We start from the raw sequence: 56792 nt of genomic DNA on the forward strand, positions 1-56792 counted from the left end.
GCCACGTATTCGGTACGTGACTGATGCCCAGTGGTGGCGATCAGGTTGCTACGGCCGCAGGGCTACCCGGAGGCAGCCCGACAGCGATGGCTACTGCTGGAACGCGGCCAGCGGCTCGGTGCCGGACCAGTCGTGGCCCCAGTAGCTGTCCGCGGTGATCTCCTCCGCGGTGTAGTGGCTCTCGTCGACGAGCATGCCCTCGGTGCCGAACTCGAGGTCCCAGCCACCCGGTGCCCGCACGTAGAACGAGACCATCTTGTCGTTCGTGTGCCGACCCAGCGTGGACGAGATCGAGAACCCGAGCCTGCCGACCCGGTCCAGCGCCTGACCGACCGCGTCGAGCGTGTCGACCTCCATCATCAGGTGCACCATGCCGGGGGCCTCGGTCGGCGGCGCCGGGCAGATCGCCAGGCTGTGGTGCCGCTGGTTGACGCCGAGGAAGCGCACCCGCCGGGCCGGCAGGGGCGCGTCGGGACCGCCGAGGCGGACCGCGCCGCGCGGCAGGAACCCGAGCACCTCGGTGTAGAAGGCGTAGGTCTCAGTGGCCGCCGGCGTCGGCAGCACCACGTGCCCGAGCCCGCACGCCCCGGTGACGAAGTTCCCGCCGTGCGGGGTCACCACCGGGCTGTGGTCGAGAACCGGACCGAAGAACACCTCGACCTGGGTGCCGGACGGGTCACGGAAGGCGATGACCCGCTCGGCGTCCCGGTAGAGCGACTCCTCCTCCGTCAGCTCGGTGACCTCGACGCCCGACTTCTCGACCTGCTCGCGCACAGCCTCGAGCGCGAACTGGTCGCGGACCTCCCAGCCGACGGCCAGCACACGGTCCACGTCGCCGGGCAGCACCTGCAGCCGCGAGCGACGCTCGTCGACCCGCAGGTACAGCCCGTCCGGCTCAGGACCCGACCCGACGGCCATGCCGAGGCCGTCGACGACCAGCTCGCGCCAGCGCGGGATGTCCGTCGTCTGGACGCGGAGGTATCCGAGCGACCGGATTTCAGTCATGTTCTCTACCAATCCTTCTACGTGTCGAGTGGGCCTAGATCATCGACCGGTGGATGCCCTGCGGCTCGCCACCGAGCTGGGTGAGCGCCGACGAGTGGAAGATCGAACCGGGCACATGGATGGCGTGCGCGATACCGACGTGCGCGTCCCGGAAGAAACGCTGCATCGGGAACTTGTAGTGCGCAGCGTTGCCACCGGACCGGGCGAAGATCTCGTCGACGGCACGCACGGCTCGCCACGCCGCGGCGGTCTGGGTACGACGACCGATGGCCCGGGCCTCGAAGTCGATCTCCTTGCCCTTCTCGGTCATGTCCCAGAACCGGTCGACGGTCTCGAGCAGCGCCGCCCGCGAGGCCGCGATCTCGGCGGCAGCCTCACCGATGGCGTAGAGGACGTACGGGTCGTCCTTGATCTTGGTGCCGGTGATCGCGACACGGGTCTTCTGCGCCTCGATGTGGCAGGACAGCGCGCCCTCGGCGATGCCGATCACCGCCGAGGTGATGCCGAGCGGGAACATGCAGGAGAACGGCATCTTGTAGAGCGTCTCGGTGCGGCCGGACTCGCGCTGGGCGGTGCCGTCCATCACGTCGCTGGCCAGGATCGTCCGGTGCGTCGGGATGAACGCGTCCTTGACGATGACGTCCTTGGAGCCGGTGCCGCGGAGACCGATGACGTCCCAGGAGTCCTCGACGATCTCGTAGTCCTCGCGGGGCAGGTACACGTGCATCGAGACCGGCGGCATCAGCGGCTTGCCGTTCTCGTCACCGCGCATCGCGCCCAGGACGACCCACTGGCAGTGGTCGGTGCCGGAGGAGAACTGCCAGCGGCCGTTGAGGACGAAGCCCCCGTCGACCGGCTTCGCGACGCCCAGCGGCGCGTACGGCGAGGCGACCCAGGTGTCGTTGTCCTGGCCCCAGATGTCTTCCTGCAGCTGCTCGCTGGAGAAGGCCATCTCCCACGGGTGCACGCCGACGATGCCGTTGATCCACCCGGTGGCGCCGTCCATTGCGGCGACGCTCATCACGGTCTCCGCGAACTCGCGCGGGTGCACCTCGAGGCCGCCGTACTTCTTCGGCTGCAGCATCCTGATGGCGCCGGACTCACGCAGCCGCTTGGCGGACGTGTCCGACAGGCGCATGAGCTTGTCGCCCTCGGCGCCCTCCGCGCGGATCTCGTCTGCGTACTGCGCAATGCGTTCCTGAACCTGACCCATGACTTCCTCGGCTCTCTTGTGAATTATCTGGCGGCGAGCCGCCTCCTGCTGACGAACGTCCCAGCCTCAGCTGGACGTCGCAGGTGCGCTCTCGCTCAGTGGGAGAGTATTCGCGGCGGCGTACCTCGCGGCGAGATATCCGAAGACCATCGACGGACCGATGGTGGCGCCGGCGCCGGCGTACTCGTTGCCCATCACGGAAGCGGTGGTGTTGCCCGTGGCGAACAGCCCGGCAATGGCGGTGCCGTCGGCACGCAGCACTCGGCTGTTCTCGTCGCAGACGAGCCCGCCCTTGGTGCCCAGGTCACCGGCCTCGCAGCGAATCGCGTAGAACGGGCCCTTGACGATCTCGTCCATGTTCGGGTTCTTCATGGTCGGGTCGCCGTAGTACCGGTCGTAGGCGCTCTCGCCCCGGCCGAAGTCCTCGTCCGTGCCGCTGCGGGCGAATCCGTTGAACCGCTCGATCGTGGCCGCCAACTTGTCCGCGGGGATCCCGACCTTCGCGGCCAGCTCGGCCAGCGTGTCGGCCTTGTGCACCACGCCGGAGTCGTAGAAGCCCTGCGGGAACGGCATGTTCGGCAGCACCTGCGCGAAGGGGTAACGGTTCTTCGCCTTGGTGTCCATGATGAACCAGGCCGGGACGTGACCGCCCTCGAGCTGGTCGTGCACGAAGTTCACGTACGGCGACGACTCGTTGGTGAAGCGCTCGCCCTGGCTGTTGACGATCACCGACGGCGGGATGCAGCGCTCGGAGACCAGCGGGATCACCGCGCCCATCGGATGGAACACGGACGGCATCCACCAGGCGTCGTCCATCAGGTCGACTGCGGCGCCGAGCTGCTGGCCGGCCACGATGCCGTCGCCGACGTTCTCCTTGGCGCCGGCGCTGATGTTCGCGCGGCCGAACTCGGGCAGGTACTGATCACGCATCTGCTGGTTGTGGTCGAAGCCGCCGGTGGCCAGCAGCACGCCGCGGCGCGCGCCGATCCGGACCGTCTTGCCGTCGCGCTCGGCGACCGCACCGATCACGACGCCGTTCGCGTCGGTCACCAGTTCCGTCATCGAGGTCTTCAGCCACAGYGGGATGCCGGCGTCCTTGAGCACCATCCGCATCCGGGCCACCAGCGCGCGACCGCCGGTGGACATGTGCCGGCGCCGCACCACGTTGGACGCCACCCGCCAGGCCGCGACCAGCGAGGCCTTGCGGCCCTTCCAGGTGCGCTTGACCATCGCGAGGTCGTGGTAGTCCTTCGAGGTGACCCACAGGCCCAGCGGGCCCTTCATGCTGTTCGGACGCTGGAACTTCTCGTCCTCCTTCAGCTTGCGGGTGTCGAACGGCATGCACTCGATGGTGCGGCCGAGCGCGCTGCCGCCGTCGTCCTCCGGGTGGTAGTCGGAGTAGCCCTTCACCCAGTACAGCCTCATGTGCGGGCTGGTGTCGAGCAGCTCCATCAGCTTCGGGCCGCCGGCGATGTACGCGTCGATCCGCGCGTCGGTGACGCCGGCGCCCGCGGTGAGATTCTTGAGGTACCGGCGGATCGCAGCCGGATCGTCCTGCGCGCCCTTGCGGATCAGCGTCGGAGCGTTCGGGATCCAGATGCCGCCACCGGAGATCGCGGTCGAACCGCCGAAGGTCTTTCCCTTGTCGATCACCAGCGTGTCGAGGCCGCTGTCCGCCGCCGCGATGGCCGCGGACATGCCGCCACCGCCACTGCCGACGACGAGGAAGTCGACGACCTGGTCGAAGTTGTCCCAGTTGGTCATTCGGTCTGTCCGTCCTTGCGTGTGAGGAATGCCAGCACCGCCGAGACCCAGGCTTCACGTGCCTCGATCATCGTCCAGTGGCCGCAGTTGGGGAACACATGCAGTTCCGCGTTCGGGATGTCGCGCATCGGCAGCATCGCCATGTCGACGGGGCTCACCCGGTCGTCGCGACCCCAGGTCAGCATGGTGGGGGCCTTGATCTTGTGGAACTGGGCCCAGTACGGCGTCATCCCGGACGCCTTCGCGGCGGCCGTGTTGGCGGCGAACGCCTTGCTGCTGTACATCCGCGCGGCGATCTCCAGCGTCAGCGGCTCGGTGGCCAGCGCCCAACGCTCCTCGATCAGCTGCTCGGTGACCACGGCCGGGTCGTAGACCATCGACTGCAGCCAGCGGACCAGGCCCTCGCGGGTCGGGTTGTCGGTGAACTCCATCAGCAGCTTGATGCCCTCGCCGGGGCCCGGCGCGAAGACGTTCTTGCCGATGCCGCCGATGGTGACGAGCTTGTTGACTCGCTCGGGCTGGTGGATGGCGACGTTGGTCGCGACGATCCCGCCCATCGAGTTGCCGATCATGTCCACCGGTCCCTCGACGCCGATGGCGTCGAGGAAGGTGCCCACCGAGGCCAGTGCCATGACCATCGGGTTGCCGTCGCCGGGGTCGCTGACGCCGAAGCCGGGGAACTCGAGCACCAGGCAGCGGAAGTGCTCCGCGAAATCGCCGAGCACACCACGGTAGTTGCGCCACCCCGTGACACCCGGCCCGGAGCCGTGCAGCAGGAGCAGAGGCGGACCGTCGCCGGCCTCGTGGTATTTCAGCAGGCCACGGTCGGTCTGGACCTCCCGCAAGGTGCCCTCGTAGGTGAGTTCGCTCGTCATGAAACTCACGCTGCCAGCACCTGCCCACTCAGGGACCCAAGATCCCGATCAGCGAGATTACGAAGGGTCTTCCGACCCTCCTCGACGGGGCTCGGGACGAGTTCCACTCATCGGGAACCCGGCCGACGGCCGGACCGGCCGTTCCTACGCTCGGGCCATGGTCGCAGACACCCAGGTAGACACCCCGAAGTCCCTCACCCCCGAGCCGGCCGACATGCGGCGGGTCCTCGGCCAGTTCGCGAGCGGGGTCACCGTGGTCACCGGCCTCGACGACGACGGTCCCGTCGGATTCGCCTGCCAGTCCTTCGCGTCGGTGTCGCTGGACCCGCCGATGGTCCTGTTCTGCGCCGATCACCGCGGCGTCGCCTGGCCCCGGATCCGCCGGTCCGGACGGTTCACGGTGAATGTCCTCGCGGAGACCCAGGAGGAGATGTGCGGGCGGTTCGGTTCGAGCCGCGGCCGCAAGTTCGACGACCTCGACTGGGACCTGTCCCGCTGGGAGACCCCCGCGCTGCCGCGGGTCCTGGCGCGGGTGCACGCCGAGGTCGACGCGGTGCACCTGGCCGGCGACCACGACGTGGTGATCGGCCGGGTGCTGGAACTCGAGGAGGTCCACGGCGCCGCGCCGATGGTGTTCTTCCGCGGCCAGTTCGGACTCGGCGGCGCCTGACGGGCCGGGCTCGTCGGCCCGGTTGGGCTGGCCCTGGCCCGTCAGGCCCGAGTGACCGGACTAGATCCAGCCGCCGCTCTGCACCGACAGCAGCCGGCTCCTCGCCTCGGGCGACCAGGTGTCCGCGGGCACCACCGGGGCCGGCGGCACGGCCCGGCGCGGGGTGCCCAGCTCCGGGTAGAGGGTCCGGGCGATCTCGCGGGTGGCGTCGACGACCAGGGGGGCGACCCGTTCGAGCTGCACCGTGCGGGAATCCCCGCACAGCGAGACCGCGGCGACGGGGCCCTCGGGCCCCCGCACCGCGCTGCCCACGCACGCCACTCCCCGGGCCGACTCCTCACGCTCGAACGCCAGGCCCCGACGCTGCCGAATCCGGTTGAGTTCGAGGTGCAGGATGCCGAGGTCGTCGATGGTCCGCTCGGTGGAGCGGCCCAGGTTGCCCTCGAACAGCGCGTCGACCCGCTCCGGGTCCAACCAGGCGAGCATCGCCTTGCCGCAGGCGGAGGACTGCGCGGGGATGCGACCGCCCACCCGCGACGGGATGGAGCTGGCCAGTCGCCCGCCGACCTTGTCGAGGTAGATGATCTCGTGCCCGTCGAGGACGGACAGGTGCACCACCATGCCGGTCTGCAGGTGCAGTTCGTGCAGCAGCGGCGCCGCGGCCTCGCGGACCTCGGCGTGTCCGCCCTCGCCGCCGATGCCGAGGGCACGCCGGCCGAGCCGGTAGCCGAACGACGCATGCTCGACCCAGTTCAGTTTGACCAGCGAGTCGAGAATGCGGTGCACGGTCGACCGCGGCAGACGCGAACGGCACGCCACCTCTTCCAGCGTGAGCCGGGCGGCCCGGCCGTCGAACGCATCGAGGATGAGGGTCATCCGCTCAACCATGGAGGGGGGAACGTCGCGCTTGTCGCTTGCGGCGGGGGCGTCTGTGAGCACCGTCATGGCGTCTCCTCCGATACCGATCGAGATTCCCGATCTGCAAAACTGAAATGATTTCTAAAACAGTAGCAACTTCCCCCGTCGAACGGGAGCCCCCGTCGCGAAACGGCACGTCCCGTTCAGCGGGAGGCAGTCGACGAGGCCGTGGCCACTGCGATATGAAATCAGACAACTACGGCGCCGGCCCACGCCCCACCACCCACCCACACGGAGCGAGAGAAACATGCGAATCGGGATCGTCARCCCCGTGCTCATCCAGCATCCGGCCACCCGTGCGGACTGGGAGGTCGGCGCGGGGATCGACGAGGTCGCCCGGATCGCCGAGGCCGCAGACCGACTCGGTTTCCACCACGTGACCTGCAGCGAGCATGTCGCGGTCCCGGTCGAGATCGCCACCGAGCGCGGCGGGACCTACTGGGACCCACTGTCGACGCTCGGTTTCCTCGCCGCCCGCACCAGTCGGATCCGGCTGGTCACCCAGGTGCTGGTGCTCGGCTACCACCACCCGCTCGAGATCGCCAAGCGCTACGGCACCCTCGACCGACTCAGCGGCGGCCGGGTGACCCTGGGACTCGGCGTCGGCAGCCTGCGCGAGGAGTTCGACCTGATCGGCGCGCAGTTCGAGGGCCGGGGCGCGCTTGCCGACGATGCACTGCGCGCACTGCGGGCGGCGCTGGGCAAGCCCAACCCGGAGTACCACGGCGAGTTCTACGACTTCGAGAACTTCGTGGTCGAGCCGCACGCGGTGCAACAGCACGTGCCCCTGTGGATCGGCGGACGCACGCCCCGCTCGCTGCGCCGGGCCATCGAACTCGGCGACGGCTGGGTCCCCTTCGGCCTGCGGATCGACGACCTGGCCGGGATGCTCGCGAAGGCCCCGGTGCCCGAAGACATGGAGATCGTGCTCAACGCCGGCCGGACCCTGGACCCGACCGGGGCGGCGGACGCCGCCGCCACCACGCTGTCCCGGCTCCGCGATGCCGGCGCCACGATCGCCAGCGTGAACATCGCCGCGACCAGCCCCGACCACTTCACCGACCAGCTCGCGGCGCTCGTGGCGCTGGCGGTTCCGCTCGGCATCGACTTCGACTGAACCCCGACCCGACATCAAGGAGTCCCGTCCCATGACCGACACCGCAGACCTGCTCGTCCGGCTCGAACAGCGCGTCCAGTTGCTCGAGGACAAGCTCGAGCTGATGAACATCATCAGCGCCTACGGCCCCGCCGTGGACAGCGGCGAGAGCGCCGCGGTCGCCGGGCTCTGGACCGAGGACGGCGTCTACGACGTCGACACCGGCTGCCTGTCCGGACGCGCCGAGATCGAGGCGATGGTGCACTCCGCCCCGCACCAGTCCTACATCGCCGGCGGCTGCGGCCACCTCGTCGGACCGCCGCACCTCGAGATCGACGGCGACACCGCTGTCGCCACCTGCCACTCGCAGCTGGTCAAGCACGATCCCGAGACCCGCAGTTACCACGTCGCCCGGATCACCGCGAACCGCTGGGAATTCGCCCGCATCGACGGCCGGTGGATGGTCACCCTGCGTACCAACCGGATCATCGACGGCCGCGACTCGGCCCGCGAGATCCTCTCGGCGGGCGTCACCGCCAAGGCCTGAATCCGGCACCGAGACGGTCTGCCAGGCCCCCTGGCCCGAGCGCATCACCCGCTGGACAGAGGCGAGCCCCCGACGGAGAAATCCGTCGGGGGCTCGCCTCGTTCAACTCTTGGGTGGGCGATGTCGCTAGCCGCGGGCCGCCGACTCCTTCTCCAATGTGCTCTGGGCCCAGCGGTAGTCGGCCTTGCCGGACGGCGAACGCAGAATCGCCGGCACCTCGACGATCTCGCGCGGCACCTTGTACCGGGCGATCCGCTCCCGGCAGTGCTCGGTGAGCTCCTCGGCCGTGGCCGCCGCACCCTCGCGCAGCTGCACGACGGCCGCGACCCGCTGACCGAACCGCGGGTCCGGCAGGCCGGCCACCAGCGTGTCGAAGACCGCCGGGTGGCTCTTGAGCGCCTCCTCGACCTCCTCGACGTAGATCTTCTCGCCGCCGGAGTTGATGCAGGCCGACCCGCGACCGAGGATGACGATCGAGCCGTCCGCCTCGATCCGCGCCATGTCGCCCAGCACCGACATCCGCACCCCGTCGACGACGGGGAACGTGGAGGCGGTCTTGGCGGGGTCGTTGTAGTAGCCGAGCGGCACGTGCCCGGAGTGGGCGACCCAGCCGATGTCGTCCGAGCCGGGGGCGATCGGGCGCAGGTCGGTGTCGACGACACAGACGCCGGGCCGCGGCGCCATCCGCAGCGAGCCGTCCTCGAGCGCCTGCATGCTGCCGTCCATGCCGGACTCCGAGGAGCCGAATCCGTTGTTGAGGTAGATGTTCGGGAACAGTCCGGTGATCTGGTCGCGCACGGCCTGCGACCACAGCGCCCCGCCGGAGCCGACGACGAACAGCGAGGACAGGTCGAACTCGCCGCCGTGCTCGGCCACCGCGTCGGCAAACGGCCGGCCGATGGCGTCGCCGACGATCATGTAGATGTTGACCTTCTCCCGCTCGATCAGCGCCAGCGACTCCAGCGCGTCGAACTGCCGCATCAGCACCGTCTTGGTACCCATGAACAGGCCGGTGAACAGCGTGTACACCGCCGCGCCGTGGATCAGCGGCGCGGTGAGCAGGAAGCTCGGCGGGGTGGGGTTCTGGGCGTGTGCGGCGGCCAGTGACGGACCGTCGTCGTAGCCGTCGCCGTACTGGTTGCCGCTCACCAGGGCGGACCGGAAGAAGTCCTCCTGCCGCCACAGCACGCCCTTGGGCATGCCGGTGGTGCCGCCGGTGTAGATGACGAACAGGTCGTCGTTGCTGCGACTCGGGAAATCCCTTGCTCCGGAAGCGGAGTCGACGTCGCGCCGGTAGTTGGAGACGGACGGGACCACGGCGGCCAGCCCGGCGGCGGATGCCGCGGAGGGCTCCCCGAGCACCAGCACGTGCCGCAGGGTCGGGCAGTCCGGGGCCACGGCCGCGGTCCGGTCCACGAAGTCGGCGTCGACGACGACGGCCGTCAGGTCCGCGTTGGCGTAGAGGTAGCGCAGCTCGGCGTCGATGTACCGGTAGTTGACGTTGACCGGGACGGCCCGAATCTTCAACAGCCCCAGCAAGGTTTCGACGAACTCGACGCTGTTACGCATGTGCATGCCGACGTGGTCGCCGGGCCGCACCCCCGCGGCGATCAGGTGGTGTCCGACACGGTTGGCGCGCTCGTCGAGCTCGGCGAGGGTGCGGCGCTGATCGTCACAGACCAGCACCTCCCGGTCCGGCATGGCGTCGACGACAGCCTCGAAGATGTCGGCGAGATTGAGGGCGGAGGACGTACTCGACATGGTCGACCTTTCATTGGGCGCGGCCGTTCGGGAGGCTCGGGCTCCCGTGAGGTGGCGGCGGACAGCTGCTGCGTCAGCCGTCACGTTAGCCAAGCCTCCGGGCCGAAATCGTGAGTTGTCCAAAATATCTCGCCTACGCCGCCGCACGCGCTCCGACGGCGCTGGTCGAACACGGTGGGCCCGCGCAAGGGGTCCGCTGGCCCACCGGGGCTAGTGACCGATCGCGACCGACTGCGCGGGCTCGTCGACGAGTGCCGACGAACCGGGCGCGGACTGGCTCCGATTGGTGTGCAGTGACAGCCCGACCACCGCGGCGAGCGCCCCGGCCACGGCGAGGGCACCGAAGGCGTAGACGTAGCCGGTCTCCTGGTACATCGGCATCTTGCTGGCGGCCACCAGCACGCCGGGGACGGTGAGGATCGCGACGGCCAACTGGCTGCCGATCGCGCTGCCCATCGACCCGAACAGGTTGAGCATGCCGCCGGCGATGCCCTGCGACGTCGCGGGCACCGTGCCCATGATCAGGTTCGGCAGCGCGGAGGACGCGGCGCCGAGGCCCAGGCCCATCACGATCTGGCCGGCGATCAGTTGGCCGGTGGTGTCGTGCACGAACGCGAGCATGGCCGAGCCGACGGCCAGGGCACCGGCGCCGGCGACCAGCACCAGCGCGGGACCGGTCCGCCGGGACAGGTAGCCGCCGACCGGCCCCGCGATCATCGAGGCGATGCCGGTGGGGATGGTGAACAGTGCGACACCGAGCGCGGTCCGGCCGAATCCGTAGCCGAGGTCGAGCGAACGGTCGGTCATGACGAACATCGGGATCAGCATCGAGTGGCTGATCAGGACGAACTGCACGAGCGCACTGGCGGTCAAGGTCTTGGCGACCGGGCGGTGCAGCAGCAGCTCGAGGTCGACCAGCGGCTCGGCCGGCCGGCGCTCGTAGAGCAGCCAGGCGGCGAGGATCGCCGCGCCGCCGAGCACCGTGCCCAGCGTCCGGACGTCGGCGAAGCCCCACGTCGAGGCCTTGCCGATGCCGAAGAGCAGCACGAACGCGCCGACGGCGAGGATCAGCGCGCCGACCACGTCGAGGCGGGACTTGGTGCGCAGCGTGGACTCGGGGACCAACAGCGCGACCAGGACACCGGCGACCGTCACGTGCGCCAGCTGCGCCCAGAAGACGCTGGCGTATCCGAAGTGGTCGATCAGGTAGCCGCCGATGACGGGTCCGAGGATCGTGCTCGCCCCCATGCCGGTGGCGATGAAGCCCACCGCGACGGGGACCAGCTCACGCGGGAGCACGTCGCGGATCAGCCCGTACGCCAGCACCAGGATGCCCATGCCCGCGCCCTGCAGGCCGCGCCCGACGAGGAAGAGCTCGAAGTTCGGCGCCACCGCCGCGATCAGGCAGCCCACCGCGAACACCCCGGAGGCCGACAGCATCACGAGCTTCTTGCCGTAGATGTCGCCGAGCTTGCCCATGATCGGCGTGGTCGCCGCGAGCACCAGGGTGACCAGCGTGATCACCCAGCCGACCGCGGTGGTCTGGAAGTGCCCGGCGATCTCGGGCAGCGCCGGGGTGACGAAGTTGTACGCCAGCGGGATGACCTCGACCAGCAGGATCACCGTTGCGAGGAGGAGGAACGACCGCCCCTTCGTCAGGGGCGCGCGCTCTGCCTCGCCGTTGGCGAGAGGCATCTTGTTCATTGGGACTCCGGACCGCTCGTACTACCACTGCCGGGCATTTCACCCAGCTCTTTCGGAGAAAAGATCCCACGGATCCGTCACGTGTCCTGGGTCACTCCCAGTGACCGGGACCACTGGACACCCTACCCATGACCCAATCTAGAACCTCGAAATCAAATTAGAACGAATTGCGTCTTTCATGGCGCCCTCTCACGGATGCCTCCATCCGCCCACCGCAGGGCGGGATGATCTCTTGCGGACAAACTAGAATTAATACTAATTTTACGAGCAGAAGCACGAACGCACCAACTACGAAGGAGGCCCCCATGGGCGAAACAGTGAGCCTGGAAGGCCGGACGGCCGTCATCACCGGGGCGGGCGCCGGACTCGGCAAGGCCGAGGCACTGGCCCTCGCCGCGGCGGGCGCACGCGTCGTCGTCAACGACATGGGCCAGGCCGCGCACGAGGTGGTCGACGAGATCAAGGCCGCCGGCGGCGAGGCCGTCGCCGTGCTCGGCGACGTCTCCGACTGGTCCCTCGGCGAGCGCCTGGTGGCCGAGGCCGTGTCGAACTTCGGCACCTTCGACATCCTGGTCAACAACGCCGGCGTGATCCGCGACAAGATGATCTTCAACCTCAGCGAGTCCGACTGGGACGACGTCATCCGCGTGCACCTCAAGGGTCACGCCGCCACCAGTCGCGCGGCCGCCGTGTACTGGCGCGAGGCCAGCAAGGCTGCCGGCGGACCGATCTTCGGGCGCGTCGTCAACACCTCCTCCGAGGCGTTCCTGTTCGGCTCGGCCGGACAGCCGAACTACTCGGCCGCCAAGGCCGGCATCACCGCGCTGACCCTCTCCACCGCGCAGGGCCTGTCCCGCTACGGCGTCACCGCCAACGCCATCTGCCCGCGCGCCCGGACCGCGATGACCGCCGAGGCGTTCGGCGAGGCCGGCGACCTCGCCGGCGCGCTCGACCCGCTCGCCCCCGAGCGTGTCGGCACCCTGGTCAGCTACCTGGCCTCCCCCGCCTCGCACGAGATCAACGGCCAGGTCTTCGTCGTGTACGGCAAGATGGTCGCGTTGATGGCGGCACCGCAGGTCGAGAACCGTTTCGACGCAGCGGGTTCCGCGTTCACCGTCGACGAGCTCGACCAGCAGCTCTCGTCCTACTTCGTCGGCCGCGGCCCGTACGAGACGTATGCGGCCTACGGCGTGGCGGAGCTCGAGAAGCCGGCGCTCGCGATCAACTGACACCCCACCGACACCACAGGGAAGGCCACGCATGAGGCTGGACGGAAAAGTAGCGATCGTCACCGGCGGCGCGGGCGGTATCGGACGCGGCATCGTCCGCGCGTTCACCAAGGAGGGCGCCCAGGTCCTGGTCGTCGACATCAACGACGACGCGGGCAAGGCGCTGGAGGACGAACTCGGCAGTGCCGTGAAGTTCCTGAACGCGGACATCTCCAAGGAGGAGAGCGCGGCGGCCATCGTCGCCGCCGCGGTCGAGGCGTTCGGCAAGCTTGACGTGCTGGTCAACAACGCGCACGCGTCCCGGCAGGCGCCGCTGCTCGAGACCACGCAGGAGATGCTCGACCTGTCGTTCGGGACCGGGTTCTACCCGACGTTCTGGCTGATGAAGGCCGCGCACGCGCAGCTCGCGGCGAACGAGGGGTCGGTGATCAACTTCGCCTCCGGCGCGGGCATCGACGGCAGCGTGACGCAGGGCTCGTACGGCGCCGCGAAGGAAGCGATCCGGGCGATCAGCCGGGTCGCGGCCAACGAGTGGGCGTCGGACAACGTCAACGTCAACATCATCTCGCCGCTCGCGCTGACCGAGGGCGTCCAGGCCTACATCGAGGCCAACCCCGGCATCGAGGACGTGCTGCTCGCCAAGACGCCGCTGCACCGGTTCGGCGATCCCGAGTCGGACATCGGACGGGTCGCGGTGTTCCTCGCCAGCGCCGACGCGAGCTACATGACCGGCCAGACACTGATGGTCGACGGCGGCAGCATCAAGCTCCGCTGACCGAGCCGCACACAACGGCGCCCCTTGACTACTGCGATCCAGTAGCCAAGGGGCGCTTGATGTTCAGCGGGTCAGCAGGTGGTCGGCGTCTTCTCGCCGGCCAGCAGCGTCTTGGTGAACTCGGTCGCGTCCGCCAGCGAGGCGGCGACGCTGGCGCGGTGGTCTGCCCCCTCGTAGCTGCGGTAGTCGAGCTCGGTTCCCTTCTCGCACAACTGCTTCACCAGGACCTGCGAGGCGGCCGGCGTGACCAGGGCGTCCGCGGTGCCCTGCGCGAACAGCACCGGAACCTTGGGGTTGGCGTTCGACGGTTCCTGCTTGGCCAGGTAGTCCGTCCACGGACCGAGGTCCGCACCCGGGCGGATCACCGAGTTCACCTGAATGCCTCCGATGGCCGCGCGGATGTCGGCGATGCACCCGGTCCGCGCCGCCTTCATCAGCGGCTCCGCTGCCGGCGTGACGATCTCCTCCGGCACCACCGCCGGATCCGCGGCCGCCGCACCGAGCAGGGTGATCGGCAGGAAGGACAGGACCGGCGCCACTGCCTGGCTGCCGCTCGCGATGTACTGCGGGGTCTGGCTCAGGCCGCTGCCGGGCGCGACCGCGATCGCACCGAGCAGGGTGAGCTCGGGTGCCCGGTCGACGGCCTGGTCGGACGCGCTGATCGCGGCCGCACCGCCCTGGCTGTGGCCGCCGACGAACCACTTGCTGCCCACCGCGGGGTCGAGGTGCCGTGCGGCCCTGACAATGTCGGTGACCGCGTTCGACTCGGAGGTCGCGTTGAGGTAGGTGTGGTCGCCGGGCGTCCCCATGCCCTCGTAGTCGGTCTGGACCACCACGTAGCCGTTCTTGACCCACTCGTCGAGGGTGGTGCTGACGGTGCCGACGTAGTCGTGCACGGCGCCGTCGACCGTGTCCCCGGACGGCGCGCAGGTGTCCGCGATCCCGGTGGTCCCGTGCGCCCAGCTGATCACCGGCCAGCCGCCCTCCGGTGCGGTCCCGGACGGGATCGCCACGGTGCCGGAGACGACGATCGGCTTGCCCTCGCCGTTCTCCGATGCGTAGGTGATCAGCTCACTGCGGCCGGCGCTCGGCAGCACGGCCGCGTTGGTCAGCGACGCGGAGGAGAGCACGTCGCCGCCGTTCGGGACCGGGGAGGCCGCCGTGGCGGAGTTGTCGTCGCTGCTCGAGCAGCCGGTCACAGCAATGGCAGTGACTGCCAACGCGCCTATGATTCGGACGGAAACGTGGGACGGACGCATGGCAGCCTCTCGGGTGGTGAGCCGGGGCGGCGGCCTCGGCAAAAGTTAAGAAGGGCCTCTTACTACCGTGACGCAGAGCACACTGTCAACCGCTCGTCTCAGTCTCGTACAGGCCGCCGAGCGCCTCGTCGCCGAACGCGGCGTGCACGGCGTGCCCGCCAGTGCGGTCGTGCGGGCCGCCGGCCACAAGAACAACTCCGCGATCAGCTACCACTTCGGGTCCTGGGACGGCCTGCTCGAGGCGGTGTGGCGGCTGCACACCGAGCGGGTGACCGTCGACCGTGCGGTGTTCCTCGCCGCCGCACACGACCGCGGTGAGTACGACCTGCCCGTCATGGTCGAGGCCTACATCGGCCCGCTGGTCGCGGAGCTGCGTCGGCAGCAGCCGAGCTACTGGGCCCGCTTCAACGAGCAGTGGCTGGCCACGATCCGGCTCGACGTCTTCGCACTCGACGACGCCGCGCTGGCACGCCAGCCCCAGGGGGAGGCGGTCGCGATGGTGCACAACCTGTTCACCGACATGGCCGATGCCCTGACCCACCTGCACGAGGACAGCCGGACCAGACGGGTGGCGCTGATGGCCCGTTTCGTCATCGGATCGCTGGCCGCGTGGGAGCGCGAGCCCGACGCCACGGCGCTCGACGAACTCGAACCCGAACTGGTGCGGCTGGCGTTGGCGCTGCTCGAGGCGCCCTGACCCCGACCGGCGCCCGCGCCGAGACCTCCGCGCCGACCCGTCAGTGCCGGCGGTGGTCCGTGACGGCGGTGCGCGGCCCGAACTTCGGCTTGACCGCGTAGCCGCCGACCGACAGCAACCGCACGGCCCGATAGCGGTGCGGCCGGACGGATTCCAGGTACTCGACCATCCCGGGGTCGTCCAGTGGCCGGCCCAGCAGCGACCACCCGACCATCGCGGCGAGGTGGAAGTCACCCACCGACAACGCGTCGGCGTCGCCCAGCGCGCGCTGCGCCACCTCGGCCGCGGTCCACTCCCCCACCCCGTTCACCGCGCGCAGCCGGCGCAACGCGGCCGCCGGGTCCATCCCCGCGGCCTCCTCGAGCCGGTCGGCGACCGCGGCGGCGGTGACGACGGTGCGCGCCCGCCGCGGATCGACACCCGACCGGTGGAACTCCCAGGACGGGACGCCGCGCCACACCCGCGCGGACGGCGGGACCCGCATGCCCTCGGGGGCGGGGCCCGGCGCGGGTTCGCCGTACGCGGTGACCAGCCGGCGCCACGACGCCCTCGCCGCGATGCCGTGCACCTTCTGTTCGAGGATCGCGGGCACCAGAGCCTCGAACACCCGCCCGGTCCGCGGGATCCGCAGGCCCGGGAAGCGCCGGTGGGCGTCGGCCAGCCTGGGGTGCTCGGGCGCGAACCCGGTGGCGTCGTCGCGTTCGCCGAGCAGGTCCGGCAGTGTGGTCACGAACTCCGCCGCACCCGCGCCCCACGCGCGGCACGCGGCGGTGTGCCGGTCGGTCTGCACCAGCCGGTAGGTGACGGGTCCGGTGGGCATGAGCGACGTGCGCCAGATCGCGCCGTCGGGAGTGACCCGGTGGCACGGGTCGCCGCGGCCGCGGCCGAGCTGGTCGAGCGTCTCGGCCAGCAGCAGCGGGCGGGGGCTGCGGTGCGTGGTCTCCACGGGGGCTGCGGAGACGGTCATGGCCCCACCCTAGGCCGCGCGACGACCTCGGCCGTCGCGCGGCTCGGCCCGCCTACGCCCTCAGCCCGCGAAGATGCTGAGATCCGGGTATCCCGACAGCTCCCAGCCGCCGTCCACCATCAGCGACGTACCCGTCACGTACTCGGCGTCGTCGCTGGCCAGGTACAGGCACGGCCCCGCGACCTGTTCCGGCGTCGCCGCCTTGCCCAGCGGGATCATCGCCAGGAACTGCTCGCGCAGGGGCTCGTAGCCCATCACGCCGGCCACCAGCGGCGTGTCCACCAGACCCGGCAGCACCGTGTTGACGCGGATGCCGTGCCGCGCGAGCTCCAGCGCCGCGTTCTTGGAGAACGCCTCCACACCCGCCTTGCCCGTCACGTACGGGCTGCCACCGAACATCGGGACGTGCGCGTTCAGGGACGAGACGTTGACGATGGCGCCGCCGCGCTCCCGCATGTGCCGGGCCTCGTGCTTGGTGCACAGGAACACGCCCTTCTGCACCAGGTCGACGGTGAAGTCCCAGTCCTCCTCGGCCAGGTCGACGATCGGGCCGCCGCGCGCGGCGCCGGCCACGTTGAACGCGAGGTCGAGACCACCGAAGCGCTCGACCGCAGTCCCGACCGCCTCGGCCACCGCCGCCTCGTCCGTCACGTCGGCGACCGCGGCGACGAACGCGGACCCGAGCGAGTTCGCCAGCTCCCCCAGCCTGTCCGCCGCGAGATCGATGCCGACGACGTTGGCACCCTCCGCCACGAGCCGGGCCGCGATGGCGGCGCCGATTCCGGATGCCGCCCCGGTGACCACCGCCGTCTTGCCGGCAAATCGATTCTCACTCATCTCCGCACACCTCCACGAGTACCTTCATCCGTCGCCCGGCCGCGGCATCCGCCACGCCCTCGAGCACCATCTCCAGCGGCACCCGCTCGACCCATCCGTCGAGCGGGTACGAGCCCGCCGCCATCCGTTCGATCACCGTCGCGACCTCGTCCCGGTTGTAGGCCAGCGACGACATCACCCGCGCCTCGGAGAACATCAGCGCGTAGGTGTTGAGCGGGACCTGCTCCTTGTAGGTGGCCAGCAGCACCACCGTCCCCCGCGCCCGGACGGACGCCAGGGCGGTCTCGACGGCGACGGCGACGCCCGCGCACTCGAACACCATGTCGGCACCGAGTCCGTCCGTACGCTCGTGCACCGCGGTCCGCACGTCCGCCGAAAGCGGGTCCACCACAGTCAGTCCCAGACCCTCGACGATCGCCCGGCGCGGCGCGGCGGCCTCCGAGACCAGGATGCGCTCCACCCCGCTCGCGCGCAGGTTGAGCGCCGTGCCGATCCCGATCGGTCCGCCGCCGATCACCAGCGCGAACTGACCCGGCCGCGCCTGCGCCAGAGCGACCGCGTGGTGGGTGACGGCCAACGGCTCCACCAGCGCCGCCTGTTCGAGGCTCACCCCGTCGGGCAGCACGTGCACGTTGGCGGCGGGCACCGCGGTGAACTCGGAGAGTCCGCCGCCGGGCGCACTCAGCCCGTGGAAGGCGACGACCTCGCACAGGTGCTCGAGCCCGTCCCGGCACCGCGCACAGCGACCGCAGTGGTAATTCGGCTGCACCACAACCCGATTGCCCACCACGATGCCGTCGACGTCGGCACCGACCTCGGCGACCACGCCGGAGAACTCGTGCCCGAGCACCTGCGGCCCGTGCGCCCCGGTGAGCGGGTGCGCCACCTCGGAGACACCGAAGGAGTGGATGACGCCGAGGTCTGATCCGCAGATCCCGTTGTACGCCACCCGGATCAGCACGTACCCGTCCGGCACGGCCGGCTCCGGGATGTCCTCGACCCGCAGGTCCCCGATCCCGTGCAGCACTGCGGCCCTCACGACGTGGCCGCCACTTCGGCCTCGTACTTCTTCGCCATGTGCTCGATGGCGTCGAGCTGTGCCTTGCTGTGCCGCTCGTGGCTCTGCCCGGCGCGCGCGGCGGCGTCGTACAGCGGCTGGGACTGTCCCTGGAAGTGCGGGGCGACCTCGTTCGCGATCAGCTCGAACGACCGTCGGGTGGCCGCGGGGTTCGCCCAGTCGGTCGCCATCATCAGCATCGAGCCGAAGCCGCCGGTCTGCTCCTGCAGTCGGCCGATCAGTTCCCGAGCCTGGTCCACGGTGCCGATGATGCCCATGCCGGAGTCGTTCATGTACTCGATCATCATGTCCATGCTCGCACCGCCGGACCCGAAGTGTGGGAAAGCCGCTGTCTTGCCGAAGTATTCGACCCACGCGCCGAGACCGTAGCGGACGTCCTCCCGGGCCTGCTCGAGGGTCTCCGCGATGTGCATCGGGCAGACCAGACGCCACTGGTCGCGATTGACCTCGGTGCCGAACGCCGCCGCCCGTTCCTCCATGATGCCGAAGTGCTTGCCGAGCGCGTCGTACCCGTCGGGGCTCATCGTCGCACCGATCGACAGCAGCCCGAGTCCGTGCTTGCCGGCCAGCCGCGGCCCGGTGGGCGAGGCCACCCCGGCCACCACGATGTCGAACATCGGGTGCGAGTACGGCCGCAGCTGGAGCTGGGCGTCGACGAGCGTGTGGGTCCTGGTCGTCGCGGTGACGCTCTCGCCGTTCAGCAGGCGGACCACGATGTCCAGGTGCTCCTCGAGCAGTTCCCGGCACTCGGTGGGGTCGAGGCCGATCATCGACGAGTCGGTCGGCAGGGAGCCGGGCCCGACGCCGAGCATCACCCGGCCGCGGGTCAGGTGGTCCAGCAGCACCATCCGGTCCGCCACCCACAACGGGTTGTGATAGCTCAGGGAGGTGACGCCGGTACCCAGCTTGATCCGCTTGGTCCGCTCGGCCGCCGCCGCGATGAAGATCTCCGGCGAGCCGATGATCTCGCTGCCGGCGGAGTGGTGCTCGCCGATCCAGACCTCGTCGAAGTCGAGGCGGTCCAGGTGCTCGATCAGCTCGAGGTCGCGTTGCAGCGCGGTCGTCGGGTTCTGACCTATCACGTGGTGCGGGGCAATGAACGCACCGAAACGAAGTCTGCTCATACTCAAGGCAACCTTTGCTGTTCGACCAAGGGAAGGTGCGTCAGAGGCTAGATTCAATTCCACATCTGCGACGCACTTTCGGAGTTCCGCCGGCTGCCGGAGGAGTCCGGCCGATGCGTCCGCGATTGCCTCTACCGGCACAACACCCACCAGGCCTGCGCGATACACGTGCAGATGCCCGGCGGCGGCCACGGCCTGCAGGATTCTCGCGGCCACCTGGCACCCGTCCAGAACCACGCTCTCGTTGGCCGTCTCGCGCGCACAGGCGCCCGCCGACTGCCGGACGCAGTTCCGTCCGGCAGTCGTGCCACCACGACGTGCCCCGCCAATTCGGCGGGGCAACCCGCTAGCTCGTGCCGAACACCTTCGCCTGCTTGGCCGTGTCGGACGCGCTCTGGATCTTGACGACCTTCCCGTCCCTGAACGTGAGGACGTCGGCGGCGTCCCAGCTCTCCCCGCCTGCGGTCACCTGGGTCAGGACCACGACCAGATCGTCGTCGCCGAGGATGTGCTGGGGTGTGGTCTTCAGAGACTTCTCGGCCACCTTCATCCACATCCCCGCGACCTCGTCCTTGCCCCGATAGCTGCCGCTGACGGCGCTCTCACCGGGCACAATCCACTCGATGTCGTCCGCGAGCTTGGACATGGCCCCCTCCGCATCCCCGGCGGCGAACGCCGCGTACCCCGCCTTCGTGTTCTCGATGTTCTCCTCAGTAGACATGAGACACCTCCCCGTTCTGCCGTTCTCGGGCGAGAGCGACAAGATCAAGTCAATCAGCGGGGACGGGACATGTACATGTCGCTCACCGATTCCTCGGCTCGATCACGCGTCGCCCCGGTACGACGCGGCCGACCGTCCGTGCCCCGCCTCGCGGGTGAGGTGGTCGACCAGCGGCTGGGTGCGGTACTTGACCGGTGTCGTCAGGGCCAGCGTGGTGGTGGTGTGCGCGACCCCGCGGAGCCCGAGAATCCGCTCGAGCACGTGCAGCAGGTCCTCGTGCGAGGGCGCCGCGATCCGGATCAGCAGGTCCTCCCGTCCGGTGGTGGTGTGCACCTCGAGCACCTCGGGCACGCCACGGAGCGCCTCGACGACGGCCTGGATCCGGCCCTGCTCGGTCTCGGCGCCCACGAACGCCTGCACCGAGAGCCCCAGCGCGGACAGGTCCACCTCGGGCCGGTACCCGGTGACCACGCCGCTCTCCTCCAGCCGGCGCATCCGCGACTGGACGGTGTTGCGCGCGACGCCCAGCCGGGACGCCAGGTCCATTATCTGAGCCCGCGGGTCCTCGGTGAGCAGTTCCAGCAGCGAGGCGTCGAGCCGGTCGATGCTGATCACCATGGTGACCTCCCTCGTGTGTCGTGCGTCACAACTGATCGTAGCGCCTAGCCCGCTGGCCAGTTGTTGACGGCTACGCCACCCGAGCGAACTATTGCTGCACCCCTTGCTCTAAAGATTGCGCACAGCTTCACAAAAGCGCCGCGCAGGAACGGTGGCAGACCATGACCGAACTGGTGGAACGCGAAGACCAGGCGCAGCCCTACGACCTCGGCGACCGCTACCGCTCGGGCGCCGGCCCGGTCCTGTTGACCGGCGTGCAGGCCATCGCCCGTCAGCTCGTCGAGCAGCACGTCCGCGACATCCGCGCCGGCCGCCGCATCGCCACCTTCGTCTCCGGCTACCAGGGCAGCCCGCTCGGTGGTGTCGACAAGATGCTGCACGGCATGCCGCAGGTGCTGGCCGAGCACGACATCACCTTCGTCCCAGGCTTCAACGAGGAACTCGCCGCGACCGCGGTCTGGGGCAGCCAGGCGGACCTGCCTGCCGGCCAGGCGACGCACGACGGCGTGATCGGCGTCTGGTACGGCAAGGGCCCCGGCGTCGACCGGGCAACCGATGCCCTCCGGCACGCCAACATGTACGGCGTCAACCCCAACGGTGGTGTGCTGCTGCTGGTCGGCGACGACCCGGCCTCCAAGTCCTCGACCGTGCCCGCCGTCAGCGAACGGTCGCTGGCCGCCCTCGGCATCCCGGTCCTGTTCCCGCGCAACGCCGAAGAGATGATCACCATGGGCATGCACGGCGTGGCGCTCTCCCGCGCCTCCGGCTGTCTGGTCGCACTGAAGGTCGTCGCGGACGTCGCCGACGGAGCCTGGACGGTCGACGGCAACGTATCGCAGCTGGACATCACCGTCCCCCAGATCGAATGGGAGGGAAAGCCGTTCGTGTACCAGCAGCGACCGATGGCGGTCCCTACGGACAGCGTGATCGCCGAGGCCGACCTGTACGGCCCACGCCTGGCCGTCGTGCACGCCTACGGCGCCGCGAACGACCTCGACGTGATCGAGGTCGACCCGTCCGGCGCCCGGATCGGCCTCGCCGCCACCGGAACCACGTACGACTCGCTGCGCCAGGCCCTGCTCGACCTCGGCGTGGACGAGGCCGCCCTGCACCGCGCCGGCATCCGCCTGCTTCGCATCGGCATGCCGACCCCCCTCGGCGCCCGGAGGGTCACGGAGTTCGCGGCCGGCCTCGACCAGCTGATCGTGGTCGAGGACAAGACCGCCTTCATCGAGACCCAGATCCGCGAGATCCTCTATGGCACCGAGCACACCCCGCAGATCCTCGGCAAGCGCGACGCCGCGGGCCGGCCGCTGATGCCCGTCGACGGCGAGCTCACCGCCGGCCGGCTGCTCGGCCCGCTCCGCCGGGTGTTGCGCGACCGCGTGGAGCTGAAGAGGTCTCTGCCGCCGCAACTCTCGCTCGAGGTGCTCACCACCAAGCGAACCCCCTACTTCTGCAGCGGTTGCCCGCACAACCGGTCCACCGCCATCCCCGAGGGCTCGATCGGCGGCGGCGGCATCGGCTGCCACACGCTGGTCACCATGTCCGGCCGCGCGGACAGCGCGGTGACCGGCCTGACCCAGATGGGCGGCGAGGGCAGCCAGTGGATCGGCCAGGCACCGTTCACCGACGTACCGCACATGTTCCAGAACGTCGGCGACGGCACCTTCTTCCACTCCGGCCAGCTCGCGGTGCAGGCCTGCGTCGCCGCCGGGGTGAACATCACCTACAAGCTCCTCTACAACGACGTCGTCGCGATGACCGGCGCGCAGGACGCCGAGGGCGCGCTCACGGTCGCCCAGCTCACGCACAAGCTCACCACCGAGGGCGTCAAGAAGATCATCATCTGCGCGGACGAACCCAAGCGGCACAACAAGCGCGCGCTCGCCAAGGGCACCACGCTCTGGCACCGCGACCGGCTCGACGAGGCGCAGAAACTGCTGCGTGAGGTCGAGGGCGTCACCGTGCTGATCTACGACCAGCACTGCGCGGCCGACGCCCGGCGCCAGCGCAAGCGCGGCACCCTGCCGACCCGCAACACGCGCGTGGTGATCAACGAGGCGGTCTGCGAGGGCTGCGGCGACTGCGGCGTCAAGTCGAACTGCCTGTCGGTGCAACCGGTGGACACCGAGTTCGGGCGCAAGACCCGTATCGAGCAGACCTCCTGCAACACCGACTACAGCTGCCTGGACGGGGACTGCCCCTCCTTCGTCACGGTCGAGCTGGTGCCCGGCAAGAAGAAGGCCGCCCGCGTCGCGACGCCGGTCCCGCCCTCCTGCCTCGACCCCGAGCACGGCCCGCTGACCCACACCCAGAACGTCTTCCTGGCGGGGATCGGCGGCACCGGCATCGTCACCGTCAACCAGGTGCTGGCGACGGCCGCGCTGCGCGCCGGCCTGCAGGTCGAGAGCCTCGACCAGATCGGCATGAGCCAGAAGGCCGGCCCCGTGGTCTCCCACCTGCGTTTCTGCGCCGGCGAGCTCGAGCCGGCCAACCGGCTCACCCCCGGCAGCGCCGACTGCATCGTCGCGTTCGACCTGCTCACCGCCACGGACAACAAGAACCTCGGCTACGGCGACCGCGCCGCCACCGTGTCGATCGCCTCGACCAGCCAGTCGCCGACCGGCGACATGGTCTACGACAAGTCGGTCCGCTACCCGGACGAGCCGCTGCTGCTCTCCCGGCTCGACTCGGTGTCGAAGACGCTGCGGTCCTTCGACGGCCTCGCCGCCGCCCAGGAACTGTTCGGCAACACCGCGGCGGCGAACTTCCTGCTGATCGGCGCCGCCTTTCAGGCGGGTGGGCTGCGGCTGCCCGCGGCCGCGATCGAGGAGGCGATCGGCATCAACGGCGTGGCGGTCGATGCCAACGTCGCGGCGTTCCGGTGGGGCCGGGTCGCCATCGCCGACCCCGACGCCTTCGCCGCGGCCGCCCGGCCGACCCGCGGCACGCGCGCCGCGACTGCGGCCCCGGCGGAACTGTTCGCCGACACGACCTTCGACGGCGAGGTCCGCCGCCTGGTCGAGCTGCGGGCCGCTCAGCTGGTCGAGTTCCAGAACGTCGCGGTGGCCCGGCGTTACGTCGATACGGTGCAGTCGGTGTGGGCCGCCGAGCGCGCGGTGACCGAGCAGACCGACTTCTCCGAGTCGGTGGCCCGGGGGCTGTTCAAGTTCACCGCGTACAAGGACGAGTACGAGGTGGCCCGGATGCTGGTGGACCCAGACTTCCTCGCCGATGTCGCGTCCCAGGTGCCGGGGGGCGAGAACCTGACGTACAAGCTGCACCCGCCGGTGCTGCGGGCGCTGGGCCGGAAGAAGAAGATCGGCCTGGGACCGAAGTCGCATGTCGCGCTGAAGCTCCTGGCCAAGGGCAAGGTACTGCGCGGGACCCGGCTGGACCCGTTCGGCTACGCCCATGTGCGACGGGTGGAGCGGGAACTGTTGGCGCACTACAGCGCGACCGTGCTGGGCCTGGCGGCCGGGTTGGACGGGGACGGCTATGCCCGCGCCGCCACGATCGCGGCCCTGCCCGACGTGGTCCGCGGCTACGAGGACGTCAAGCTCGGCAATGTCGAGGTGTACCGGGAGAAGTTGGCCGAGTTCGGCATCGACCTGCCCTGATTGCCGGGCGGCCCCCGTCGGACGACGAACGGGCGGTTACCGAGGAGGCCTCTCGGCCGTTGTCCCGGTAACCGCCCGTTCGGGGTCTGAGCGTGAGCCCTCGTGCGGTCAGCTGCCGAAGGGCAGGGTTCCCGGCGCGACGGTGTAGCCGCTGCTCCCTGCGGAGCTGCCGCCGACGGTGCCGAGGACGAGGTTGACGAGGTTGGTGATCATCGGGGCCTTTCGTAAAGGGGCGTGCAATGTGTGCAACCTCAGCCACGGTAATCACGACCACCTTCTCTGTCGACCGCGCTGCCGACGGCCAGGGGGGACATGAAATGGTGGGTGGATGAGTGGAGATGTGGACGGCCGCCAGGCCGATGTGGACGCGGTGACCTCGTTCCTGCGGGACCGCGGACTGCCCGGGATCATCGACGTGCACACGCATTTCATGCCGAAGTCCGTGATGGACAAGGTGTGGGCGTACTTCGACTCGGCCGGCCCGCTCGTCGGCATGGAGTGGCCGATCCAGTACCGGCTCGAGGAGGACGCCCGGCTGGACCGGCTGCGCTCGTACGGGGTCCGTGCCTTCACCTCGATGATCTACCCGCACAAGCCGGACATGGCGGCCTGGCTGAACCAGTGGGCGGTGGAGTTCGCGGCCCGCAACCCGGACTGCCTGCACACCTCCACCTTCTACCCGGAGCCCGGCGCGGCGGAGTACGTCGCCGCCGCGCTCGACGCCGGAACCAGGGTCTTCAAGTCGCACATCCAGGTAGGCGACTACGAGCCGAACGACCCGCTGCTGGACGGGGTGTGGGGGCTGCTCGAGGACGCCGGCACCCCGATCGTCATCCACTGTGGCTCCGGCCCCGCGCCCGGACGCTTCACCGGGCCGGAGCCGATCGACGCCCTGCTCGCCCGGTACCCGCGGCTGCGCCTGGTCATCGCGCACATGGGCATGCCCGAGTACTCGGATTTCCTCGACCTCGCCGAACGGTACGAGCGGGTGCACCTGGACACCACGATGGCATTCACCGACTTCATCAACGACGCCGCTCCGCTGTCCGCTCCGGACCCGGCCAGGCTGCGCGAGCACGGCGACCGGATCCTGTTCGGCAGCGACTTCCCGAACATCCCGTACCCGTACGTGCACGCGCTCGAGGCGGTGGACCGACTCGGGCTGGGTGACGACTGGGTGCGCGCGGTCTGCCACGACAACGCCGCCGCGCTGTTCGGGCTCTGACCCCGCGGCCGCTACCCGGCCGCGGGTAGGTACCGCGCCCGCAACCGGTGCTTGACCAGCTTCCCGGTCGGGGTGCGGGGGAGGTCGTCGCTGAAGTCGATGCGTCGCGGGGCCTTGAAGTGGGAGATGCGGTCTCGGACGTAGTCCAGCAGTTCGCGTTCGAGTTCCGCGCTGGGTTCGATGCCCGGCTCGAGCGAGACCACCGCCCTGACCTCCTCCCCCATCTCGTCGTTCGGCACCCCGATCACCGCGACGTCGTACACCTTGGGGTGCAGGGTCAGGACGTTCTCCGACTCCTGCGGGTAGATGTTGACGCCACCGGAGATGATCGTGAAGGCGGCGCGGTCGGTGAGGTAGAGGAACCGGTCGCTGTCGAGGTAGCCGATGTCGCCGCTCGTGGTCCACGTCGGATGGTCGGGGTGGGTCGCGTCGTCGGTCTTGGCCGGGTCGTTGTGGTACTCGAAGGGCCGCTCCTCGCGCTCCCACCACACCGTGCCGATCTCGCCCGCGGGGAGCTCGGCACCGTCGCCGTCGCAGATGTGGACGATGCCCACGACGCCGTCACGCCCAACCGATCCCGGGTGCGCCAGCGCCTCCTCGCTGCCGATGAAGGTGACGCCAGAGCCCTCGGTGGAGGCGTAGTACTCGTTGACGACCGGTCCCCACCACTCGATCATGGCGCGCTTGACCTCGGGCTGACACGGCGCCGCGGCATGGACCGCGACCCGCAGGCTCGACACGTCGTAGGACTGGCGGATCTCCTTGGGCAGCTTGAGCATCCGGACGAACATCGTCGGCACCCACTGGCTGTGGGTGACGCGGTACCGCTGGATCAGCTCGAGCGCCTGCTCGGCGTCAAACCGGTCCATCAGCACGACGGTGCCACCGACAGAGTTGATTGTCCCGCAGAAGCGCAGTGGCGCAGCGTGATAGAGAGGTGCAGGGCACAGGTAGACGGTGTCGGTGTCAAATCCGTACATCGGCGCGAAGACTGCGGTGTACGGGTCCATGGTCTCGCCCACCTGCCCCTCGGGCAGCCTCGGCTTGATCCCCTTGGGCCGGCCGGTGGTGCCCGACGAGTACAGCATGTCCTGGCCGCGGGGCTGGTCGTCGAGCGGTCCGGCGTCGACGCCCGCCAAGGCCCGCTCGTAGTCCTCGAAACCGGCCACCGGGCCGCCGTAGGCGAGGCGGTGGCCGACAAGCGGAAATGCCTCGGGGACAGCGGCCGTGGCCGCCGCGGCGTCCGCCGAGACGATCAGCGCCCGGGCTCCGCAGTCGTTCACCACGTAGGCGGCCTCCGCCGCGGTCAGGTGCCAGTTGACCACCGTGATGTACAGCCCGGAACGCAGCGCCGCCCAGTACACCTCCAGCGCCCGCACGTCGTTGCTCGACACGAGGGCGAGGTGGTCGCCGGGCCGCAGCCCCGCCGAGCGCAGGTACCGGGCCAGCCTCGTCGAGCGTTCGTCGAGCTCGCGGTAGGTGAGCTGCTCGCCGGTGGCGGGGCGGATGATCGCGGGCTTGTCGGGTGTGGCGGCTACGAAGTTCCCAGGAAACACGTGCGACTCCTCCTCGGGTGACCGGCGTTTCGCCATGTCTACCCCAGGAGCCGCCCGCAGTCCGCCGATCGACGGGCGAGTCGGCTCAGAACAGGGTGAGCGCGTCGCCCGCTGCCGGGATGTCGAACAGCATCGGCTCCGCGGGGACCGGCGCGGAGCCCGCCTTCGCACGCGCCGGCACTGCCCGGGTGCGCGTGACGGTCTTGGCCGGCGTCGACGCCCCGGTTGCGGTGACGGAGTCGGGCGCGGCCGGCACGGGCTCCGGCGCCGGGGCCTTCGCGGGCGGCGCGGCCTTGACCGCGCGGGCGGCCTCACCCGCCAGCCGGTCGGCCTCCTCGTTGTAGTGGTTGCCGACGTGCCCGCGGACCCAGCGGAACCGGACGGGACCGGTCCGGTCGGTGATCGCGTCGTCGATGTCGCGAACCAGGTCGATGTTCTTGACCGGCTCGCCGGACGAGGTCCGCCAGCCCTTCCGCTTCCAACCGGTCACCCACTCCGAGGCGCACTTGATGGCGTACTGGGAGTCGGACTCGATCAGCATCGGCTCGTCGCCGGGATGCGCCCGGATGGCCTCGAGCACGGCCCGCAGCTCGGCGATCTGGTTGGTCCCCGAGGGCTCTCCACCTGCGCGGCTGGGGCCCATGTGATTGACCCACGCCCAGCCGATTGCACCACCGGGATTGCGCAGGCAGGAGCCGTCCGTACTGACGATGATCACGGTGAGACACCATACGACGATCCACCGACAAACACCTCACCTGAGGTGGCGATCACGCTCACTCCCCGGTGAACTCCGGCGTCCGACGCTCGAGCATCGCCGCGACCGCCTCCTGATGGTCCCGGGTGTGGTGCGCGAGGGCCTGCATCGACGCCGACAACTCCAGCAGGCTCTCCAGACTCTGATGCTGTCCCTCGCGGAGCAGCTTCTTGGTCATCCTCAGCGCCTGCGGCGGGTTCGCCGCCACCCGCCGGGCCAGTTCGTGAGCGGCCGGCAGCAGCTGCTCCGGCTCCACGACCCGGGACACCAGCCCCCACTCGAGCGCCGTCGCGGCGTCTACGGCGTCGCCGGTGAAGGCCATCTCCGCGGCCCGCGCCGCCCCCACCGCCCGCGGCAGGAACCAGGCGCCGCCGTCGCCGGGCACGATGCCGAGCTTGACGAAGCTCTCGGCGAACGACGCGGCCGTCGACGCGATGCGCATGTCGCACATCAGCGCCAGGTCGCAGCCGGCGCCGACCGCGGGACCGTTGACCGCGGCGATCACCGGAACCTCGCAGTGGAACAACGCCTTCGGGATCCGCTGGATCCCGTACCGGTAGCCGGTGCGCAGCTCGGCGGGGCTGCCCGCGAACATGCCCTCGCGATCGCGCATGTGCTTGACGTTGCCGCCGGACGAGAAGGCCGGTCCGGCCGCGGTGAGCACCACCACCCGGGCGGTGCGGTCGGCGTTCACCTCGTCGACGGCGGCCTCGATCGCCGCCACCATGTCGGGTTCGGAGATCACGTTGCGGGTCTCCGGACGATTCAACGTCCATGTGAGGACGTCGCCGTCCCGCTGCACTGTCAGGGCCTCGGTCATCGCCCCTCCTTCCGGTCGCAGGCCAGGGTATGCCGGTACCGGTCGGCGCGCGCCCCAGCACGCTGACAATCAGGACATTTCACCCATCCGTCCGGGTGGTCGCTTTTGTACGCTGTCCGCCCTGGTGGGGCGCATTTCGGCAACTCCCCCACCGCCGAACAATGACGAGGACACACAATCACCGAATTGGCCCAATCGCCGCGGTTCATGCTAGGCAGGAAGAACGGATCAACGAAACAGGGAGATGGAATTGACGCCAAGGATCGCAATTTTGGGAGCCGGTCCGAGTGGCCTCGCACAGCTGAGGGCATTCGAGTCTGCACGAAATTCTGATCCGGGGCGCATACCCGACATCGTGTGTTACGAGAAGCAGCGCGACTGGGGCGGCATGTGGAACTACACATGGCGCACCGGACTCGACGAAAACGGCGAGCCCGTGCACGCGAGCATGTACCGCTACCTCTGGTCGAACGGCCCGAAGGAATGCCTCGAGTTTGCCGACTACTCCTTCGAGGAGCATTTCGGGCGCCCGATCCCGTCGTACCCGCCGCGCGCGGTCCTGCAGGACTACATCATGGGCCGGGTCGAGCAGAGCGACGTCCGCAAGTACATCCGGTTCAACACGGCCGTGCGCTGGGTGAGCTACTCCGAGCAGACCCGGAAGTTCACCGTCACCGTCATGGACCACGACCGTGACGTCCTCGAATCGAGCGAGTTCGACCACGTCATCGTCGCGACGGGCCACTTCTCGACGCCGAACGTCCCGCAGTTCGACGGGCTCGAGCAGTTCCCCGGCCGGGTCCTGCACGCCCACGACTTCCGGGACGCGCGCGAGTTCGCCGGCAAGCGACTCCTCCTCGTCGGCAGCAGCTACTCGGCCGAGGACATCGGAACCCAGTGCTACAAGTACGGCGCCGCCGAGGTCACCTTCAGCTACCGCTCGAACCCCCTCGGTCACGCCTGGCCGGCGGGCATGTCGGAGGTCCCGCTGCTCACCGGCGTGGACGGCAACGTCGCCCACTTCCAGGACTGCAGCACCCGCGAGGTGGACGCCATCGTGCTCTGCACCGGGTACCAGCACCACTTTCCGTTCCTTCCGGACGAACTGACGCTGCGGACCAACAACCGCCTGTACCCGCGGGACATCTACAAGGGCATCTTCTTCCAGGAGAACCCCCGGCTCATGTACCTGGGCATGCAGGACCAGTACTTCACCTTCAACATGTTCGACGCCCAGGCCTGGTACGCGCGAGACGTCATCCTCGGCCGAATCCAGCTACCCGACAGCGAAACTCGGCAGCAGGACATCGAGCACTGGCGCGGCCGCGAGGAATCGCTGGGCACCGCGACGGAGGAAATCGATTTCCAGGCCGCGTACATTCGCGACCTGGTGACGCCGACGGATTACCCGGAATTCCAGGTGGAAAAACAGGGCGAGCTTTTCAAGCAGTGGAAGCTCGACAAGAAAAAAGACATCATGGGATATCGAAACAGGAGCTACACCTCGACGCTCACCGGAACAATTTCTCCGCCCCTGCACGACGACTGGATGAATATTCTCGACGATTCCTCCGAGTCGTTCCTGCAGAACGAATTCTCGTCACCCGCAGCGGCGCCGCACCCGGCCCGCACCGCGACCACACGTCCGCAGACGACCGCGCCGAGGGCGGCCGAGCAGATCACGTTGTCGCGGCCCGCCGCCCGGGCGGTCACGGGCAAGCCGGTTCGGCAGCTGCCGAACCCGCGACCGGCTGCCGCCATCCGCACGGCCCGCACGGGGCACCGCGCCTCCCCCGCGAGCGCCTGACCCGGCAGGCGCGTCAAGCGGCCGGCCCCCAGGCGGCCGGCTGTGCCAGGTACCCGTGCGCCTGCGCCACCGCGTCCGAGACCAGGATGCCGTCGTGGGTGCTCAGCCCCGCCGCCAGCGACGGGTCGGCGGCGGTGGCGCGGCGCCACCCCTGGTCGGCCAGCGCGACGACGTACGGCATCGTCGCGTTGGTCAACGCCAGGGTGGAGGTACGCGGCACCGCGCCCGGCATGTTCGCCACGCAGTAGAACACCGACTCGTGGACCCGGTAGGTCGGCGCGTCGTGGGTGGTGGGCCGGGTGTCCTCGAAGCAGCCGCCCTGGTCGACCGCGACGTCGACCAGGACCGAGCCGGGCCGCATCCGGGAGACCATCTCGTTGCTCACCAGACGCGGCGCCCGCGCGCCCGGCACCAGGACGGCGCCGATCACCAGGTCCGAGTCGAGCACCGCACGCTCGACCTCGAACTGGTTCGAGACGATCGTCCGCACCTGACCGCGGTAGCGATCGTCGATCTCGTGCAGCCGGGCGGGGTTGAGGTCGAGCACGGTGACCGAGGCGTGCATCCCGACCGCGATGGCCGCCGCGTTCTGACCGGCGACGCCGCCCCCGAGGACGGTCACCTGCGCCGGGCTCACCCCGGGGACCCCGCCCATCAATACCCCGCGACCGCCTGCGCTGCTCATCAGGTGGTAGGCCCCCACCTGCGCGGAGAGCCGGCCGGCAACCTCGCTCATCGGGGCGAGCAGCGGCAACGCGCCGTCCGGGGTCTGCACCGTCTCGTAGGCGATCGCCGTGGTGCCCGCGGCGAGCAGCGCATCGGTGCACTCCCTCGATGCCGCCAGGTGCAGGTAGGTGAACAGCACCTGGTCCGCACGCAGCCGCGAATACTCCTGTGCCACCGGCTCCTTCACCTTCAGCAGCAGGTCACCCGCCGCCCACACCTCGTCGACGTCGTCGAGCACCTGCGCGCCGGCGTCGGAATAGTCGTTGTCCGCGAAGGTCGAGCCGGCACCGGCTCCGGCCTCGACGAACACCTGGTGCCCGCGGGTGACGAGTTCGTGGACTCCCCCGGGTGTGAGGGCCACCCGGTACTCGTGGCTCTTGACCTCGCGGGGGACTGCGATCCTCATGACGGCTCCTTCAGGGGTGGGAGGGGCTGGTTGATCTCGACGAGCGCGATCGGCGCTGATCAAAGTATGAATTTCCATTGGTTCCATGCCTAGAAGTCCGCTGGAAATTCTCTAGAATCGGTGTATGAACCGGGAATCTTCGGCCAAGGGGGCCTCCGGTGGCCCGCGGCCGAATGTTGTTCGGCAGGTCCGGCTCGACGAGGTGGACCACGTGCTGCTCGCGCAGCTCACCCGTGACGCCCGCACCCCCAACAACGCGCTCGCCGAGCTGGCCGGGATCGCCCCGTCCACCTGCCTGGCCCGCGTCCGCTCACTCGTCGAGCGGGGTGTGATCCGGGGGTTCCACGCGGACGTCGACCCCGCGGCACTCGGCCGCGACCTCGAGGCGATGATCGCGGTCCGGCTGCGCGCCGACGCCCGCCCGCACATGGCCCGGTTCGCCGAGCGGATGTCCGCCACGCCGGAGGTGCTCGACGTCTACTTCATCGCCGGTGCCGACGACTACCTGCTGCACGTGGCGATGCGGGACACCGCCGCGTTGCGCGACTTCGTGCTCGACCACCTCTCGGCCCGGCCGGACGTCGCCGCGACCGAGACCACGCTGGTCTTCGAACACATCCGACCCCGCGCGCGCAAGTAGCGGCCCGGCGCGGACGCCGGGCCACTGAGCCTCACGGAAGAAGCTTGTCCAGCAACGGGTTCGAGAAGACCCGGTGGGGATCGTGTGCGTTGTACGCGGCGCGCGCGGAGTCCCAGTTGTCGCCGGCCGGGACGCCGGCCCGGAAGGTCGCCGGGATCACCGACTCGATCGTCGGTTCGTCCACGAACCCGGCCTCGTCGGTGAACGCCCACCCCTTGGCCCACTCCGGCCGGAAGGTGGCGTAGTCGCCGCGGTAGTTCGCTCGCATGAACTGCTCCATCTCGCGGAAGTACGCGGCCTGACCGGGCGTGCCCGGGACCCCGACCACGTTCATCCAGATCGCGGTGTCCCACTCCGGATGGTCCGGCCTCGGGCGGAGGGCCGAGATTGTCGGCGGGCCAGCACTTTCCACCATGACCTCGGCCTGGTCGTCGAGACCGCAGAGGCGCACCTCGAACGGACCGTTGACCGGGTACCTGCCCTCGGACTGGAGCCGGCGCTGCCGCTCGTGGTGCCAGCTGGTGAACTCGTTGATCACCCGGGCGATGTTCGCCCGGCGGGTGATCACCACGCCGCCGCCGGCGTTCATCCGCACGGTGGTGGCACGCAGGTAGAACATCACGTCCTTGGACCAACCCCACAGGTCCGCGCCGTTGGTGGCGGCCAGTCCTGCCTGGAAGACGCCCAGTTGGGCCTGACCGAACAGCGGGGTGGCCGCACCGGTACCGCCGAGGATCTGAGCGAGCAGGTCGGTGACCGGCTTCGGGATCGAGTCGGCGTACGGGTAGTTGTAGGGACCGGTGACCTCGCGTGACTGCGGCGGCTTGGTCGGGGTGGGCGTCCACACCTTGAGGTACGGAGTCTCGGTGAAGGGGAACCAGATCGCCTCGACCCGACCCGACTTCGCGATGTAGCTCTCGAAGGTGCGGCCGAGTGCGCCGGCGGGGGCGAACAACTCCCGCCACGGAATGTCCGTGATCGACTCGCAGCGCATCCGGTAGTTCGGCCCGGCCTGCAGCGTCACCGAGGTGAGGAACGACCTGCCGAGGTGGGTGAGCAGTGGCCGGATCCCGGCGTCCGCGCGGGTGAAGTCCCGGAGCCGGTACTGCCCCGAACCTTCGTCCCACACCACCGCGGTGAGTGCGGTGATCAGGTTGCTCAGTGAACCGAAGGAGGCTCCGGGGAGCACGGTTTCGCCGTCCGCCGGCAGCGTCGCACCGTGTGCATTGATCGCGAGCACGCCGGCGATCGACAGCTCGCCGATGGCCGGCGAGTTGGCCCAGCCGAGGCCGTGGTCCTGCAACCGGCCGAGGATGTCCCCGAGGCTGGCGCCCGCGCCCGCCGTGACCGTCGCTGGACTGCCACCGGGGTTCACCGCGATCGAGTTCAGCCGGCTCATGGTGTCCACCAGCACGACGCGTTCGACGTTCTGTCCGGCCACCAGGGTCAGCGGACTCCACCCGTGCATGGTGCCGCGGGGCCGCAGTCGATACCCGTTCGCGTGCGCCCAGTTCGCGAGCCGGACCACGTCCTGGGCGTCGCGCGGCGTGGCGGTCCATACCTCGTCGAAGACGATCTCGCGAGCCCAGTTCTCGTAGCCCTGCTGAGCGAGCGGGATGCCGTCGGGAAACGCCGGCGGCGCCGGCAGCATGGACTCGGGGTCGTCCGAGGACAGTGCTCGGGCGGGCGTCCAGGCCAGCGCGGTGAAGGCAGTGGCGCCCGCCGCCGTCAGGAAGCCGCGCCGGGACAGGCCTCCCGCCCGGCCACCGGCCCGCCCGGCGTCGGTGCCGTGAGTTCCCATCGAAAACCTGCCCTTCTGAGGAGTGGACGGCATCCGCCGTGCCCGACGGCAACAAGGTAGAACATGTTCCCGTCATGATGTCGGTAAACGGCCCACCCCCACCGAAATCCCTTCTCGCGCCGCACCGGATTCCGGTTTCGCGGCACCTCCGCCCGTGTTCTACTGGAGCGCGTTGACCTCCGCCGTATGAGCGCATGCGAGGACACACATGACCGAACTGGACCTCGACACCGAGAACGCCACCGCCGAACCGCCGCGCCCTCGGCGAGGTTGGCCGGTGGTTGCGGTCATCGTCCTCGCCGCGCTCGCCTTCCTGCTCGGCGGTGCGGGCGGAGCATTCCAGGGCAAACTCAGCGAGGTCCAGAAGAACGACAACGCGTCGTACCTGCCCGCGTCGGCCGAGTCCACGAAGGTCGCCAACGAGGCTGCGAAGTTCGTCACCGTCACGACCGTCCCGGGGTTCGTCGTCTTCCAGCGCGGCGACGGGCCGCTGACCGCGGCCGACAAGGAGACCATCGCACGGGCCACCACCGAGGTCGCGGGTGTGGACGGCGTCGACAGGTCGAGCATGACGCCCGTCCAGTACTCGGCCGACGGCACCACCGCCGCGCTGTTCGTCCCACTGGCCGCCACCGACTCCGACGGCACCGCCGTCAACGGTGAGGCTCTCGCCCAGACCGAGCAGACCGTGATGGACACCGCGACCGCCGCGACCAGCGAAACGGGACTGGTGGTGCTGCCGGCGGGTTCCGGCGGGCTGCTCGTCGCGCTGATCGACGCGTTCGCCGGCATCGACGGCGCCCTGCTCGGCGCCGCCCTGCTGGTGGTGGTGCTGATCCTGCTGGTCGTCTACCGCTCGCCGGTGCTGTGGTTCTTCCCGATCCTGTCGGCGGTGCTCGCGCTCGGACTGTCCTCGATGGCCGCCTACTTCCTCGCCGAGCACGAGGTGATCACGCTGACCGGCCAGAGCCAGGGCATCCTCTCGGTGCTGGTGCTCGGCGCGGGCACCGACTACGCCCTGCTGCTCATTTCCCGCTACCGGGAAGAACTGCACCGGTACCCCGACCGGTTCGACGCGATGATCCGGGCCTGGCGCGAGTCTGCCCCCGCCATCAGCGCGTCCGCCCTGACCGTGATCCTCGGCCTGCTCTGCCTGACCTTCTCAGAACTGAACTCCAACAAGGGCCTCGGCCCCGTCGCGGCGATCGGAATCGGCTGCACCTACCTGGTGATGATGACGTTCCTTCCGGTGTTCCTGGCCGTCGCAGGACGGTGGGTGTTCTGGCCCCGCATTCCCCGGGTCGACCACGCGGCGGACCTCGCGACGCACGGCATGTGGGGGCGGATCGCCGAGGTGGTCGGTCGCCGCGACCGGCCCGCGTGGATCGGTGCGACCGCGCTGCTCGTCGTGCTGTTCGCGGTCGGGATCGGCAGCCTGAGCACCGACGGGCTCACCACCACCGAGAACTTCACCAACACGCCCGATGCCGTGGCGGGACAACGGATCTACGACGCCAAGTTCGATCCCGGCACCGGGGCGCCCGCGGTGATCACCACCAACGTGGCCCAGTTGGACCAGGTGATGGACGCGGCCGGCCGGGTCGAGGGCGTCTCGACCGCGCCCGGGTCGGTGTGCGTGCAGGTGGACTACTCGAAGCTCGCCGCCCTGACGCAGCTCTCCGGCGGCCAGCTGCCGCAGCAGGCCCAACCGGGCTGCCCCCCTTCGACACTCACGGTCGCGCCGATCGACGGCCGCACCGTCGTCAACGTCACCCTCGCGGACGCCTACGACTCGCCGCAGGCGCTGGAGACCGTCACCCGACTGCGGGCGGCGGTGTACGCCGTCCCCGGGGCCGACGCCCAGGTGGGCGGCACGTCCGCCGCCACCCTGGACGTGCAGGCGGCCTCGGTCCACGACCGCAACCTGATCATCCCCATCGTGCTCGCCGTGATCTTCGTGGTGCTGGCCGTCCTGTTGCGGGCGCTGCTGGCGCCGCTGATCCTCATCGCCACGGTGGTGCTGTCCTTCGCGGCCACCCTCGGCGTGTGCGGCTTCATGTTCACCCACGTGTTCCACTTCGCGGGCGCCGATCAGTCGTTCCCGTTGTTCGCCTTCGTGTTTCTCGTCGCGCTCGGCATCGACTACAACATCTTCCTGATGACGAGGGTGCGCGAGGAGTCGATCGGCCACGGCACCCGGTCGGGCGTGCTGCGGGGCCTCGCCGTGACCGGTGGGGTGATCACGTCGGCCGGCATCGTCCTGGCCGCGACCTTCGCGGTGCTCGGCGTGCTGCCCCTGGTGTTCCTGGCAGAGGTCGGGTTCGCCGTCGCGTTCGGCGTCCTGCTCGACACCATCGTGGTGCGAAGCATCCTGGTACCGGCGCTCTCGCACGACATCGGCAGGGCCGTCTGGTGGCCGTCGGCCCTGTCACGGTCCGGCGACTGATCCTTCGGAAGTTTCGCGAAACGTTCGCCGCTACGGCACACTCGTGGTCGATTACCGCCTCCTGCAGGAAAAGCCGCCAGCACGAAGAGGAGTCTCATGTCGCCACAATCACGCTCGCGCCAGTTTCGTCAGGTTCTCGTCGGCACGCTGCTCGCCGCGGCCGCCGCGACAGCGGTCCCCGGGGCCGCCCAGGCGGCATCGTCGGTCGACCCGCTGCTGTCGCCGACCACACTGGTCAACGGCGCGCTCTCCACGGTCGGCGGCTGCCAGACCCCCATCCGCGAGGTGATTCTCGCCTGCACCCGGCTGGAAACCCTGACCACGCAGTCTCCGGTGGCCCTGGTGCTCAACCCGATCGGCACGAACATCGTGGTGCTCGGGGCCGGACTGTTCCCCAACGGCGCGATCCGGCCGGTGCTCGAATCCCGACTCCAGGCCACCCTCGTACTGGCGCAGCAGTTCCCGTTCACGCCGATCATCGTCAGCGGCGGAGTACCGCAGTCCGGCATCACCGAGGCCCGGGCGATGCGCGAGTGGCTGATCGCCCGCGGCATCCCGGCGGTCCGGATCACCGAGGAGAACACCTCACGATCCACCGTCGAGAACGCGCAGAACACCAACGCGATCCTGGCCCGGCGCGGCGCCACCGGGGCGGTGGTGGTGACCAGCCCGGATCACCTGCAGCGCGCCATGGTCGACTTCCGGGTCGCGGTCGGCGGACGGATTCCCATCGCCGGTGTCGTCGCGCCCTGACGCCGGCCCGAGTTCGCAGAAACCCGCACCGCAGTCCCGCTGCGGTGGGACCCTGAGTCGATGACGACGAGTGTCGATGGCACGCACGGTGAGTCCTGATGTCGCGGCCGGTGCGGGTGGTAGTGCTGGGGTCTGGGTCGTGGGGCACCACGATGGCCGGCCTGGCCGCCCACAACACCCCGACCCTGCTGTGGTCCAGGAGTTCGACAACCGCGGAGGAGATCAACACCGAGCGGCGGAACTCGCGCTACCTCGGTGACCGCGAACTGCCCGCGGGCCTGCGGGCCACCGACGACATCGTCGAGGCCGCCAGGGAGGCCGACGTTCTCGTCGTCGGGGTGCCCTCGCACGCCATCCGCAGCACCCTCAGCGAGATCGGCAACGAGGTCCGCGCGTGGGTGCCGGTGTTGTCGCTGGCGAAGGGGCTCGAACCGGGCACCCGCCAGCGCCCCACCGAGGTGATCGCCGAATGCCTGCCCGGCCACCCCGTCGGCCTGCTGGCCGGACCGAACATCGCGCGGGAGATCGCGGACGGCATGGCCGCGGCGGCCGTGGTCGCGACCCAGGACGAACGGGTCGCCAGCGCCCTGCAGCCGCTGTTCGCGTCGTCCGTCTTCCGCGTCTACCGCAACACCGACGTCCTCGGCTGCGAGCTCGGCGGGGTGCTCAAGAACATCGTCGCGATCGCGTCGGGCATGGCGGACGGACTGGGCGTCGGCGACAACACCCGGGCCATGGTGCTCGCGCGCGGGCTCGCCGAGATGACCCGGCTGGGCGAGGCCATGGGCGCGGACCCCCGCACGTTCGCCGGCCTCACCGGCGTCGGCGATCTCATCGCCACCTGCATGAGCCCGGCGTCCCGCAACCGTCGGGTCGGCGAGGCGCTCGCCAGGGGGTTGACCGTAGAACAGGCGGTCGCCGAGTTGGGTCAGGTCGCGGAGGGGGTCAAGACCGCGCCGACGGTGATGGAGCTGGCCCGCGACTTCGACGTCGAGATGCCCATCGCGGCGGAGGTCGAGGCCGTCGTCGCGGGCCGTCGCACCCCCGCGGACGCCTACCGCGGACTGCGGCGGGTCGCCCCCGGGGACGAACACGACATGGCCTGACGGCACCGGGCACCGTCCGCGCCCACGGCGTCGGTCGTCATTCGCTCCGCTCGTTCGCCGTGCGCCGTACCAGCCGCACCAGGTCACCGGCCGGCCCCTCGAGCTGACGCGGCGGCTTCCACACCGCCCGCAGGACCCGGTCGAGGTCCAGGCCGGCCACCTCGATGACCCGCAGTTCGCCCGACCTCACCTGCTCGCTGACCGCGAGGGTGCTGAGAACCGCGGGACCGACACCGGCCAGCACGCTGGTCCGGATGGCCGCCGCGCTGCCCAGTTCGAGCAGCGGCGCGGCCCGGGTGTAGTCCTGCAGGGCCAGGTCGAGGGTTGTTCTCGTACCGGACCCGGGCTCACGAACCACCAGGGGCGTCGTGGCCAGCTCGGCGATCGTGAGGGGCTTGCGTCGGCGCGCCCACAGGTGGTTGGGGTGCACGACCACCACCAGCCGGTCCCGCGCCACGGTGAGGCTGTGCAACGTGCGGGGGACGGTAGGCGACTCGACGAACCCGACGTCGCACGTCCCGTCGAGGACACCCTCGATCACCTGGGTCGAGTTACGGACCTGCAGGTGGATGGTGACATCGGGGTTCAGGCTCCGGAACTGTCCCAGCCAGCCCGGTATCAGGTGTTCGGCCACCGTGTTGCTCGCGCTGACCGTCAACTCCGCGGCGCGTTCGGTGCGCAACCCCTCGGCCACGTCGAGCAGCTGCAGCGCGTCCGCGAGCACCTTTCGCGCCCAGTGCGCGATGACCGTCCCTTGCGGCGTCAGGGTGGAACCGGTCGGCTTGCGCTGCACCAGCGACATCTCGAACTGTCGCTCGAGCTGCTTGATCGCCCGGCTGGCGTTCGGCTGCGCCATGCCGGCGACCCTGCTTGCGGCACTGAGACTTCCGTGGTCGTCGATGCCGACGAGCAGCTCGAGGACGGTGATCTCGGGCCATCTTCGGGTCATGCATTCAGGCTATACCCGGCGGCCAATGCATATCAATACGATATTGAGCGTTAGTAAACTTCCATCTACCGCAACGTGCCGACGTAGCGGACCCTTGAACTATGCCCAGCAATTTGAGCGACTCCGAGACCGAGCAACGGCCCGCTGTCCCCGCCACCTCGGCCCCGCCGGCCCCGGCAGGAAAGGCCGACCTGCTCCCCGGACTGGCGCTCTGCGTCGTCGGCGCTCTGCTGGCAATGGGAATCGGACGGCTCCTGCCCACCGTGAGCCCCCTGCTCATCGCCATCGTCGGCGGTGCGGTGATGGCCAACCTCGTCAAGCTGCCCGCGCGCCTCCGCCCGGGACTGACCTTCAGCTCCAAGCGACTGCTGCGCGTCGGCATCGCCCTGCTCGGGCTGCAGCTGATGTTCAGTGACATCCTCGGGCTCGGCTGGGGCGTGATCGCGGTGGTCGTGGCGATCGTCGTTCTCGGCATCGCCGGCACCATGTACGCCGGCAAGCTCCTCGGGCTGTCCTGGACGCAGCGGGTGCTCATCGCCTGCGGGTTCTCGATCTGCGGCGCGGCCGCCGTCGCCGCCGCCGACGGCGTGGTGAACGCGAAGGAGGAGGAGCTGCTCACCGCGGTCGCGCTCGTCGTCATCTTCGGCACCCTGATGATTCCGACCGTTCCGCTCCTGGCGAGCCTGTTCGGGTTGAGCAACCTCGACGCCGGCATGTGGGCCGGCGGCTCGATCCACGAGGTCGCCCAGGTGGTTGCCGCCGGCACCGCAATCGGCGGCGGCGCGCTGGCCGTGGCCACGGTCGTCAAGCTCGCCCGCGTGCTGATGCTGGCCCCCGTCATGGCGTACCTGAGCCTGCACACCCGGCGCACCTCCGGAGCCTCGTCCGCGGACGTGAAGCGCCCGCCGCTGGTTCCGCTGTTCACGGTCGCGTTCCTCGGCTGTGTGGCACTGCGCTCGACCGGCCTGCTGCCCGACGCCTTCCTCGACGTGGCCAAGCTCGTGCAGACCGCGCTCCTGACGGCGGCGATGTTCGCGCTGGGCTCGAGCGTGCACGTGAGCGTCATCCGTGGCGTCGGTCCACGGCCCTTCGTCCTGGCCGCACTCTCCACCGTGTGGGTGGCGACGATCGCGCTGGTCGGGGTGCTGATCGTCGGCTGATCCACGAGCCACCGGCGCGGTACCGAACTGCGCCGAGCACAGCGAGGGCCGCCCGGGATGTTCCCGGGCGGCCCTCGCTGTCGGACGAGCTGCGAGCCGTCCTGGCCGAACGCAGCGCCAACTCAGCTGGCGCTGGATGCCCCGGCAAGCAGACCGAGGACCGAAGGTCCGAGAGAGCCGATCTCGAGCGGCATCCCCAACGCCTCGTTCCCCTGCGGCCCGACAAAGCCCGAGGCCTCGAACGTGAGGCCGCTGTCCAGCCTGGCGCCCACGGGAGCCAGCAACGGCACTCGGTAGCTCACGAACAGCCTCACCCTCCCTCGGACCCGCAGATTCCCCGGATCGAGCGCGCGTCGTGCCATCGCAGGGAAACCTCGACGGAATGCGGGCCGATACTCGAAAACCACTGCGACAGAGCCGAACTTCGTTAGACGCAACGAGGGCCGCACGGGAAGACCGGGCGACCCTCGCTGCCGGACGTGCTGCTAGCTGGCGCTCTTGAGGGCGCTCCCGATGATGCTGCCGATGAAGCCGGCCGGATCGGTGATGACGGACGAGCCCGCGGAGCCGGATCCGCCCTCGGTGTCGGCGGAGCCGAAGCCGAGATCGGCGGAGCCCGAGGTGGCGCCCTCGACGATGTTCTTCTCGCGGATCTTGACGGTGGCCATGTCGTCACACACCTGGGTGGTCTCGAAGAGCGAGACATCGAACTTCGACCCGAAGGCGTGCTCGGCTCCCACCTTGGCATCCTTGGGGGCCAGGTACGTGGCCTCGAAGGTCACGGTCTTGTTGCCGGTCGAGGAGAGCAGGTAGCCGGCGTCGGACACGGTGATGGTGTTCGCGGAGGCCTGCACGGACGGCTCCACGTCCTTGGTCTTCTGCCCCGACAACAGGGTCCAGGCATCGACCGTCGCTGTGCCCCGGACGTAGGAGAACCCCGCGGGATGAACATCCACGAGCTTGTTCAGGAAACGCTCCGGATGCCCGGTCACCGAGAACACCGTGCGCACCCGCACCTCGCCACCCGGTGCCACCTCGCCGTCGTTGAGCACCTTCTTCGACACCGTCAGGTTGTTCGTGTCGCACGAGCCCTCCGGAGCGGCTGCCGCGGTACCGGCGCCCAGGGACATACCGCCCGCAACCAGGGCGGTTGCGGCGACGACGGACGCGGTACGACGCATCGAGAAACGAGACATGCAGATCTCCATTCGGGTGACACAGGGGAAGGCCCCATGCTAAGCCGAGCGTCCGCTTGGTTTGCTGTCGGGTCGCTGCGGCACGCCTCCGACCGCCCAGGTACCAGAAAGGGCCGCCCGGGAGCTCCCGAGCGGCCCTCGCCGAAACGCTGACGAACTAGCTGGCGCTCTTGAGCGCACTGCCGATCACGTCGCCGAGGAACCCGGCCGGGTCCTCGATGATCGCGGAGCCCGCCGAGCCGCTGGCGCCGTCGGACGAGCCCAGGCCGAGCGCGGCGGATCCGCTGCCCACACCCTCAACCAGGTTGGCGTTGCGCACGGTCGCGAAGACGCCCATCGGGTCGAAGCTCTGGCTCGACGCGAAGAACTGGACGTCGAAGGCCAGTCCGCTGTCGAACGCCTCGCCGACCTTGGCATCGGACGGCGCCAGGTACGTCGCCTCGAAGGTGAGAGTCTTGGCGTCGATGGACGAGACGAGCCAACCGGTCGGGCTGGAAACGCGGATGTAGTTCTCCTCGACGTTCACCTCCGGCGTGACGGCAACCGTCTTCTGACCGCCGATCAGGTGCCAGGCGTTGATCGAGGCACTGCCCTCGACGTACTCGAATCCCGCGGGGTGGACGTCCTTGATCTTGGTGATCGCGCGATCCAGGCCACTCGGGACCGTGAAGGTGGTCCGGTAGGTCACCTTCTGGCCCGGGGCGACCTTGCCGTCGCCGACGACCTGCTTCGTCACCGAGATGTTCGCAGCGGTCTTGGTGGCCGAGTGCGGCTTCTGCGTGGCGGGGGATTCGGGCGCATCGGACGAGCCGGCGCTGCCGAAGTCGGACGAGCCCGCGGCCGAGGCAGTGCCCACGGCGAGTCCGCCCGCGAGCAGGGCGGTGGCGGCGACAACGGATGCGACGCGGCGCATCGAGTTACGGGACATGCAGATCCTCCAGAGTGTGGAACCGGTGCACGACGGTGTCTTTGGGCAAATCCGCAGGCCTGAACCCGATTTCAACCCTCGTCGCGCCTCGTGTCCTTTATAGGACAAGCGTCCAGTTGAATGTCCGGTTCCAGAGAACGGCAACTGTGTCGCTCGTCACCACCCACTGGAGGTAACCGAAAGGTTGCACCAACTCCCGAACGCGCTTAACATGGCGCCCATGAAGCGCATTCTCGTAGTTCACCGCCGTAGCGGGGTCTGATTCGGACCGACCCCTCGCTGCGGGTCGTTGAGCTACGCGTTGGTCCTCCCTTCTCCACCAGGAAGACCACGAAAATGAACACTCACCGCGCTTTCACCACTCACACCGGCAACACTCATTCCGGCAATGCCGCATCGGCCGACCCGTTCGCGCAGCAATTCGGCTCCCCGATGCCCCTCGAAATGCGCACCGAGGCCTCGGGCATGAGCTGGCAGACCTTCCTGAAGACCTTCTCGCCGTCCAGCGGTCCCGTCCGCTTCGGCCGCTGGTCGACCCTGAGCCTCGGCGCCGGCCGCAGCGAGTTCAAGGCCACCCTCGGCCTGGGCGACGCCATCCACCAGGCCACCGCAATCGCCTGCGGTCCCGTCTCCGCGCTCACCTCGATGCTGCACGAGGCGGGCTTCCAACTCGAGATCCTGGACTTCCACCAGCAGGGCCTGGCGGACGGCCGCACCGCGACCTTCCTGCTGTGCGAGCACGCCGGGCGCCGGCACTGGGCATTCGGGATCGGCGACAACGCCACCGGTTCCTCGGTCCAGGCGATGATCGCGGGCGCCAACCTGCTGCACGGCTGAAACCGGTTGGGCTCAGGGCATCTCGACGGTCTGCGCCCGCTCGATCTCCGCGACCGCGCGGCGCAGGTAGCCGGACGCCGGAGCCTGCGCCGCGCCGAGCAGGTCCGCCAGCACCAGCAGCGCGTGCCGCACCAACCCGAACCGGTCCGCGCCGCCGAACTCCTCGTCCGGGTCCGACAGCCCGAGCGAACCGGTCAGGACGGCCACCAGCAGTGGGACCTGCAGATCGGGCACCCAGACGGCTGCCGCACGCGCGCAGCGTTCGAGAACGGCCTGGACGGCCTCCCCGGTGAGGCCGTCCGGGTGCAGGTCCTCGAGAAGTTCACGGACCATCGCGGAGTGCACCGCCCGCACCTGCTCGAGGTCGACGGCGCGCAGGCGCTCGCTCGCCTCGACGAATACCTCGAGGTCGGCGGCACGCGCCGCGGTCACCGCGTCGTCGGTGGCGGACGCGATGTCGCGGACCGCGCGCGGCCAGTCGGCGGGCCACATCGGTCGATCTCCTCCTTGCCTGGGCGCGCCGAAACTCGTTTCAGTTCACGATAATTCGGCCCGCATCAGAAATACGTTGTAGTCGGACCAGGTCGACAACATGAAGTACAGTTCGCCGTCCGTGGACCAGGGGTGGATGAATCCACCGTACAACTCCGGGTACCTGTCCACTCCGACCAGCGGCGTCGACTCCGACCACGACCCCTGCGGCGCCGCGGACTCCCGCAACGTGATCGAGGTCTTCGCGGTGTCGAGGTACGTCATCTGCCACCGGTCCCGGCCCGCGTCGTACCGGACCGACAGTTCGCCCGCCGGGCCGCTCAGGATCGGGGTGGCCGAGGCCGCACCACCGACCGCGGTCCAGGTCCCGGAACTCCAGTACTGGTACGCCGACTTGTTCAGCACCTGGTCCTCCGGCACCCGCGCGAGTCCGATCTCGCCGAGCCGGGTGTTGGGGGTGCCGAACATGTACACGTAGCCACCCTGCGGCACCATCGCGGTCACCTGGAACCGGGCCAGGCCGAAAATGTTGTCCCACTGGGCATACGGATCCTTGGTCCAGGTCTGACCGCCGTCGTCGGAATAGGCGATGCCGCCGTGGTTGGTGAACATCGTGCCCGGGATGCTGTTCCAGGTACGGATCGACATGTAGCTCAGGTACTGCCGGGAGCCGAGCGCGAATCCCGATGTGGGGATCGTGGTGATCTCCACGTTGTCGAGCTTGCGACTGCCCAGGATCTCCGCGGCGTGGCACCGACTGTCCTGCACCATCTCGTCGAAACTCATTCCGTTCGAGAGGTTTCGGTCGGTGCTGAAGGCAAGGACATTGCTGCGCCAGTCCTGGCCCTGCCCGCCCGGCGGGTGGAAGTCGCGGCCGACGGTGTCCCCGAAGGCCACCGCGATCTTGCCCGGCTCGCTCTCCCACATGATGCCGAGGTCGGTGCCGTCGACCTGCCAGCGCTTGTCGGTGCGGTTGACCGAACTCGCGCCGGTCTCCTTGGCGACCATCGTGACCGCACCCACCCGGGGTGCGGCGAGCGGTGGTGCGAGCGGCGCGTTCTCGGTGACCGGGTGGGCAGGCACCGGCGGGTCCGGCAACGGGCCGTTGCCCGAACCCTGAACTGGAATGCCGAAGTTGAACGGGGTGAAGTTGGCACTGATCTGCGGCAGGCCGAGCGTGCTGGACAACCCGGTCGCGGGCGGCAGTGGCACGTTCGTCAGGTCGGGGCAGGGGTCGGCACACGGGTCCGCCGGCAGCGGCGGGGCGTCGATCCGTACGGTCGGCGTCTCCGGCGCCGGGAACGGCACCTCGATGATCCGTGGATAGGGGATCGGCACCTCGAGCCGTTCCGGTATCAACGACGCGTGGGTGGCGGGCGGATCGGTCGAGCACGGACCGCTGCCCGGTAGCCCGTCGATGCTGCGATCCGGGCCCCCTGGTTCTGCTGAGGCGGCCTGGCCCCCGACGACACCGACGCCCGAGGCCAGGACTAGGACTGCGGCCACTGCGAAAATCCTGCGCATAGAACCTCCTTGGGTGTCAGGATGCACCATCGGGGGCCCGCAACCGCGGAAGACGATCGACGTTTCTCGGTCGCGCCCCTAAGCTGGCTGGCCGAACGCGAAACGAGGTGTGAGGCAGTGCCCGGACAGTTCCTGCGTCCCGTCGGCCCCTTCGAGTCGGGTCCGCCCAGCCACGCACTGACAGTGGACATGCCCGAACTGGAGCGATTCGGCCTCGCGCAGCTGTGGCGGGCGCTCGTGGTCGCCGCGGTCATCACTGCCTGCGTGCTGTTCGCACTCGGGACGAAGCCCTTCACCCGCCGCGGGATGAGCTGGGCCGACGCCGCATCCGAGGGCGTCGTCGACGCCTTCGAGGCGCTGGGTCCCACCTTCGTCAAGCTCGGCCAGCTGATGGCGTCGTCGCCGGGTGTCTTTCCGGCACCGCTCGCGAACGCCTGCCTGCGCTGCCTCGACGACGTGCCGCCGGTCTCCGCCCGGGCCGCGAGGTCGGTGATCGAGTCGGACCTCGGCCGTCCCGTCGAGGCCCTGTTCACCGAGTTCGACGACACCCCGCTCGCGGCGGCGTCGGTGGCCCAGGTGCACGCCTGCGTGCTACCCGACGGCCGGCAGGCGGTGATCAAGGTGCAACGACCGGGCATCTACCACCGGATGCTGGTGGACCTGCGGACCGCGTACTGGGGCGCCCGGCTGCTGGAGCGGTTCAGCGAGTTCTTCCGCATCGCAAACGCCACCGCCATCGTCCGGGACCTGCACCGCGCCACCATGACCGAACTGAACAGCGCGGTCGAGGCGGACCGGCAGACCCGCTTCCGGACGGCCCTGTGGTCGTTCGGTGACAACCATGGGGTGACCGCGCCGGAGGTGTACTGGGAGTACTGCGGCCCGCACGTGATCTGCATGGAACGCATGCACGGCACGCCGCTCGACCGGATCGACCCCGGCGAACGCCCCGACAGCCAGATGCTGATCCGGCGCGGCGTCAAGGCCTGGATCGAGGCGATCACCGTGCACGGCCCGTTCCACGGCGACGTGCATGCGGGCAACCTGTGGGTCCTCGACGACGGTCGCATCGCGATGCTGGACTTCGGCATCGTGGGCGAGCTGCCCGAGTCGTGGCGGGGCGTCCTGAAGGACATGTTCTACGCGACGCTGCTCGACGGCGACTTCTCCCGGGTCGCCCGAGGACTGCGCGGCCTCGGCTTCACCACCGACCTCGAGGCCAGCGACGAGGAGATCGGCCAGCAGGTGGGGGCGGTGCTGGCGCCGGTGTTTGCGAACGACCTCGGCGAACTCAAGCTCAGCTCGCTGATCATGGCGCTGGTGCAGATCGGCAAGCTGTGGGGCGTCGCGAGCCCGGAGGAGCTGGTGCTGTTCGGCAAGCAGCTCGGCTACTTCGAGCGGTACGCGACCCGGCTGGCGCCGGGCTGGGTGATGGGACGCGACCTGTACCTGTTCCGGAACGTCTTCCCGGAGGCCGTGCAGGCCCGGACCGCCGCTCTCGGGATCACGCTGCCGGAGGACTGAGAAGCCGCCCGGCGGGGCGCACACTGGTCTGGTGACGGTCTCCCTCCGGCGACGCCTGGCGCCGCTCCCCCGCGCGGCGTGGCGGTACGTGCGGCGCGCGCCCGGCACCTTCGTCTGGCTGGGCATCCTGCTGGCCACCTCGATCGTCGTCCACCGACTCTCGCCCGGCGCCGAACGCCACGTCCTCGGCAGCCGCTCGACCAACCTGCACCACCTGCAGGAGGATCCGCTGCGGGTGCTGGTCACCAGCGCATTCTGGCTCGCGGGCGGGGGCTGGCCGCTCTACTTCGTCGTCTACAACCTCTTCCACGTGCCCGCCGAGCGCTGGCTGGGCACGCTGCGCTGGCTGGCCGTGGTGGTGATCGCACACGTCGGCGCCACCTACCTCAGCGAAGGCGTCCTCTACTGGGCGATCCAACACGGTCACGCCCCGGAATCCGCCGCCTTCACCCTCGACGTCGGCGTCAGCTACGGGCTGGCCGGCGTCGTCGCCGTGTTGACCTACCGGATCGCGAAGCCGTGGCGGTACCTGTACCTGGCGGGTGTATTGGTCTTCTTCGGTGTGCCGCTGCTGAGTTCGCCCAACTTCACCGACGTCGGGCACTTCACCGCAGTGTTGATCGGTCTCGCCTGCCAGCCGCTCGTGCGGGGACGGCCCGGGGTGTGGGACCCGGTCGCAGCGGCCAGGTCCCTGCGGCGCCGAGCGAACCGGCCGACCTCGGCTGCCGTGTGTCAGTCGACGGACAGTTCGGTCACCGAATAGGGCGGCAGCTCGAGCACTCCCGATCGCTGACGTCCCGCACTCCTCGGACCGTCGGAGGCCGCTGTGGCCGCCTCGGTTGTCGCGACGGTCGCGGTCTTGGCCGTGCTGCGTGCACCACACATCCCCGCGGCGTTGGGCGCCGGCGGCATCGGGCTCACCGACCCGACCCTGACCGGTGTCAACGGCACATCGCGAGCGCCGCCGCCTCAATCTGCTCTTCGGAGACCAGCACCAGGCGTGCGGCGGCGCCCAGGGGGACGAAGCTGTCCTCGCTCGTGACCCGCGCGATCCGGCCGTCGAAGCCGCGGTCGACGAGCGCCGCGACGACCCCCTCCGAGACGCCGCCCGACCGCCGCGTCTCGTCGACCACCAGGACCCGCCCGGTCGCGCGCGCCTCCCGGAGCAGGTCCGCCACCGGCAGCGGTGCGAGCCAGCGCAGATCGAACACCCGCGCGTCGAGGCCCCGCTTCCGCAGCCGCTGGGCGACCCGCAGGCTCATCCGGAGCCCGTTGCCGAAGGTCACGATGGTCATATCCGGTCCGTCCCCGTAGGTGCGCCCGCTCCCGATCGGGACGTGGGTGGCCGCCCAGCGGTCCGGCCCCGCGTACGGAGCCAGCCAGCCGTCGTCCCCGGGTTCGTGCAGGTCCCGCTCGTGGTACAGCGCGATCGGTTCCAGGAAGACACACACCGCGCCCCCGGTTTTCGCGGCGGCGACACAGGTGCGGAGCATCGCGGCGGCGTCGTCGGGTCGTCCCGGTGAGGCCACCACGATTCCCGGGATGTCGCGGACCACCGCGACCGCGTCGTCGTTGTGGAAGTGTCCGCCGAAGCCCTTCTGGTAGCCGTACGCGGCAACCCGCACCACCATCGGGTTCCGATACCTGCCGTCCGAGAAGAATGCCAATGTCGCTGCCTCGCCCCGGATCTGGTCCTCGGCATTGTGCAGGTAGGCCAGGTACTGGATCTCCGTGATCGGGAGCAGGCCGCTGAGCCCCGCCCCCGCCGCCAGGCCCAGGATCGCCTGTTCGTCCAGGACTGTGTCGAAGACGCGCGCGGCGCCGAACCGGGCCGCGAGGCCACGGGTCACCCCGTAGACGCCGCCCTTGCGGCCGACGTCCTCCCCGAACACCAACGCCTCCCGGCAGTGCGCCAGGATGTCCCCGAGCGTGCGGTTGATCGCCTGCGCCACCGTGAGCGATGCCGCAGGCTCGACCAATTCCTCTGCACCGCTGGATGATCGACGGACAGAGTCGACCGCGGCGGCCACCGCGGCGGGATCCGGCGGCGCCAGCGGGGCCGTCACCGCGGCGGCGGTGAGGAGCCTCGGCTCCCCCGCCACCTCGTCCGCGAGCGCCCTGACCCTGCTCCGCATCAGCCGGTACCGGTCGAGCACCTCCGCCGGGGTCAGCAGCCCCGACTCCACCAGCAGCCTCGCGGCCGCCGACAGGGGGTCGCGGCGCTCGTCGGCGCCGATCTCGGCGGGTGTCCGGTACGCCGACTCCACGTCGGACCCCGCGTGCCCCATCAGCCGCACCGTCCGCAGGTGCAGGAACACCGGGCGACGCCGCCCCCGGACCCGGCCGGCCGCGTAGCGGGCCGCGTCGAACGTCCCGGCGAGGTCGGCCCCGTCCACCGCGAGGTACTCGAGGCCGGCCCGCCCCGAGTAGGCGGCCTCGATCCACCCCGGCGGCGTCGGCACGCTGATCCCGAGGCCGTTGTCCTCGCACACCAGCAGCAGCGGCATCGGCAGGCCCCGGAACGCCGTGTTCGCCGCGGTGTTGATCGCACCGACGGCGGTGGAGTGGTTGGCGGAGGCATCCCCGAAACTGCACACGACCACCGAGTCCACGGGCCACCTCGGCACGACCCCGAGCCGGGGCACCCGCCCCAGGGCAAACGCCACTCCCACCGCGCGCGGCAGATGCGAGGCGACCGTGGAGGTCTGGGGGATCACCGCCAGGTCCTCGCGACCGAAGACCTTGTGCCTGCCGCCCGAGATCGGGTCGGCCGCGGCCGCCACCACCCCGAGGAGCACGTCCCGCAGCGCGTCGTGCAGCCCGGCCTCGCCACCGACCTGCCGCGCCCGTTCCAGGAAGAACGCTCCCGAACGGTAGTGCAGCAGTGCGGGATCCGTGGGCCGCAGCGCCCCGGCCACCGCTGCGTTCGACTCGTGGCCGGCCGAGCCGATGGTGTAGTAGCCCTGGCCCCGCGCCCGCAGCTCACGCGCGGCCAGGTCCAGGTGCCGGCTGCCCAACTGGGCGTCGAACAGCTCGAGGCACCGGGCCGCGGTGAGCGCCGAACCCTCACGCACGGGTGCCGTCGGGGCGGGCGAGCGACCAGGGGTCGGGCTCACCATCGCCCCGACGGTCTCGACGAACTGCTCGTCGATCGATTCGGCCATGCGAACCGTCCTGCCCTCGTGGGGATTACGCGCAGTTCGAGCCTAGGCGGCCGACGGCCGGTGCGTGCGCCGTAGCCCTGTCGGGGTCGGTCGCACGCACCGGCGGCGCCGCAGCGGTCAGCCGACGGCGGCGGGGTCCATCCACATGACCTCCCAGACGTGCCCATCCAGGTCCTGGAACGCGCGGCCGTACATGAAGCCCTGGTCCTGCGCCTCCATCCAGGCCGAGCCACCGGCACCGATGGCGGTGTCGACGAGCGAGTCGACCTCCTCGCGGCTGTCCGCGGAGATGCACAGCAGGGCCTCACGGGCCTTCGAGGTGTCGCAGATGTCGTCGGCGATGAAGTCGCGGAACCGCGACTCCTGCAGCAGCATGACGGTGGTCAGGTCGTTGATCACCATCGAGGCACAGTTCTCGTCGCTGAAGGTCTCGTTGAACCCGAAACCGAGTCCGTCGAAGAACTTCCGGGTCGCGTCGATGTTCTTCACCGGCATGTTCACGAAAAGCATTCGGGACATTGTGGGGCTCCTTCGTATGGGGTCCGACGGTTCACATCCTCATCCGTGAGGACGTTCGCAGGTACAGACCCACGCCGCAACGCGAACTCATCGGTCCGCTGGTCAGTGGACTCCCGGCCAACGAGAGCACCGCCCCGGACCCGATGGCCGACTGGTTCACTTCCACCTCGACAGAGCCGACGCCACACCGGGGTCGGCTCGCGGCGGACGAACAGGTGGAGAGAMTTCAGATGGGCAAGCTGGACGGAAAGATCGCGCTGATCACCGGGGCAGGGCAGGGCGTCGGCCAGGGCGTCGCGTTCGCGCTGGCCAAGGAGGGTGCGGCAATCGCAGTGGTCGGGCGCACCGCGCCGAAGCTGATCGAGACGTGCGAGAGCATCCGCGGGTTCGGCGCGCGAGCCGAGCCGATCGTCGCCGACATCGCCGATGCCGGCCAGATCACCGCGGCCGTCGACGCGGCCGTCGCGCTGTTCGGCGGCATCGACATCCTGGTCAACAACGCCAGCCTCAACCCGCTCGGCCCCGTCCTCGACCTCGACCCCGACGCGCTCGCGGCCGGGCTGAACTCGGGACCGGTCGCGACGCTGCGGACCATGCAGGCCTGCTACCCGCACATGAAGGCTCGCGGGGGCGGCGCGGTGGTCAACATGGTCAGCTCGGTCGCGGTGCGCTGGGACGCGAGCACCTACGGCGGCTACGCGGCGGTCAAGGAGGGGGTGMGCGCCCTGACCCGCGCCGCGGCCTGCGAGTGGGGAGTGGACGGCATCCGGGTCAACGCGGTCGCCCCGCACGCGCAGACGCCCGCACTGCAGCGATGGGCCGACGCCCGCCCCGACGAGGCGGCGGCGTTCGTCGCCAGCATCCCGATGCGCCGGATCGGCGACGCCGAGACCGACATCGGCCAGGCCGTCGCGTTCCTGGTCGGCCCGGACGCCGGCTACCTCACCGGCGCGACCATCCCGCTGGACGGCGGGCAGTCCCGCTGGGGCTGACCGTCCCTCCGTCCGACTCAGCCTCGCTGGAGCCGGGCCTGCAGGTGGTGGGTCATCGGCGTCTCGGCATGCGACATCCACATGTCATAGGTGAGGACGTCGCCGACCACCTCTAGACGGCGTCGGATCCCGTGCACGGGCTTGGCGTCCGGCGACGCGCTCAGGGTCAGCTGCGTCAGCTCCAGCACCCCGTCGCGCACCTCGCCGCGGTGCAGCTCGACGAACCCGGTGGGCTGGCTGACCAGCAACTCGACGTCCTCGCCCGCCGCGCGGCGCAGGTAGCCGTTCTCGGTGTGCATCGGACGCTCGCGGCCCGGCGACCAGGTCCGCGAGCGGTACCCGAGGAACGGCTTGCCGGGTGTCGCGGTGAACTCGATCTCCTCCTCGTAGGAGAAGTCGTCGATGGTCGGGTAGTGCCCGTCCCCGCCGCCGACCCAGTGCCCGGCAAACGGCGCCAGCGAACCGAGCGGGTCCGGGGGCGTCGGGCGGTCCTCGGCGTCGGTCATTTCAAGTCCCTCCGGTGCCCGGTTTTCGCGATTGTGCTGTCCGCGACCACGGTAGTGGACTGCGTCGCGTGCAGTCGCCGGGATCTCGCCCGCTAGCCTGTCCCGGTGACTCCTCTACACGACGAAACCGAATCCGGGGCGAAAATGGCAAGAATTCGTAGCTCGGCGTTTCTCGAGAAGACCACGACCGCTGCCGAGGCCGTCCGGCACATTCACGCCGGCGACACCGTCGCCATCAGCGGTTTCGCCAGCGCAGGCACCCCCAAGGTGATCATCCCGGCGCTCGCCGAGCGGATTCACCACGCCCGCGGGGCCGGCGAGAACTTCACCATCAACCTGCTCACCGGGGCGTCGGTCTCCACGGAGACCGAACGCACGCTCGCGGAGATCGACGGCATCGCGCTCCGCATGCCGTACCAGTCCGAGGCCACCGCCCGCCGCAAGATCAACGAGGGCCGGATGGACTACGTCGACATCCATCTCTCGCACGTGGCCCAGCAGGTGTGGGAGGGCTACTACGGCACCGTGGACGTCGCGGTCGTCGAGGTGGCCGGCGTGACCGAGGCCGGCGAGCTGATCCCGTCCGCCTCCGTCGGCAACAACAAGACCTGGCTCGACGTCGCCAAGAAGGTGATCCTCGAGGTCAACTCCTGGGTGCCGGACGCCATGACCGGCATCCACGACATCTACTACGGCACCGCGCTGCCGCCGAACCGGACCCCGCTGGAGATCACCAGCGCCGCGGACCGGATCGGCCAGACCACATTCCGGGTGGACCCGGACAAGGTGGTCGCGGTGGTGGAGACCAACTGCCCCGACAGCGCCAGCCCGCTGACCGAACCGGACGCGGTGAGCATCGCGATCGCCGGGCACGTACTCGACTTCTTCGACCGCGAGGTGAAGGCCGGGCGTCTGCCGGCCGACTCGCTGCTGCCGCTGCAGGCGGGCATCGGCAACGTCGCCAACGCGGTGCTCGGCGGACTCGACCGGGGTGGCTACCGCGACCTGACCTGCTACTCCGAGGTCATCCAGGACTCCATGCTGCGGCTGATCAAGGACGGCGCCGTCGCGCACGCCTCGGCCACGTCCCTGGCCCTGTCGGAGAAGGGTCTCGAGGAGTTCACCTCGAATGTCGACTTCTACCGCAACCACATCACGCTGCGGCCGCAGGAGATCAGCAACCACCCCGAGGTGGTCCGGCGACTCGGCATCATCGCGATGAACGGGATGCTCGAGGCCGACATCTACGGCAACGTCAACTCGACGCACGTGATGGGCACCAAGATCATGAACGGCATCGGCGGGTCCGGGGACTTCACCCGCAACGGCTACGTGTCGATGTTCCTGAGCCCGTCGACCGCACGCGGCGGCGCGATCTCCTCGATCGTCCCGATGGTCCCGCACGTCGACCACACCGAGCACGACACCCAGGTCATCGTCACCGAGCAGGGTCTGGCGGACCTGCGCGGGCTGTCCCCGCGGCGCCGGGCGCGCGCCGTCATCGACAACTGCGCGCACCCGGAGTTCCGGCCGCTGCTGCACGACTACCTGGCCCGCGCCGACGCGCAGCCCGGCGCGGGACACACCCCGCATCTGCTCGGCGAGGCGTTCTCGTTCCACCAGCGGTACCTGGCGACGGGGTCCATGCAGCGCTGACGCGGTCAGGCGTGCAGCTTCGCCAACGGTGACGGGAAGCGCGGCAGCACCCGGACGCCCGTGAGCCAGGCGGACAGCCGCTCGGCCTCCTCGTCCAGGGCCCGGCGCGCCTCGGAGCCGACGTCGTCGAGGAGGTGGACCACCACCTGTCCGTCCTCGTCCTGCCACCAGCCGCCGACGATCCGGCCGTCCCACCACGCGGTCGGGCCGGCGTTACCGGCGGTGTCGAACAGCAGATCCCGGTGCGGTCCGAGGTACCAGTCCCGGTCCCGCCAGCCCATCGTGGTGGGATCCAGCGCGGGCAGCAGGGCCGCCCACGGCGCGACTGGCGCCACCGGATCCTGGTCGTCGGCGAGCAGGTAGCCGGTCTGACCGTCCAGGTCGACCGTGACGACGTCCAGCACGGAGAGCGCCTTCCGGACGATGGTCGCCGTCGACCCGAGCCACCACTTGATGTCGGCCTCGGTACCGGGACCGAAGGCACGCAGCCAGGCCGTGACCAGCCAGGCAGCACCGTCGGCGGCCGACCGACGTTCGATCGGTGCGCCGAGCCAGGATTCGGCTGTCGCCCACCGGTTCCGCGACAACCGCCAGTGCCCGTCGTTGGTGGCACGCACGATCCGACCCTCCGCCGACAGGACGGTCAGCACCCGCGGGCCCACCGACACCTGCCCGCCCCAGCTGCGGCCCTCGCCGTAGGTCATCGACCCGCGCAGCAGCGGGATCTCCTCGCGCAGTTCGGCGTACGCCGTCGGGTCGACGTCGGCGAGGGCGCCGAGCACCGCGTCGCCGGCCGCGTCCAGCCAGGCCGCGCCGTCCGTGAACAGGCCCGCCTTCTCCACCTCGCGGACCAGTCGGCGCCGTTCCGCGTCTGCGACCCGGTCGCTGGCGCCGGCCTGAACGTACGGGAGCGACTCGCGCGGGAACACGAACAGGGTGCGGCGCATCGCGAGGTGCTTGACCAGTGTGCGGTCCGCATACAGCGCCCGGTCGAGGTCCTCGACCGCCATGCCGCCGACCCGCGCCCGGGCCGACAGGTAGATGGTCGCCGGGTCCGTACCGTGTAGGCAGACAAGGCTTCTCGCCGCCTCCGTGACGTTCTCGGCGCGGGCCTCCGGGGCCAGGCGGTGGCGGTGGGCCAGGCGGGCGCGGCGCTCGGCGTCGGCGATTCGGATCTGCACCCGCCCATTCTGCACCGCGCCGTTCGGGCACGGGGCGCCACGCGGGCGCAGTCGGTCGCGCAGCTGAGCGCCTCGCCAGTTCAGACGACCTCCGGCAGCACCGGAGGGAATCGCCACAGCATTCGACCCTTCTCGGTGAGCGTGGTGTGCTCGTTCACCCGGATCATCAAGTCTCCGTCGCGGTCTTCCCGCGGGCGCAGGGCAAATCCACCGTGGACCGCAAGCCCTGGGATCCCGGGAATTGCGGCGTCGAATTCCAGAACCGCGCTCCCCTCCAGCAGTCGCTGATTGGTCCACTCCTGGGTGTCGCGTCTTGGGCGTCGATGACATKAGGCTGTCGTCGATGCTCGATCGGCCCGCCGGTGGGTGCCTGGACCAGACCGGGGCGCCGCCGTGCGGTGAATCGCACCACCCTGTGCCCCACGACACCCCCCGCTAGATACCCCCATGGGTATCATTGGGTGCACACGACCGAAAGGACCCTCATGTGCCAACCCACCCCCTGCCCGAACTGCGGAAAGACCACCTGGAAGGGCTGCGGTAACCACGTCGACGACGTCATGCGGCACGTCCCCGCAGCCCGCCGCTGCACCTGCGAGCGCCCGACCTCGTCCGGCGGCTTCCTGCGCAACCTGTTCGGCCGCTGAACCGCACCTGCGGATAATCTCTAGCCATGCCCGAGACACACTCCGCACCGGCGACGGCTCGGCGGCTCGACCCCGCGGCCCGCCGGGCGCAGATCATCGAGTGCGCGGCAAAGCTTTTCGAGGAGAGGCCGTACTCGGACGTGTCTACCACCGAGATCGCGGCGGCGGCCGGGGTGGGACGCCCACTGGTCAACCACTACTTCAGGAACAAGCGCGAGCTGTACCTCGAGGTGGTCCGCCGTTTCGTGTTCGTCCCGGCGATCGCGATCGAACGAATCCCAGAGTCCGCCACCGTTTTCCAGCGGATCGAGGCGGCGATCGACCGATGGCTGGACGTCGCCGAGCGGCACCGGGACATGCGGATGTCGACGGTGATGTCGGAGGACATGACTCGCGACCCGGAACTCGAGCAAATCCTCCGAGAGGCCGATGACGTGGCCGCGACCCGGATGATGGACGCCATCGGTCTCGAACCCGAGGCACGGCACCGCGAGGCCGTCCGCGCCGTGGTGGTGTCCTACGGCGGCCTGGCCAAGTCGGCCAGCCGGCAGTGGCTCGACGCCGGCACACTGACCCGCACCCAGGTCCGTGACCTGTTGGTCCACACCATGTCGACGATCGTCCGAGACGTCCTGCCGCCGATCGAACAGTCCTGATCCCCGCACCGACATTATCCGCGCAGTCCCGGTCCGGCGTGGACGTTGCTCAGCATCGAGGGGTGATCCCCAGCAGCGGGGCGAGCCGAGTGGCAATCGGGTTGAGGTTCAAGGATTCCGCGGCCTTCTTCCCGCTGACCGATCCCGATGCGGTGCACCGGGTGGACTCGGCGATCATCGCCGGCAGCCTCGCGAGCCCGGATGCGATCGACGGCGTGACCTCGTTCTTCGAGCGGCGCGATCCCCAGTTTCCCGGCAAGGTGTCGACCGACGTGCCGGACGTCGACTGGGGATAGCGCTCGGCCTCGTAGTTCAGTCGTTGCCGAGCCGCCGGGCG

General features: G+C 69.8%; 51 protein-coding genes (1 of these 51 running past the window's edge). 22 read left to right on the forward strand and 29 right to left on the reverse strand.

The genetic code is table 11. The features are described 5' to 3' along the window. Positions 1-90: 90 nt before the first annotated feature. The 4 genes from AC1DU4_RS03600 to AC1DU4_RS03615 all read right to left on the reverse strand — a co-directional run bounded on the left by AC1DU4_RS03600 (position 91) and on the right by AC1DU4_RS03615 (position 4857). A complete protein-coding gene (locus tag AC1DU4_RS03600) occupies positions 91-1005 on the reverse strand; it encodes a VOC family protein (protein ID WP_477837719.1) in 915 nt (304 codons plus the stop codon). Positions 1006-1039: 34 nt separating this feature from the next. After that, positions 1040-2218 (reverse strand): acyl-CoA dehydrogenase family protein, encoded by a 1179-nt coding sequence (locus AC1DU4_RS03605; protein WP_477837720.1) that lies wholly within the window; start codon positions 2216-2218, stop codon positions 1040-1042. A gap of 66 nt (positions 2219-2284) precedes the next feature. Then, a complete protein-coding gene (locus AC1DU4_RS03610; protein WP_477837721.1) occupies positions 2285-3982 on the reverse strand; it encodes an FAD-binding protein in 1698 nt (565 codons plus the stop codon). Then, entirely contained in the window at positions 3979-4857 is an 879-nt protein-coding gene (locus tag AC1DU4_RS03615) for an alpha/beta fold hydrolase (protein WP_477837722.1), read from the reverse strand. The genes AC1DU4_RS03610 and AC1DU4_RS03615 overlap by 4 nt, the downstream gene beginning before the upstream one ends. Before the next feature lie 157 nt (positions 4858-5014). On the opposite strand from AC1DU4_RS03615, the gene AC1DU4_RS03620 reads away from it, so the two are divergent. Continuing rightward, positions 5015-5527 (forward strand): flavin reductase family protein, encoded by a 513-nt coding sequence (locus tag AC1DU4_RS03620; RefSeq protein WP_477837723.1) that lies wholly within the window; start codon positions 5015-5017, stop codon positions 5525-5527. A 60-nt stretch (positions 5528-5587) separates the two neighbouring features. Here AC1DU4_RS03620 and AC1DU4_RS03625 read toward each other — a convergent pair whose 3' ends face one another. Next, the gene (locus AC1DU4_RS03625) at positions 5588-6472 is read right to left on the reverse strand and encodes an IclR family transcriptional regulator (protein WP_477837724.1); all 885 of its coding nucleotides are present in this window, start codon (positions 6470-6472) and stop codon (positions 5588-5590) included. A gap of 220 nt (positions 6473-6692) precedes the next feature. Between AC1DU4_RS03625 and AC1DU4_RS03630 the strand changes: the two genes are divergently transcribed. Further along, a complete protein-coding gene (locus AC1DU4_RS03630; RefSeq protein WP_477837725.1) occupies positions 6693-7562 on the forward strand; it encodes an LLM class F420-dependent oxidoreductase in 870 nt (289 codons plus the stop codon). A gap of 31 nt (positions 7563-7593) precedes the next feature. Continuing rightward, positions 7594-8088 (forward strand): nuclear transport factor 2 family protein, encoded by a 495-nt coding sequence (locus AC1DU4_RS03635; RefSeq protein ID WP_477837726.1) that lies wholly within the window; start codon positions 7594-7596, stop codon positions 8086-8088. Between the two features lie 126 nt (positions 8089-8214). Here the strand turns inward: AC1DU4_RS03635 and AC1DU4_RS03640 are convergent, their stop codons facing one another. Both AC1DU4_RS03640 and AC1DU4_RS03645 read right to left on the reverse strand, forming a co-directional pair. Next, complete coding sequence (locus tag AC1DU4_RS03640) at positions 8215-9849, reverse strand: acyl-CoA synthetase (RefSeq protein WP_477837727.1); 1635 nt, start codon at positions 9847-9849, stop codon at positions 8215-8217. 210 nt (positions 9850-10059) lie between these two features. Continuing rightward, positions 10060-11553, reverse strand: coding sequence for an MFS transporter (locus AC1DU4_RS03645; RefSeq protein WP_477837728.1), 1494 nt, complete (start codon positions 11551-11553; stop codon positions 10060-10062). Between the two features lie 305 nt (positions 11554-11858). Here AC1DU4_RS03645 and AC1DU4_RS03650 point away from each other — a divergent pair, with 305 nt between their 5' ends. Both AC1DU4_RS03650 and AC1DU4_RS03655 read left to right on the forward strand, forming a co-directional pair. Continuing rightward, positions 11859-12782 (forward strand): 3-oxoacyl-ACP reductase, encoded by a 924-nt coding sequence (locus tag AC1DU4_RS03650; protein WP_477837729.1) that lies wholly within the window; start codon positions 11859-11861, stop codon positions 12780-12782. 31 nt (positions 12783-12813) lie between these two features. Continuing rightward, the gene (locus AC1DU4_RS03655; RefSeq protein ID WP_477837730.1) at positions 12814-13557 is read left to right on the forward strand and encodes an SDR family NAD(P)-dependent oxidoreductase; all 744 of its coding nucleotides are present in this window, start codon (positions 12814-12816) and stop codon (positions 13555-13557) included. A 71-nt stretch (positions 13558-13628) separates the two neighbouring features. Here AC1DU4_RS03655 and AC1DU4_RS03660 read toward each other — a convergent pair whose 3' ends face one another. Further along, positions 13629-14816 carry an alpha/beta hydrolase family protein gene (locus AC1DU4_RS03660; RefSeq protein WP_477837731.1) on the reverse strand — a complete coding sequence of 396 codons (1188 nt, stop codon included), beginning with the start codon at positions 14814-14816 and terminating at the stop codon, positions 13629-13631. 67 nt (positions 14817-14883) lie between these two features. Here AC1DU4_RS03660 and AC1DU4_RS03665 point away from each other — a divergent pair, with 67 nt between their 5' ends. Further along, positions 14884-15513, forward strand: a complete 630-nt coding sequence (locus tag AC1DU4_RS03665) for a TetR family transcriptional regulator (RefSeq protein WP_477837732.1) — start codon at positions 14884-14886, stop codon at positions 15511-15513. Positions 15514-15553: 40 nt separating this feature from the next. Here the strand turns inward: AC1DU4_RS03665 and AC1DU4_RS03670 are convergent, their stop codons facing one another. The 6 genes from AC1DU4_RS03670 to AC1DU4_RS03695 form a co-directional block, all read right to left on the reverse strand. Beyond that, on the reverse strand, positions 15554-16480 hold the full coding sequence (locus AC1DU4_RS03670; RefSeq protein ID WP_477837733.1) for a DNA-3-methyladenine glycosylase family protein: 927 nt from the start codon (positions 16478-16480) through the stop codon (positions 15554-15556). A 60-nt stretch (positions 16481-16540) separates the two neighbouring features. Next, positions 16541-17317: an SDR family NAD(P)-dependent oxidoreductase gene (locus AC1DU4_RS03675; RefSeq protein WP_072846761.1), complete on the reverse strand. Its 777-nt coding sequence runs from the start codon at positions 17315-17317 to the stop codon at positions 16541-16543. Next, positions 17310-18356: an alcohol dehydrogenase catalytic domain-containing protein gene (locus tag AC1DU4_RS03680; RefSeq protein ID WP_477837734.1), complete on the reverse strand. Its 1047-nt coding sequence runs from the start codon at positions 18354-18356 to the stop codon at positions 17310-17312. Before AC1DU4_RS03680 ends, AC1DU4_RS03675 begins: the two co-directional genes overlap by 8 nt. Continuing rightward, on the reverse strand, positions 18353-19519 hold the full coding sequence (locus AC1DU4_RS03685; protein ID WP_477837735.1) for an LLM class flavin-dependent oxidoreductase: 1167 nt from the start codon (positions 19517-19519) through the stop codon (positions 18353-18355). The genes AC1DU4_RS03680 and AC1DU4_RS03685 overlap by 4 nt, the downstream gene beginning before the upstream one ends. A 346-nt stretch (positions 19520-19865) precedes the next feature. Further along, positions 19866-20240, reverse strand: a complete 375-nt coding sequence (locus tag AC1DU4_RS03690) for a nuclear transport factor 2 family protein (RefSeq protein ID WP_477837736.1) — start codon at positions 20238-20240, stop codon at positions 19866-19868. 102 nt (positions 20241-20342) lie between these two features. Further along, a complete protein-coding gene (locus AC1DU4_RS03695; protein WP_072846804.1) occupies positions 20343-20855 on the reverse strand; it encodes an Lrp/AsnC family transcriptional regulator in 513 nt (170 codons plus the stop codon). A gap of 164 nt (positions 20856-21019) precedes the next feature. Between AC1DU4_RS03695 and AC1DU4_RS03700 the strand changes: the two genes are divergently transcribed. After that, a complete protein-coding gene (locus tag AC1DU4_RS03700; protein ID WP_477837737.1) occupies positions 21020-24481 on the forward strand; it encodes an indolepyruvate ferredoxin oxidoreductase family protein in 3462 nt (1153 codons plus the stop codon). A 328-nt stretch (positions 24482-24809) separates the two neighbouring features. Then, entirely contained in the window at positions 24810-25706 is an 897-nt protein-coding gene (locus tag AC1DU4_RS03705; protein ID WP_477837738.1) for an amidohydrolase family protein, read from the forward strand. Positions 25707-25717: 11 nt separating this feature from the next. Here AC1DU4_RS03705 and AC1DU4_RS03710 read toward each other — a convergent pair whose 3' ends face one another. From AC1DU4_RS03710 to AC1DU4_RS03720, 3 genes are all read right to left on the reverse strand, one after another. Next, the gene (locus AC1DU4_RS03710; RefSeq protein ID WP_477837739.1) at positions 25718-27262 is read right to left on the reverse strand and encodes an AMP-binding protein; all 1545 of its coding nucleotides are present in this window, start codon (positions 27260-27262) and stop codon (positions 25718-25720) included. An 85-nt stretch (positions 27263-27347) separates the two neighbouring features. Further along, positions 27348-27980, reverse strand: coding sequence for a ribonuclease H family protein (locus tag AC1DU4_RS03715; RefSeq protein WP_477837740.1), 633 nt, complete (start codon positions 27978-27980; stop codon positions 27348-27350). A 58-nt stretch (positions 27981-28038) separates the two neighbouring features. Then, positions 28039-28839 (reverse strand): crotonase/enoyl-CoA hydratase family protein, encoded by an 801-nt coding sequence (locus AC1DU4_RS03720; protein WP_477837741.1) that lies wholly within the window; start codon positions 28837-28839, stop codon positions 28039-28041. Between the two features lie 244 nt (positions 28840-29083). Between AC1DU4_RS03720 and AC1DU4_RS03725 the strand changes: the two genes are divergently transcribed. Continuing rightward, positions 29084-30646, forward strand: coding sequence for an NAD(P)-binding domain-containing protein (locus AC1DU4_RS03725; RefSeq protein WP_477837742.1), 1563 nt, complete (start codon positions 29084-29086; stop codon positions 30644-30646). A gap of 13 nt (positions 30647-30659) precedes the next feature. On the opposite strand, the gene ald is transcribed toward AC1DU4_RS03725, so the two are convergent. After that, positions 30660-31778, reverse strand: a complete 1119-nt coding sequence (gene ald / locus AC1DU4_RS03730; RefSeq protein WP_477837743.1) for an alanine dehydrogenase — start codon at positions 31776-31778, stop codon at positions 30660-30662. Positions 31779-31902: 124 nt separating this feature from the next. Here ald and AC1DU4_RS03735 point away from each other — a divergent pair, with 124 nt between their 5' ends. Beyond that, a complete protein-coding gene (locus AC1DU4_RS03735; protein ID WP_477837744.1) occupies positions 31903-32418 on the forward strand; it encodes an Lrp/AsnC family transcriptional regulator in 516 nt (171 codons plus the stop codon). Between the two features lie 31 nt (positions 32419-32449). Here AC1DU4_RS03735 and AC1DU4_RS03740 read toward each other — a convergent pair whose 3' ends face one another. Beyond that, positions 32450-34219: a cholesterol oxidase substrate-binding domain-containing protein gene (locus AC1DU4_RS03740; RefSeq protein WP_477837745.1), complete on the reverse strand. Its 1770-nt coding sequence runs from the start codon at positions 34217-34219 to the stop codon at positions 32450-32452. Positions 34220-34427: 208 nt separating this feature from the next. Here AC1DU4_RS03740 and AC1DU4_RS03745 point away from each other — a divergent pair, with 208 nt between their 5' ends. From AC1DU4_RS03745 to AC1DU4_RS03755, 3 genes are all read left to right on the forward strand, one after another. Beyond that, positions 34428-36665 carry an MMPL family transporter gene (locus tag AC1DU4_RS03745; RefSeq protein WP_477837746.1) on the forward strand — a complete coding sequence of 746 codons (2238 nt, stop codon included), beginning with the start codon at positions 34428-34430 and terminating at the stop codon, positions 36663-36665. A gap of 96 nt (positions 36666-36761) precedes the next feature. Next, positions 36762-37418 (forward strand): YdcF family protein, encoded by a 657-nt coding sequence (locus AC1DU4_RS03750; protein ID WP_477837747.1) that lies wholly within the window; start codon positions 36762-36764, stop codon positions 37416-37418. Positions 37419-37516: 98 nt separating this feature from the next. Further along, positions 37517-38524, forward strand: a complete 1008-nt coding sequence (locus tag AC1DU4_RS03755) for an NAD(P)H-dependent glycerol-3-phosphate dehydrogenase (protein WP_477837748.1) — start codon at positions 37517-37519, stop codon at positions 38522-38524. 37 nt (positions 38525-38561) lie between these two features. On the opposite strand, the gene AC1DU4_RS03760 is transcribed toward AC1DU4_RS03755, so the two are convergent. Then, positions 38562-39473, reverse strand: coding sequence for a LysR family transcriptional regulator (locus AC1DU4_RS03760; RefSeq protein ID WP_072846775.1), 912 nt, complete (start codon positions 39471-39473; stop codon positions 38562-38564). 101 nt (positions 39474-39574) lie between these two features. On the opposite strand from AC1DU4_RS03760, the gene AC1DU4_RS03765 reads away from it, so the two are divergent. Next, a complete protein-coding gene (locus AC1DU4_RS03765) occupies positions 39575-40633 on the forward strand; it encodes a YeiH family protein (RefSeq protein ID WP_477837749.1) in 1059 nt (352 codons plus the stop codon). Between the two features lie 485 nt (positions 40634-41118). On the opposite strand, the gene AC1DU4_RS03770 is transcribed toward AC1DU4_RS03765, so the two are convergent. Then, entirely contained in the window at positions 41119-41829 is a 711-nt protein-coding gene (locus tag AC1DU4_RS03770) for a hypothetical protein (RefSeq protein WP_477837750.1), read from the reverse strand. Positions 41830-41986: 157 nt separating this feature from the next. Further along, on the reverse strand, positions 41987-42757 hold the full coding sequence (locus AC1DU4_RS03775) for a hypothetical protein (RefSeq protein ID WP_477837751.1): 771 nt from the start codon (positions 42755-42757) through the stop codon (positions 41987-41989). A gap of 336 nt (positions 42758-43093) precedes the next feature. Between AC1DU4_RS03775 and AC1DU4_RS03780 the strand changes: the two genes are divergently transcribed. Continuing rightward, positions 43094-43594 carry an alpha-isopropylmalate synthase regulatory domain-containing protein gene (locus AC1DU4_RS03780; protein WP_477837752.1) on the forward strand — a complete coding sequence of 167 codons (501 nt, stop codon included), beginning with the start codon at positions 43094-43096 and terminating at the stop codon, positions 43592-43594. Between the two features lie 12 nt (positions 43595-43606). Here AC1DU4_RS03780 and AC1DU4_RS03785 read toward each other — a convergent pair whose 3' ends face one another. Both AC1DU4_RS03785 and AC1DU4_RS03790 read right to left on the reverse strand, forming a co-directional pair. Then, positions 43607-44086 (reverse strand): hypothetical protein, encoded by a 480-nt coding sequence (locus AC1DU4_RS03785; protein WP_477837753.1) that lies wholly within the window; start codon positions 44084-44086, stop codon positions 43607-43609. Between the two features lie 45 nt (positions 44087-44131). Further along, positions 44132-45610 carry a DUF4185 domain-containing protein gene (locus AC1DU4_RS03790; RefSeq protein WP_477837754.1) on the reverse strand — a complete coding sequence of 493 codons (1479 nt, stop codon included), beginning with the start codon at positions 45608-45610 and terminating at the stop codon, positions 44132-44134. A 189-nt stretch (positions 45611-45799) separates the two neighbouring features. Here AC1DU4_RS03790 and AC1DU4_RS03795 point away from each other — a divergent pair, with 189 nt between their 5' ends. Together AC1DU4_RS03795 and AC1DU4_RS03800 are read left to right on the forward strand one after the other, a co-directional pair. Beyond that, on the forward strand, positions 45800-47134 hold the full coding sequence (locus AC1DU4_RS03795) for an ABC1 kinase family protein (protein ID WP_477837832.1): 1335 nt from the start codon (positions 45800-45802) through the stop codon (positions 47132-47134). Between the two features lie 31 nt (positions 47135-47165). Beyond that, positions 47166-47897, forward strand: coding sequence for a rhomboid-like protein (locus tag AC1DU4_RS03800; RefSeq protein WP_477837755.1), 732 nt, complete (start codon positions 47166-47168; stop codon positions 47895-47897). A 178-nt stretch (positions 47898-48075) separates the two neighbouring features. Here AC1DU4_RS03800 and AC1DU4_RS03805 read toward each other — a convergent pair whose 3' ends face one another. Beyond that, positions 48076-50298: a thiamine pyrophosphate-dependent enzyme gene (locus AC1DU4_RS03805; protein ID WP_477837756.1), complete on the reverse strand. Its 2223-nt coding sequence runs from the start codon at positions 50296-50298 to the stop codon at positions 48076-48078. Between the two features lie 117 nt (positions 50299-50415). Then, positions 50416-50817 carry a VOC family protein gene (locus tag AC1DU4_RS03810; protein WP_477837757.1) on the reverse strand — a complete coding sequence of 134 codons (402 nt, stop codon included), beginning with the start codon at positions 50815-50817 and terminating at the stop codon, positions 50416-50418. 230 nt (positions 50818-51047) lie between these two features. Between AC1DU4_RS03810 and AC1DU4_RS03815 the strand changes: the two genes are divergently transcribed. Next, positions 51048-51809 carry an SDR family NAD(P)-dependent oxidoreductase gene (locus AC1DU4_RS03815; RefSeq protein WP_477837758.1) on the forward strand — a complete coding sequence of 254 codons (762 nt, stop codon included), beginning with the start codon at positions 51048-51050 and terminating at the stop codon, positions 51807-51809. Between the two features lie 17 nt (positions 51810-51826). Here AC1DU4_RS03815 and AC1DU4_RS03820 read toward each other — a convergent pair whose 3' ends face one another. Continuing rightward, positions 51827-52315 (reverse strand): heme-binding beta-barrel domain-containing protein, encoded by a 489-nt coding sequence (locus tag AC1DU4_RS03820; RefSeq protein WP_477837759.1) that lies wholly within the window; start codon positions 52313-52315, stop codon positions 51827-51829. A gap of 144 nt (positions 52316-52459) precedes the next feature. Between AC1DU4_RS03820 and AC1DU4_RS03825 the strand changes: the two genes are divergently transcribed. Continuing rightward, on the forward strand, positions 52460-53971 hold the full coding sequence (locus AC1DU4_RS03825) for an acetyl-CoA hydrolase/transferase family protein (RefSeq protein ID WP_477837760.1): 1512 nt from the start codon (positions 52460-52462) through the stop codon (positions 53969-53971). 5 nt (positions 53972-53976) lie between these two features. Here AC1DU4_RS03825 and AC1DU4_RS03830 read toward each other — a convergent pair whose 3' ends face one another. Beyond that, entirely contained in the window at positions 53977-55152 is a 1176-nt protein-coding gene (locus tag AC1DU4_RS03830) for a winged helix DNA-binding domain-containing protein (RefSeq protein WP_477837761.1), read from the reverse strand. A gap of 485 nt (positions 55153-55637) precedes the next feature. Here AC1DU4_RS03830 and AC1DU4_RS03835 point away from each other — a divergent pair, with 485 nt between their 5' ends. The 3 genes from AC1DU4_RS03835 (at position 55638) to AC1DU4_RS03845 (ending at position 56751) form a co-directional block, all read left to right on the forward strand. Next, positions 55638-55799, forward strand: a complete 162-nt coding sequence (locus AC1DU4_RS03835; RefSeq protein ID WP_477837762.1) for a hypothetical protein — start codon at positions 55638-55640, stop codon at positions 55797-55799. A gap of 26 nt (positions 55800-55825) precedes the next feature. After that, the gene (locus AC1DU4_RS03840; RefSeq protein WP_477837763.1) at positions 55826-56455 is read left to right on the forward strand and encodes a TetR/AcrR family transcriptional regulator; all 630 of its coding nucleotides are present in this window, start codon (positions 55826-55828) and stop codon (positions 56453-56455) included. Between the two features lie 62 nt (positions 56456-56517). After that, on the forward strand, positions 56518-56751 hold the full coding sequence (locus AC1DU4_RS03845) for a hypothetical protein (RefSeq protein ID WP_477837764.1): 234 nt from the start codon (positions 56518-56520) through the stop codon (positions 56749-56751). Positions 56752-56767: 16 nt separating this feature from the next. Here AC1DU4_RS03845 and AC1DU4_RS03850 read toward each other — a convergent pair whose 3' ends face one another. Then, positions 56768-56792: the 3' end of a GNAT family N-acetyltransferase gene (locus tag AC1DU4_RS03850; RefSeq protein ID WP_477837765.1), read on the reverse strand. 662 nt of this gene lie beyond the right edge of the window; only the last 25 of its 687 coding nucleotides appear in the window; its start codon lies off the right edge, out of view; the stop codon is at positions 56768-56770.

It is taken from the genome of Rhodococcus sp. P4_F5, assembly GCF_056401315.1.

Coding starts and splice junctions, on each gene's coding strand:
- AC1DU4_RS03600 (WP_477837719.1), bottom strand. CDS start 1,005: ATGACTGAAATCCGGTCGCTCGGATACCTCCGCGTCCAGACGACGGAC.
- AC1DU4_RS03605 (WP_477837720.1), bottom strand. CDS start 2,218: ATGGGTCAGGTTCAGGAACGCATTGCGCAGTACGCAGACGAGATCCGC.
- AC1DU4_RS03615 (WP_477837722.1), bottom strand. CDS start 4,857: ATGACGAGCGAACTCACCTACGAGGGCACCTTGCGGGAGGTCCAGACC.
- AC1DU4_RS03620 (WP_477837723.1), top strand. CDS start 5,015: ATGGTCGCAGACACCCAGGTAGACACCCCGAAGTCCCTCACCCCCGAG.
- AC1DU4_RS03625 (WP_477837724.1), bottom strand. CDS start 6,472: ATGACGGTGCTCACAGACGCCCCCGCCGCAAGCGACAAGCGCGACGTT.
- AC1DU4_RS03635 (WP_477837726.1), top strand. CDS start 7,594: ATGACCGACACCGCAGACCTGCTCGTCCGGCTCGAACAGCGCGTCCAG.
- AC1DU4_RS03640 (WP_477837727.1), bottom strand. CDS start 9,849: ATGTCGAGTACGTCCTCCGCCCTCAATCTCGCCGACATCTTCGAGGCT.
- AC1DU4_RS03645 (WP_477837728.1), bottom strand. CDS start 11,553: ATGAACAAGATGCCTCTCGCCAACGGCGAGGCAGAGCGCGCGCCCCTG.
- AC1DU4_RS03650 (WP_477837729.1), top strand. CDS start 11,859: ATGGGCGAAACAGTGAGCCTGGAAGGCCGGACGGCCGTCATCACCGGG.
- AC1DU4_RS03655 (WP_477837730.1), top strand. CDS start 12,814: ATGAGGCTGGACGGAAAAGTAGCGATCGTCACCGGCGGCGCGGGCGGT.
- AC1DU4_RS03660 (WP_477837731.1), bottom strand. CDS start 14,816: ATGCGTCCGTCCCACGTTTCCGTCCGAATCATAGGCGCGTTGGCAGTC.
- AC1DU4_RS03670 (WP_477837733.1), bottom strand. CDS start 16,480: ATGACCGTCTCCGCAGCCCCCGTGGAGACCACGCACCGCAGCCCCCGC.
- AC1DU4_RS03675 (WP_072846761.1), bottom strand. CDS start 17,317: ATGAGTGAGAATCGATTTGCCGGCAAGACGGCGGTGGTCACCGGGGCG.
- AC1DU4_RS03685 (WP_477837735.1), bottom strand. CDS start 19,519: ATGAGCAGACTTCGTTTCGGTGCGTTCATTGCCCCGCACCACGTGATA.
- AC1DU4_RS03690 (WP_477837736.1), bottom strand. CDS start 20,240: ATGTCTACTGAGGAGAACATCGAGAACACGAAGGCGGGGTACGCGGCG.
- AC1DU4_RS03700 (WP_477837737.1), top strand. CDS start 21,020: ATGACCGAACTGGTGGAACGCGAAGACCAGGCGCAGCCCTACGACCTC.
- AC1DU4_RS03705 (WP_477837738.1), top strand. CDS start 24,810: ATGAGTGGAGATGTGGACGGCCGCCAGGCCGATGTGGACGCGGTGACC.
- AC1DU4_RS03720 (WP_477837741.1), bottom strand. CDS start 28,839: ATGACCGAGGCCCTGACAGTGCAGCGGGACGGCGACGTCCTCACATGG.
- AC1DU4_RS03725 (WP_477837742.1), top strand. CDS start 29,084: ATGGAATTGACGCCAAGGATCGCAATTTTGGGAGCCGGTCCGAGTGGC.
- ald (WP_477837743.1), bottom strand. CDS start 31,778: ATGAGGATCGCAGTCCCCCGCGAGGTCAAGAGCCACGAGTACCGGGTG.
- AC1DU4_RS03735 (WP_477837744.1), top strand. CDS start 31,903: ATGAACCGGGAATCTTCGGCCAAGGGGGCCTCCGGTGGCCCGCGGCCG.
- AC1DU4_RS03740 (WP_477837745.1), bottom strand. CDS start 34,219: ATGGGAACTCACGGCACCGACGCCGGGCGGGCCGGTGGCCGGGCGGGA.
- AC1DU4_RS03745 (WP_477837746.1), top strand. CDS start 34,428: ATGACCGAACTGGACCTCGACACCGAGAACGCCACCGCCGAACCGCCG.
- AC1DU4_RS03750 (WP_477837747.1), top strand. CDS start 36,762: ATGTCGCCACAATCACGCTCGCGCCAGTTTCGTCAGGTTCTCGTCGGC.
- AC1DU4_RS03755 (WP_477837748.1), top strand. CDS start 37,517: ATGTCGCGGCCGGTGCGGGTGGTAGTGCTGGGGTCTGGGTCGTGGGGC.
- AC1DU4_RS03760 (WP_072846775.1), bottom strand. CDS start 39,473: ATGACCCGAAGATGGCCCGAGATCACCGTCCTCGAGCTGCTCGTCGGC.
- AC1DU4_RS03765 (WP_477837749.1), top strand. CDS start 39,575: ATGCCCAGCAATTTGAGCGACTCCGAGACCGAGCAACGGCCCGCTGTC.
- AC1DU4_RS03770 (WP_477837750.1), bottom strand. CDS start 41,829: ATGTCTCGTTTCTCGATGCGTCGTACCGCGTCCGTCGTCGCCGCAACC.
- AC1DU4_RS03775 (WP_477837751.1), bottom strand. CDS start 42,757: ATGTCCCGTAACTCGATGCGCCGCGTCGCATCCGTTGTCGCCGCCACC.
- AC1DU4_RS03780 (WP_477837752.1), top strand. CDS start 43,094: ATGAACACTCACCGCGCTTTCACCACTCACACCGGCAACACTCATTCC.
- AC1DU4_RS03785 (WP_477837753.1), bottom strand. CDS start 44,086: ATGTGGCCCGCCGACTGGCCGCGCGCGGTCCGCGACATCGCGTCCGCC.
- AC1DU4_RS03790 (WP_477837754.1), bottom strand. CDS start 45,610: ATGCGCAGGATTTTCGCAGTGGCCGCAGTCCTAGTCCTGGCCTCGGGC.
- AC1DU4_RS03795 (WP_477837832.1), top strand. CDS start 45,800: ATGCCCGAACTGGAGCGATTCGGCCTCGCGCAGCTGTGGCGGGCGCTC.
- AC1DU4_RS03805 (WP_477837756.1), bottom strand. CDS start 50,298: ATGGCCGAATCGATCGACGAGCAGTTCGTCGAGACCGTCGGGGCGATG.
- AC1DU4_RS03810 (WP_477837757.1), bottom strand. CDS start 50,817: ATGTCCCGAATGCTTTTCGTGAACATGCCGGTGAAGAACATCGACGCG.
- AC1DU4_RS03820 (WP_477837759.1), bottom strand. CDS start 52,315: ATGACCGACGCCGAGGACCGCCCGACGCCCCCGGACCCGCTCGGTTCG.
- AC1DU4_RS03825 (WP_477837760.1), top strand. CDS start 52,460: ATGGCAAGAATTCGTAGCTCGGCGTTTCTCGAGAAGACCACGACCGCT.
- AC1DU4_RS03835 (WP_477837762.1), top strand. CDS start 55,638: ATGTGCCAACCCACCCCCTGCCCGAACTGCGGAAAGACCACCTGGAAG.
- AC1DU4_RS03840 (WP_477837763.1), top strand. CDS start 55,826: ATGCCCGAGACACACTCCGCACCGGCGACGGCTCGGCGGCTCGACCCC.